Raw genomic sequence first — 56,599 nt, forward strand, 5'->3', positions numbered from 1 at the left:
CCTGGTGCTGCAGGGCGATCCGATGCACGCGCTCGGACGCCTGCCGCAGCAGACGGGCCAGCGTCACCGCCTGCGCCCCCCTCCCCGCCATCGGCACCAGCAGGCGGGCCTGTTCGTAGTCAAAATCCACCTGCCAGGGAATGATCCCCGGACCCCGGGCCGCCGCCCGGAACCGGGCCACTTCGTCTACCGGACCGCTTACCGTCAGCGTTGTCCGGATCCAGTCCGGGGTCGGTCTCAGCATGCGTTGACGCGTTGGCGTCCGGACTGAGGACTCTGGCGGGGACCCCGATTTTGTCCGCCGCGCCCGGTGAGCCGGACGGTCCAGGCGCCCCAGCGCCCGGTCCAGCACGAACCGGATCCCGGGCACCGAGAGCGGATCCCCGACGGTGCCATGGACGTCGATCCCCCGGAACGCCGCCCCCCAGCGCAGTTGCGCGGCATCGCGCCAGGCGGCCCAGGACCGCACCGGACAGACGGCCAGATCCCGGCGCCGTCGCAACCGGCGCAACTGGTGCCGCCCGGACCGGGGCCGTAGCAGGGCGACGGTCATGCCGTCCGTCGTGTCGGTGATATCTTCGATGGTCAGACGGGCCAGTGCCTCGGCACCGATGTCCAGCGCTGCCGCCAGCAGCAGCAAAGCCCGGTCGCGCAGGCCGGACAGGTCGGGCCCGCAGCGTCGCACGGCGGCCAGCAGGGAAGCCACATCGACCCCGGCCCCGGTCTGGCGCACCCGCGTAGCGGGCAGGGCAACATCAAGCCCCTCGCCATTGGCGGCACACCACGCTGTCAGCGCCGCGCGATCCACCACCAGGCTCTGCCGCGGCCGCCCGGCCTTGGCCCGGGCGTCCAGCCACGCTGCCACCGCGGCAGGGCCGACCGGAAAACAGAGGCCGACTGTCTGGGTCCCGACAAAGGCGCGCCACGACGCTGCGTAGGCCCGTGCCGTAGCAGGCGACAGGCCGGTCGGTGGCCGCGCCGCCTGCAGCAATCGGCCGGTCTCAGCCATTCTGATCGGATCCGCAGTTTTCCAGCCCGCACGCCCTGCGGGCCGATCCCGAATGGGCTTTCGAAGAGGGCAGCCTGCCCATCCTCAGCGGGCAACTGCGCCACCTGACTCTGACCATATTAAGGCGTTTGCACTTCATATAATACATCGTATCATGTTAATGGGTTTTGGAGAACGAAAAAGCGCCCGATTAATCCTGAAAGGCGCGGTTTCCCGGACTTTATGCTTCCTCCCTTCCCCGCCAGGCAAAATCCGACCAATCAAAACCCTACTTCCGATAAGTTATCTTGTCGGAAGTATGACAAATCTGGAAATTCCTGCTAATTTTATCGAAAGGCCCTTAATAAGGAGAATGTCAGGTTTTCCGCGATCCTCTCCGATTCAGGTTCCCCTTAATCAGGAGAAAAATGATCCTTATTAATGCGAAAAAGTACCCTTAATTCGGTTACGCATCATCAGTGCTTCCAGGCAGCAGCCTCCCCCAGCCCGCTATGCTTGGATGACGCCACTGCAAAAAACTCTCTGGACTGAAAACCTCGCGTTGCTTTCCTCTCCCCACGGGGCGCCGTCGACTTGTCCCGCCAAGCCCCCTGTCCATCCCGGACAGGGCTGAAGAAAACACTCATTCTGGTCCGTTATGGCGATCTCCTGACAGCTTTACTCCGTCAATGGTTGAGCGCAAAACAGCATATGCGATAATCTGACCTGCCCCTCGCCCGTCCCATAACCGAAAGAGAAACGTCAATGATCCGTTTGCGTCCGCTCGTCATTGCCGCATTGCCGTTCCTTATTTCCGGGCATGCGCGTGCCCGCATGGTCGACAGGCCAGTTTCGTAGACGTTCGAGGGCGCGCGTTATGACTGCGTCCTAATCTACGACGACACGACTGCCGCGCGGCGGTCGGGTCTCCTGATGGTGCCCGCATGGTTCATGCGTCAACGAGAGCGTGATCCGCAAGGCCGAGGACATCGCAGGGCAACGCTACGTGATCCTGCTGACGGATATGTATGCCGCCGCGATCCGCCCGAAAGACGCCGCTGGCGCACGCGATGCCATATCCCCCTTCTGCTCGCTGACCGTTCCATGATGCGCCGTCGCGTGGCCTTTGCCCTGGCACAGTTCAGGTCGTTTGTATCGCAGGCACCAATCGACACGACCCATCTTGCGCCATCGGTTATTGCTTCGGCGGCGCGGCCGTGCTGGATCTCGCGCGGTCCGGTCCGGAGATCGCAGCCGTGGTCGCGTTCCACGGCAATCTCTCGACGGATAATCCCGCCCTGGCACATGCGATCCGGGCACGGGTTCTTGCCATGAACGGGGCGGATGATACCTCGACCAGCTCCCAGTTTGACGGCTTCCTGACCGAAATGTACGGCAGCCCTGCCCCGTGGCAGTTTCTCGCCATCGGCCATGCTGTCCATTGCTTCACCGAAAAGGAGGCCGTGGCCTCATCCGGCCTATGCCGGTACGATGCGCAGGCAGATGCCTGGTCAATGCATATGGCTCGACAAAAGTTTCTCCTCGCATTGACGATCCGGGATGAATGTCCCGCTTCGGTCCAGATTGCGTGGAAGAGCGAACCAGATCCGCACCATTTATCTACTGTTGGGAATATCTCGCCTTCATCAGAAAACGGCGGATATGATGCCCGTCTTAGTGAACATTATGGAATGCTGCGGGCCACTCTGGGTTCATACGCAGCATAATCCGTCACGCCGAAGGATCGATAGATTAGACTTCTATCAATCATAAAAATGCGATAGAATGATTGATAGAGCCTTGGGATATCAATCATGCTTTGGAATTGGCAGCTTCCGGACTGGCCACATTTTCACTTCGAGAAAAGCTGTCTGCGAGACGCCGAAACGGAGTTCCTGAAAGGTTCAGGCGTGGTCGTCGGTGCGATGCAGCATCTGGACAAAGACGCCAATCAGCATCTTGTCGTTCAACTCATGTCGCAAGAAACGGTCGAGAGCTCCGCTATTGAAGGCGAGGAGCTTGATCGGGCCAGTGTGCAATCGTCGATTGCGCGACACCTTGGCTTCGCCACAGACAGGCGACGTTCTACGCCAACTGAGGCTGGGGCCGCTGAATTGATGGCGGACCTCTATCGGCATTATGCGGCCCCTTTGACTGACCAGAGTCTCTTTGAGTGGCATGCCATGCTCATGAACGGTCGGCGAGATCTGGATGTCATTGGCAGATATCGGACGCATGCCGAGGCAATGCAGATTATCTCCGGCCCCATCCATGCGCCGCACATCCACTTCGAAGCCCCGCCATCTCGAAGCGTCCCTTCGGAGATGGCGCAGTTTATCGGCTGGTTTAACAGGACCGCCCCAGGCGGGATCGACCCCTTGCCCGCGATTGAGCGGGCTGCGATTGCGCATCTGTGGTTTGAGACCATTCATCCCTTTGAAGATGGAAATGGTCGCATCGGACGGGCTATTGCTGAAAAAGCATTGGCGCAAACCCTCGCAGCCCCAACGCTGACGGCGTTGGCCGCGACCATCAATACATACAAGAAAGCGTATTATCTCGAACTGCATCGGGCCAGCAAGACGAACCAGATAGAGAACTGGATGGTCTGGTTCTCTCAGGTCGTGTTGGAGGCGCAATCCCGCACGCTTCGGAACATCCGGTTTCTTATTGAGAAAACGCGGTTTCTGGATCGCTTACGCGGAAAACTGAACATTCGTCAGGAGAAGGCCCTGCTTCGAATGCTGGCAGAAGGGCCTGATGGTTTTCAAGGTGGCCTGAGTGCCCAGAATTATCGGTCGATTACAGGGGCGACGTCTGCCACGGCGACGCGTGATCTGGTTGATCTGGTGGCGCTTGATGCTCTTATTCGGACAGGAGAAAACCGGTATGCCCGGTATTCTCTTCGTCTCTGACAAACATGTAGTTTACTGTTCAGCCACGAAAAAACCTTCAAGGTCGCTGCTTATGGACGCGGATAATCTGACAGAGCTCCCGACCGCGCTGGATAGCATTTTCTGCCACGATTAACTGGACGGTGCCAAATAGGTGGTTGGTAAAATAGGATTTCTGTTCCCATTCATGAGGCATTTCGACAAAAATCCCAAAATGCGCTTGTTCCAGAGCCTTTCCACCCTACCTGCCTGTCTGCCCCTCCCCTGCTGCCCGCGTAGCGGTCGGCTCTGTCCTGCCGAACCGATCGCCCAGCCTAGGCCGGGCCAGCGGAAAAGAGGCAGGGGCGACCCCGGTCACCTTTTCTGCACCCAGGGGTCTTCGGACCGGGAAAGCCGGTCATGCTGAGCGACATCCGCATCCTCGGCTCCAGCAGGCGCGCGCAGGCCGCGCTGCACGCCCGCGTTGACCATTTGACACGACAGCGTCTGGCCGAGACACAGGACCCGGCGCGCTGGCGCGAAATCCTCTCGACCGCGCGGTTCACCCCGCCCCTGCCCCTGCTTCTGGCGGGCATCGAATTGCCGGACGGTAGCTATTCCCCGGATATCCCCCTCGCCCAGGGCGTGCCATATGCGTCGGCTGCCCAGCAGATGGCTCAGGACCATGTTGGCAATGCCCCATCGGGGTTTGAACTGGCCGTCGGACTGGAAATTGATGACGGCACGCCCAGCTTCCTGGCCTGGTTCCGACCGCTCCAGTCCGTAGGGTCCTGTCCCGAGACGTCAGACGCAGCGCCTCCTGCACCCGTCGGCCAGCCGGCAGCTACCGTCGCGCAATGGTTTTCCGTCGTCTCGACGCAACCTGTACCCGAACATGATGGCCGCCTTGCCACCGCCCGTCAGGCGGCTGATGCCTATATGCACCGCAGCAAGGCCGGGAACACGCTACGCACCTATCGTGCCGCCGTGCGATCCTGGTGCCAGTGGGCTGCTGGCCATACCCTGCCCGCCCTGCCAGCCCGCGGCGAAGATGTCGCCGCCTATCTGGCCGACATGGCGCTGCAGGGGCGCAGGACCAGCACTATCGACCTGCACCGTGCAGCCCTGCGCTACCTGCACCACCTGGCGCAGATTGCCGTGCCAACCTCTCACCCGATGGTGACCGCAACCCTCGCCGGCATCCGTCGGGAAGCCAAGGAGGCCCTGCCCCGCCAGAAAACCGCGCTCACCTGGGACAGGCTGGTCCGGGTCGTCGATACCATCAGTCCACATGATCTGGTCGGCGCGCGGGACCGGGCCATTCTGCTCCTCGGTTTTGCCGGCGCGTTCCGACGCTCCGAGCTTGCCGCACTGAAAGTGGACGACATCACGATGGACGAGGATGGCATGCAGATCCGGCTGGGCCGGTCCAAGGGGGATCCCCAGCGCAAGGGCGCGCTGATCGGCATCCCGCGGGGCCTGACCCGGAACTGCCCGGTTCTGGCGTACGAAGTCTGGCTCCGGCAGGCCGGGATCGCGGAAGGTCCCGTCTTCCGCCGCATCTGGTCCGCACGGGGTCACAGGGCGGGAGTTACTCCCGTCGGGGTGCTGCCCAGGATCGGGCCGCACGCCCTGTCGGACCGGGCGGTCACGGACATCATCCGCAAACGATGCGGTGACATCCACCTTGAGGGGGACTTTGGCGGGCACAGCCTGCGCCGTGGCGCCATCACCACAGGGGCAAAAGACGGGTATGACCTTCTGGAACTGAAGCGCTTCTCGCGACATAAAAGTCTCCAGGTCGTCGAGACCTATATCGACGAGGCCAGCATCAAGGCCCGGCACCCGGGAAGGTCGAGATTCTGAGCCTGTCTTGACCCCTGCCTCCAGAGCGCTTCAACTCGCCTTCAACCGCAACACGTCAGGACGGACTAAAGCGAGGAAACAGAGTGATGGGTTCCAGAATTCTTGTTGTCGGCGCGGGCGCGGTGGGTGGGTATTTTGGCGCCCGCATGGCCAGCGCCGGGCATGACGTGACCTTTCTGGTGCGGGAAAGACGCCTGCAGCAGCTCCGTGCCGAGGACCTGTGCCTGATCAGTTCCATTGGCAACGTCACCATCACCCCCCGGATGGTGATGGCCGGTGAGATTGACGATCCCTACGACATCATCCTGCTCAGCGTAAAAGCCTATTCCCTGATGGCGGCAATGGACGATTTCGCGCCTGCGGCGGGACCGCAGACATGGATTGTCCCGCTGCTCAACGGCATGCAGCATCTTGATATTCTGGCAGAGCGCTTTGGACCTGCTGCGGTCATGGGGGGCACATGCTTTGTCGTCAGCAGGCTTGATGCGCAGGGGCACATTGTCCAGACGGGTTCCCTTCCCCGGCTTTCGGTGGGGGAGCGGGACGGTAGTGATACGCCAGCGGCGCGCAGTATTGCGGAAACCCTGTCGGGGTCCGGATTTGAAACGGTGTGTTCCGCCCACATCCGTAACCATCCGGCGAGAGACGCGGGCGTGATCAGGCAGCGACGTTATTCTCGCCTTGAGCAATGGGTTTCCAATGCCAGGGCAGGAGTTCATGGAGGCGTGGGTTGGGAGTGTCGTTGATGCGGGCGAGCACATCGGCGAGCCATGCCTGAGGATCGACCTCGTTCAGGCGGCAGGTGACGACGAGGGAATACATGGCGGCGGCTCTTTCACCGCCACGATCGGAGCCGGCGAACAGCCAGGCTTTTCTCCCCAGTGCGATACCCCGGATTGCGCGTTCCGCCGCGTTATTCGTCAGACAGATCCGACCGTCTTCCAGAAATACCGTGAATGTATCGCCCCGTCTGAGAATATAGTTCATTGCCTGGGCGATGGGGTTTTTGGACGACATGCGCCGGCAGGTATCGCGCATCCAGTCGAGCAACTCCTCGACCAGCGGGGCGATGCTCTCCTTGCGGATCTCCAGCCGATGTGCGGCGGAGCTGCCGTTGATCGCGCGTTCGGCGTCGAATATGGCGTCGATCCGGCGCACGGCCTCTATGGCGAGTGGCGCCTTGTCCTTTTCGGCAATCTTGAACAGTCCCCGGCGTCCATGCGCCCAGCAGCCGGCCGGAACAACAGGCGCGGGCTGGCGTCCCGGCTTTGCCAGGTGGGTGTATCCGCCATAGGCGTCTGATTGCAGGATTCCGGTCCAGCCGGTGAGATGGTCGGCCGGATGTTCACCTTTGCGGTCTCGGGAGTAGCGGAACCACACGGCTGGGGGCGCGAGGCCGCCAAATGGGGCATCGTCGCGCACGTAATTCCACAACCGTCCGGTCACGGTGCGCCCCCTGGCCAGCACGGGCACTGTGGTATCGTCCGCATGCAGACGCCGGGCTGCCAGCACATGTGCCCGGATCAGCGCGGTAAGGGGCGCCAGCGTCGCCGTGCAGGCCCCCACCCAGTCGGCCAGCGTCGAGGTATCGAGATCGATCCCCTCACGGGCAAATGCGGCGCTCTGCCGGTTCAGCGGCAGATGCTGCAGGAACTTGTCGCACAGGATGCCCGCAAGCAGCTTTGGCCCGGCCCGTCCGCGCGCGATCGGGTGGAAAGGTGCCGGGGGCTGGATGATGTTCTCGCAGTCGCGGCAGGTGAATTTCTCGCGTATCGTCTGAATCACCTTGAACTGGCGCGGGATCACCTCCAGCGTCTCGGTGACGCTCTCCCCCAGTTTGCTCAGGCGCTCGCCGCCACAGCACGGGCAATGTGTCGGCACGGGGATGACGACCCGTTCGCGCGGGAGATCGGCGCGCAACGGCTGGCGACCGTGATTGCGCCGGGGCGCTGTCGCCCGCACGGCAGGATCCGGAGCGTTTTCCGGCGCATCCTCGGCGTGCGCCGTCTCCAGATCTTCCAGTTCGAGTTCGAACTGGGCCAGCAGACGGCGCCCCCGCTCCGATGAGGCCCCGAAACGGTCCTGGCGCATCCGCGCAATGAGGTGCTTGAGATGGGCGATCTGCGCCTCGGCGCTGATCGCTCGGGTTTCAGCGGCAGTGGCCCGGGTTTCGGCAGAAGACGCCCGGAATTCGGCGACCTGAGCGCGCGCCTCGACCGCGGCAAGTGCCGCGCGCAGGGCCATCATCTCGTCCGTGTCTCCCGTCATGAAGACAGTTGACCACATGGGCGCTCAAAAGAGTACCAGTATATGCTGATCTGGCGCAGTTTTTATTATCCCGCCAGTTCGGGTCTCCAGGTTTTCTGCGGGTTTCTCCAGTCGATCCCTTCCAGCAGGCAACTTAATTGTGACGGGGAAAGATGGATCACCCCGTCCCTGGCCGAGGGCCAGAGGAAATGCCCACGCTCGATCCGCTTCGCATATAATGACAGGCCTACGCCATCGTGCCAGATCAGTTTCACCAGGTCGCCGCGCTTTCCCCTGAAGACATAAACGTCGCCGGCGAAAGGATCACGACCCAGCGTTTCCTGGACTTTCAGGGCCAGCCCGGGCATCCCGAGGCGCATATCGGTCACGCCGGCCGCCAGCCATATCCTCAGCGTGGAGGGAAGCGGAATCATGACCGCAGCGCGCCCACAATCTCACGCAGACGATCAGCGGACAGCCCCGTGTCGAATTCGAGCCGCACACCGTCCGGAAAGACCACGCTGACCGCTCGGCCAGGCGGCGTTCCCTGTTCGCTTCGACGCTCCAATGCCTGCGGCTGAGGTGCCGGAGCCACCATGACAGGCACGAACGATGTTCCGCCCTGCGCTTTGGCCCGGGCCTCTCGCCGCCACCGAAACACCAGGCTTGGATGAACACCATACTGTGCAGCCACCTCCCTTACGGGGCGCCGGCTCTCGTAGGACGCGATGACCACGCGCGCGCGAAATTCAGGGGCGTGCCAGCGGCGGCGATCTGAAACGATCTCGATCCGCGAGGCTTCCGCCAGCCTGTCTCGCTCTCCTGCCTCCATACCGCTCCCTTGGAGCCTCTCTGCGGTACTACCTGCGACACTCGCAGGTAGTACCGCGTCTCTATCTCTTGAATCGCTCATGATTCATAGCTGAACCAGAATAGAAATATTCAGCAAGGCGGCAGTCGCCGGGTGCTTACGAAACGCCGCCTGCTCTTCTGTCATGATCCCGGCTTCGACATAGTCATCGAGGGTGAACACGGCGACGGCGGGCTTGCGGATCGCGAAACTGGGCGCCGTCACCACAGGCGGGAGCAATCCCTCGAACCGTTCCCCGGTTGGCAGTTCCGCCGACACACGCGGGGCCGCGTCATGCACCTCCGCCCCGACATGATGCGCGACCAGACGCACGATGCGCTCCGCATCGGCGGGCGCGATCGTCTCGCCCGTGTCGGACAAGCCCTCTGACAGCCGGTCGATCCACAGCCGCCCGTCCGGGTTGAGCATCACCTCGACCACGGCAGGATCCGCCAGATGCGCCGCGATCGCCGACCCCATGGCGGTGCGCAGCATCGAAATGCCGCGCATCCGGGCGCCGCTCTCAATCGGTGTGACCGCCATGGAAATCCCCGTCCGTTCAGGTCATCCGGCCTCTCCGGACGACGACGGGGACAATTAGAGAGTGCTGTTTTCTCCCGTTTTCAACAGCATTTTCCTGCGATCGTACAGGATCGTAACGGATGCGGTTTTTACTTGCGGATCGCGGGATCAGGATTCCGATGTGGGAGGCACATCCTCCGGGATCTCATGCCGGAAAAATGGCCCCCGACTGAGTCGCCGCCCAAGGGCGGCCACGAATGCCTCATAGCGTTCCGCCCCCTGCGCCCGCGCAGCTGCGGCCGCAGGTTCAGGGAAGGGCGGGCTGACCGTCATCCAGTAGCGGATAAACAGAGCCAGCGTCTCAAGGCTGATCCCGAGATCGCGCTCCATGCGGGCGACCTGCCGGTCGAGGCGGTCCAGCCTGCGGCTCATCGCCGCTTCCCGCCGCTCATCGGCATCGGGAGAGAGAAAGGACGCGATGGCCGCTTCCGCCACCAGGGACAGGGACAGATCGCGCCGAGCGGCATGCGCGGTCAGGGCATCCAGCAGCTTCGGTTCCAGATAGACCGACAGCCGCGCCTTCTTCGGGGATGTTCTCATCACGCCCTCACAGCCCAAGGTCATTGCCACGGTCGAGGCCGACCTGCCGGGCGATCCGCGTCAGGTCGGCACGATCCCGTGCTTCCGGATCCGGTGGCAGTTCCTCGCCAAACAGATCGGGGGCGGTGCGCTTCCTGTGTTTGGCGGGATCCGCCGGATCATGCTCGCGCGACCATTTCCGTCCCGTGCCGAGGGATTCATCACTATCGGCGTCGTCGGGCTGGTCGGGCGCTGCTGACGGTGCCGTCTCCTCCGGTGACGGGGTGGCAGGAGATGGACGGTCACACCAGTCATCAGGCCGGACCGGCCGTGGCAGTTGCGCCGGATCAGGCGGCGGCAGGATACGCTCGACAAAACGGCGATCCCGGAAATACCGCGCCTTCCGTGCCCGGATCGGCGGACAGCCCGCCACCATGACCACCTCATCCCGTGCCGGGATCTGCATGACCTCGCCCACCGTCATCAGGGGCCGCGCGCTTTCCTGACGCGAAACCATGAGATGCCCCAGCCAGGGCGACAGCCGGTGCCCGGCATAGTTCTTCTGCGACCGGATCTCGGTGGCCACCCCCAGACCATCGGACACGCGCTTCGCGGTGCGTTCATCGTTCGTGGCGAAGGATACCCGGACATGGCAATTATCGAGAATGCTGTTGTTCTGGCCATAGGCCTTGTCGATCTGATTGAGGGACTGCGCGATCAGAAACGCCTTGATCCCGTAGCCCGCCATGAAGGCCAGCGCGCTCTCGAAGAAGTCCAGACGGCCGAGGGCGGGAAACTCGTCGAGCATCAGCAGTAGGCGACGACGCCCCTTCCGGCCGGACAGATCCTCCGTCAACCGCCGCCCGATCTGGTTGAGAAGCAGGCGGATCAGCGGCTTGGTGCGGCTGATATCCGAGGGTGGGATAACAAAATACAGCGAGACGGGCCGCCCTCCCTCCAACAGGTCGCCGATCCGCCATTCGCAGTGACTGGTCACGGTGGCCACCACCGGATCGCGATAGAGGCCGAGAAACGACATGGCGGTGGACAGCACGCCGGAGCGCTCGTTGTCCGACTTGTTCAGCAATTCCCGTGCGGCCGACGCCACGACGGGGTGAGGCCCTGCCTTCCCGAGATGCGGTGTCCGCATCATGGCGGACAGGGTCGCCTCGATCGACCGCTTCGGGTCGGAGAGGAATTTCGCCACCCCGGCGAGGGTCTTGTCGTCCTCGGCATAGAGCACATGCAGGATAGCTCCGACCAGCAGGGCATGGGAGGTTTTCTCCCAATGGTTGCGCCGTTCCAGCGAGCCTTCGGGATCGACCAGGATGTCGGCGATGTTCTGCACGTCACGAACTTCCGACGCCCCGCGCCGGACCTCCAGCAGTGGGTTATAGGCCGAGGACGCCGGATTGGTGGGGTCGAACAGCAGTACCCGCCCGAAGCGGTTACGGAAACCGGCTGTAATCTGCCAGTTCTCGCCCTTGATGTCATGAATAATAGCCGAACCTGGCCAGGTCAGGAGTGTGGGGATCACCATGCCTACACCCTTGCCGGTGCGGGTGGGCGCGAAAGTCAGGACGTGCTCGGGACCATCGTGTCGGAGATAGACCCGGCGGTATTTGCCCAGCACCACGCCGTCCTCGCCCAGCAGCCCGGCGGCACTGATTTCCGCGTCCTCAGCCCAGCGGGCAGAGCCATAGGTCGCGGCCCGCTTCGCCTCGCGGGCGCGATGGACGGACAGCGCCACAGCGGCCGCGAAGGCTAGCACACCGCCCGATCCCGCAATCCAGGCGCCGCGCGTGAACACCGCCGGGGCGTAGGCGTCGAACTCGTACCACCACCAGAAAAACAGCGGCGGGGCATAGACCGGCCAGCGATGCAGGATCGTGAACCACGGTCGTCCGAGTTCCGGCTGGAACGCCAGTTCCCAGGCCGTCCATTGTGTCGCCGTCCACCAGGACAGTACGATCATGGCCAGGACCACGAGCGCCTGTCCCCACTGGATACGTGTTCCCGGCTGGTCCATCGATCCCTCCCCTTGTCATGGGAGACAGCGAAGAACCGGGATTTTCCCGTGTGCAAGCATGATCCGGTACCCATCGTACCGGAGGGGGCAGGAGCGAAAAAATACTTGCGCGTTGCGGTCTACAGCCAAACCCGCCCATCATGCGCGGGATATCTCTCGGAAGGAATCGAGCCATGACTGGACCGCAGAACCCGCCTCGGTCTGACGACGCCGTTGATCAACTAGGCACGGAGGAACGGAGGAAGCTCGACCCTGTGATTGATGCACTGAACGCATTGCACTTGCAGCACGGCTTCCTGAGCGATGAATTCCCGACGCTTTGAGCCGGGCGATCTCCACTTGAATCGTGCATATGTCGGACATTTATGGTAGAAACGTCCGACATAAGGGAGACTCCGATGGCACATACGAGCCGACAGCAAGGTGCTACCAAATCCGGTGTGACTGCACCGGCCAGCATCGGTCCTGCTGCCCGCCCGGCGCGCCGGCGTGGGAAAACCAGCCAGCCGACCGTGGAAAGCGACATTATACGGGTGTTCAAAAGCAAGGCGTTCGCGAGCCTGATGGCGCGCGATCCGTCGGTTGCACGCGCGGTTGTCTTCCTGACGCACCAGGGTGTCGTCACCGGCGTCCGCTCGAAGAAGATTTCCACGCGTGTCGATCCCGGCGTGATGGATGCAGCCCGGAAGCGGTTCGGACTGACCAACGATGCCGACGTCATCAACGCCAGCCTGGCGATGGCGGCAGCGCCAGATCGGTTCAAGACATGGCTCATGGAGAGCCAGGACACGGTCACGGACGATTTTGAACTCGCGGTATAAGCATTCATCGTGAAGACGCCAGCAGGATCGCGCGGCAACGAAACCGCCGCCGACATTGCACGACAGCATGACCCCGACGCCTATGCACGGGCGATGGCACGCCGACCCGACACAGAGCTTCCGTTCGACATCACGGCCCAGCCGCCGGACCTGCCGGTCATGCTCGACACGAATTTCTATCTGCGACGCCTTCAGGGAAAGCTCGCGCCGGATCTGGCTGCCTTCGTGGCCAGCCGGAGGATTCTGCATAGCGGCGTCGCATGTAGCGAGCTTGCCATCAGCGCAGGCATCCTCGATCCGACTCATCCCGCCACGCCGCACAACCGCAAAGTCGTGCTGGATATGCTCGACACGATCGACCGAACGGATATCGTGGCCCCCAGCGCGGAAACCTGGGCCGAAGCGGGCATGATCGCCGGTATTCTGGCTCGGACGCAGCATCTCGCAAAGCCCAAGAGCACGCTGACGTCAGCGGAAGCGTGCTGCCAGGAGGGCCTGCGCCGGAAGCTGATTAATGACACACTGCTCTTCCTCAACGCCCGCGAGCAAAATGCCATCCTGGTGTCGATGAACCGTCGCGATATGGATCTCCTTCTCCGTTTCCGGCCGGACACCAGCGTTCTGCTATTCCGCTGATGGCGGCACTGGAACCAGAGCGAACAAAAATTGAAGTGAGAGCGGACATGATTTCACGTCACATTTCGATTTTCTTCTACGGCCTGTTCATGGATGCGGATGTTCTTCGAACGAAAGGCTTTGAACCCGCGAACCCTCGACCGGCTGAGGTCGCGGGAATGGCGCTTCGTATTGGAAAGCGCGCTACTCTTGTCCCTGACATATCTGGTTCAGTGCATGGAATCGTCATGGACCTGACTCACAACGATATCGACCGTCTTTACGCCGACGAAAGCGTCGCCTCATACCGGCCAGAAGCTGTCTTGGCCCGCCTCTCCGATAGCACAAGCATCGCAGCCCTTTGTTTCAATCTGCCGATACCTCCGGAAAGAGGCGTCACCAGCAATGAGTATCGCGAAAAACTCCGCGAAGTTGGCCGCAAAGTCGGCCTACCTGCCCACTATACCGACGGACTGTGAAACCTAATCGAGACATCCGAACGACAATGACGCTTCTCAGTCCAGCATCCAGGAAACGCCCATATCAGCATGAATCGCGGTGGTATCAAAAATCGGCAAGTCTATATCGTCCTGAGAGATAAGCATGGCGATCTCCGTGCATCCAAGAATGACACTATCGGCCCCTTCCGTCTGCATTCGGCGGACGGCATTTCTATAATGCTCTCGGCTTTCATCGCGTATGATACCCCGGCAAAGTTCTTCATAGATAATGCGATGAATGCCGATCCGCGCATCCCCATCGGGAATCCTGGCCGTGATCCCGAACAAATCGCGCAGGCGTTTCGTGTAGAATTCGCGCTCCATCGTGAAACGGGTCGCAAGAAGCACGGGGTGTTTGCAGCCGGCGCGTTGCAACGCTTCACCGGTTGCGTCCGCGATATGCAGTGCCGGGATCTCCGCCGCCTGTTCGATGGCCTCATGGAGACAATGCATGGTGTTGCTACAGATCAGCAATGCCTCAGCGCCTGACCGTTTCAAATGCTGACCGGCCCGGCTTAACTGCTCTGTGAGCGCCGACCAGTCATCTTCACGTTGACGTTCCGCGATCGGCGCGAAATCCGGAGACCAGAGCAGCGAGGGGGCCGAGTGCAGACCACCCTTTCGCGCCCGGACGCCCTCGTTCAGCAGCCGATAGTAGATCGCCGTGCTTTCCCAGCTCATTCCACCCAGAAGACCAAGAACGCGCATTTTCTTCTCCTTTTCCTGTCCGTGACCGTTACTATCGAAGCCAGGGGACGGGTCTTGAACAAAATGCACATGGTGAAAACGGTCAGAAGGCTTGAGACAGAAAACTGGGTGGTCGAGTTGTGGCCCAAGGCGGCCTACGATGTGCAGGCAACCTCTGATCGCGCTGTGATCGGCTTCGCCTTCGAGGCGCAGAGCGGCATGGATGCGATCGGAACCGGGAAGGCGCGCTCCTTCCTGCGACGCCCCAATACCTTGTCCTGGGTGCCAGGCAAATGTCCGGTGTTTTCCCGCTCGGACGAAGGCGGCGAATACCTCGTCCTGCGCGGTATGCCGTCCGTCATGATCGGACATCGGGAGGCCGGGGAGCGGCCTTTGAACGCCATTGTCGACCCGGACGCCGTGGCGGCCGCCTGTTCATTGCGGCGCAGGCTGCTCTCCGGGGAACGGGAGATCGCGTCGGAACCGGATATCCTCGCCGCCGTCCTCCTCCGTCATTTCACTTCCGGGAAGGCTGCTGCACCCTGGATCACGGCGGCTCGTTTGGCCGCGATCGACAGGTTGATCGACCGTCACATGGGCGAACGGTTGGCAATTGCCCGACTGGCAGCGGAGCTTGAATTGTCCGTTGGATTTCTGGTTCGGGCTTTCCGGCAAAGCCTCGGCGTAACGCCGCATCGCTATGTCATGGAACGACGCCTCGCCCAAGCTCGACGGCTACTTGACGCCGGGTGTCCTATTGCGGACACCGCCGCCGAATGTGGGTTCGCCGATCAGGCGCATCTGACGCGCCATTTGAAGCGCTCTACCGGGGTCACGCCAGCGTACTATGAGCGTATGGAGAAATGAGAGGACAAAATATCAAGCAGCTGCCGCCTTCCAGACTATTTCGACATAGTTGTTTTTGAAGCCGAGGGTCGCTCCTGGCAAACGCTCACGCTGGATCTTGCCGTATGGGGGCGATGCTAAGTCCTGTTCTGCTTGTTGGCGCGCTCCAGGAACTTTATAGCTTCGTCGAAAATTGGAAGGCCAACGGGAGACTGCTCGAATGACGCCTCCCGATCCGCCCTCACGCCACTCAGGACGTCCGTTATGAGGCCCGGCTGTGCTTCATCAAGCCTTTGCAGAATACAGAGCAAGACGTACGACACGGCTTGCAGCTTTATCTCGGTCTCACCAAGCTCTTTCGGCATGACGGTCTCCCAAACAATTAGAAGATAATGCGATTCGACGGCGTGGCAACTGAGAATAATATAGGCTTTCTCGACCAACCGACCAGGCTGCCCTCGCTGCGAAGAAGCCGCTCCTTTGCAACCCTGTCTAGGACCGTTTTGGAGTCAGCTTGAGACGTTTAAGTATCTCTTATGGGCGTGTAACTGTTGACCATCTGAGCCTGATTAAAGGGTAACTTATGTCGGCTTGATGCTCCAAAGCAGGAGGCCCGTAATCCCTGTCCTTCCTGGTCATAGACCCAGCCCCCGTTTGCGCGCGAATGACCAGTCAATCCCACCGTCCTCGCGCATGATGCCTGACACCTCCCGCCCGCGCTGCTTTTCCAGCGACGGCGACCATGGCACCAGTTCAAACCCCAGCCCGTCGTCGATCATCGCGAACCGCCCCGACGCCAGGTTGAAACGCTGGCGATAGGTGCCGGTGACGGGATCGCCCTCGCCGCTCCGCCGGAAGGGCATTCCTGACGTCCCGGCGAGGCTCCGGCCCAGCGTCTCCAACTCCCGCTGGCGCAGTGTGGCAATCAGGTTCCGGGCGTAGCGAATGTTTCCGCCGTCACGACTGGCCAAACCCTGCTCCACCAAATGGTCCGCCCGCTTCTCCATCGCCACTTTGACATCGGCACCGAACCCAGTGGAGGCCAGGACAAGAGGCTCCCGCGTGATGGCCTGCCGGTCGAGCCAGGTCACGCCCTCCGCCGTCACCTGCCGCTCCAGCGTGACGTCCGAGCGCACGGCCAGCGCGACACGGTCACGTCCCTGTTTGTCGGTGAAACGCCGCAGTTCCACGATGGAACCGACGGCCCCATCACCTGCGGCTTCGAGGTGCGGCAGGCGGACATGGTGCGTGCGTCCGTCAATCCCGTCGATCACCGCATAGGCCGTGCCGCGCAGTTCATCGTCGAGGCCGCGATCAACCAGCCGGCCGATAAGGGGATCGGTGGTGTCCTGTCCCGCCAGCACCCAGGAGGACGCGGCGCGGTCGATCTTCTGCTCCGCCAGCCCCCGGTGGATCCGTTTGATGATGTCGTTGCGCTCGCTGATCTCCCGCAGGGTTGCCTCCGCGCTCTCGTCCATCCGCCAGCGATCCGGCCCGACCTGGTGCGCCAGCCCCATCGTCTCCAGACGGCGCAGGCGCCCCAACTTCACGGTGGCGAAGGCGTCCGGCGTTTCGCCCGGCGCGCGTCCGAGATCGATGACACCATCCTCTCCGGCGTCCTTCTGAAGCTGACGGTCAAGCTGGGTCCAGCGGTCGGCATTCACCTGCCGCTCGACCGCATGGTGGATGTCGTGATCCGTGCGTGGCCCGAGTTCCAGCGTCACCAGATCCTGGGCACGAGCACGCATTCCCTCGCGGATGTAATCGCGCGCGATCACCAGGTCGGAACCGTCCTCCGCAACGCCTCGGACGATGACGTGCAAATGGGGATGCGCGGTGTTCCAGTGATCGACGGCGACCCAGTCGAGTTTCGTGCCGAGATCGGACTCCATCTGCCCCATCAGATCCCGCGCAAAGGCGCGCAGGTCCGACATCTCCGGCGCATCCTCTGGCGAGACGATGAAGCGGAAATGATGGCGGTCGCCATCGCAGCGTTCGGCGAAGTCCGAGGCGCGGATATCGTCGCTGTCCTTCCCGAACAGGCGCGCATCCTCCCCGTCCCGCGTCACGCCCTCCCGGCGGAGATAGCGAAGATGAGCCGCCAGTGGTGTGGCGCGCGGCGCATGTCGCACGACGCGGGCCTTGATCACGACGCCCCGCGAGCGGCTGGTCAGCAGGCGATTGGCCGCATGGGCGGCGGCCCGCCCCCGCCCGAAACTGGAGCGCCGTCCGGAACTGATTTTCCCCGCGCGGGAGACCCTGCCACCGGCCCTTTGCACGGACGCCAGCACCTGCGTCACGAAAGGCCGACCCTGCCGGGCGCGGGTAGAACGGATGCGCCCCGGCCGAACCCGGAATTCTTCATCTCCGTTCATGAAAAATGTCCTGCACCGCGCGAAAGATCGCGCCGGATCAAAGAGATGACACCTTGTCGCGAGGTGCGGGAAATCCACGCACCTCGCGACAAGACTTCAAAAACCCCGGAAAACAGCCACCCCAACCGAGCCGCGATGTGCGGCCTTTTATCCAGCCCTAACTTTTTCTGTCCTTTTCGGGGGTTTTCAGGATTCACATCCCCTGCTCCGACCCCTGTGTCGAACCCACTCCGGGCACGCTGCGGGCATGACCTGCGACGAGCGCAGACGGAGTAAAAATCGCCTGCCCGGATCGGCTTAAAAAAATGCCCTGAGAGGACGATGGAAACGCACTTTCGCTGCCGGAAATGAAGAGCGTGGCGGAGGTCCAGTCACGCGCGGGAGCGACGGAAAAATGCACGCCGAGCGCCGGGTCATCGATCAGCCGGGCGACAGACGCGACATAGGACATCGTCTCACCAGGCAATGGCCGGCCGGTCGCCAGATGGTCGTCATAACGACGGGGACCAGCGTTGTAGGCGGCAAGAAATCCCGCATCGCCGTAGCGGTCATGCAGCCATCGCAGATAGGCTGCTCCGGCCGCAATATTGTCGTGCGGATCGAAGGGATCAGCACCGAGATTGAGCGCGCGCCGGACATCCTTCCATGTGCCCGGCATGAGCTGCATCAGGCCCATCGCACCGGCGCCCGAAACCGCGTGGGGATCGCCAGCACTTTCGGCTTGCAGGACGGCCCGCACCCACGTCGCCGGAATCCCGTTTTGCCCCGCCGCCCGCCGCACCAGATCATCCCAACCCTGCGCCCGGACGGTGGTCGGCGAGAGCGGCAGCGCGAGCATGGCCAGCACGCCGGCGGACATGAAAAACCGGACACTCATTCCCGACCAACTGGACGTTTTGCAGGCCGGTTCCAGACCAGTTGCCACTCACGCCCGCCGCGCCCAGCCTGGAACAGCGTGGCGCGGATTGGCTGCATGAAACTGGGATCGTCGAGGAGCACGGAAACATACTCGCCGGCACGTTCCCCAGTGCGCGTCCATCCGGCACCGATCTCCAATGCTGAATCGCCATCACCAAGATGGATGCGGTAATCGGGGGCATGTTCCGCACCGTTATTTTCCGCTGGCGCGAAGGTCAGTTCGGCATCCAGCGACAGGGTGCGCACGCGCCCGGCGAAACCATCAGCGGTGCGGGTAAAAAATCCGATCTGGCTCATGGGAAAAATCCTTTCGTAAATGGTAAGGATGATGGAAAATCCGTGTGTCTTACGATCGTCATTCGATCGGCGGTTCGCTCTGTTTCATGGGCATCATGGGGGGCGCCAGAAGCGGTCGCTTCTGGATCAGAGCGCCGGGTTCCGGAAGGGGATCGAAATGCGGCGGAGGCAATTCGGCCTTGCCTGTGCGCACATGCACCGGCACTGCGCGACCGATCACTGTTTCCATCGGCAGGACACCGAAATACCGCCCATCCAGACTGGTCGGCACGGCGGCGTTCATGACGAACACCTGCCCCGCTCCGAGACGTTGGCATCCCTGCCAGACCGGCAGCTTGCGGCCACGATGATCGACGGGTTTTGCATCGCCGACCGGTTTCCCGTCGATGGTGACATACACGCCGTTACGGCAGACGTTCTGCCCCGCGAGTGCCGCCACCGGCTTGAGCAACGGTACGCCGAAAGGCAGGTAGCCGCGCGCCGCCAGCAGTGTCGCCTCGCGCTCCGGCAGGCGGATGGCGACAATATCGTCGACACGGACGGGTATCGTGGGCTGGATGCGATACAGGCCCACCGGAACGCTGGCCGTTTCATTCCAGACCCAGCGCGGTGTGGGATGAAACGCCAGCGAGGCACCCACGCCGAGCACGGCGAAATACGTGGTGAAGAACCAGGCGCGCCGGGTCATGACGCAGCCCTCCTGCGCAGCCACGCCTCGTGGCGCTCCCGCGTGTAGGGGCGAGGCTCCTGCGCTGCCGTGAGACGGTGATGCAGGTGCTGCCAGTGATCGGGACAGGCAGCGGTGGGATCGATCCCCAGCGCCTCCACGCCGTCAATCGCCTCCAGCACCCGACGCACTTTTGGCCAGCCGCTCTGGCGCAGCAGGCTCTCGCCGCCGGGCCGCACGAAGGGCACGGTCTGGCAGGCTTCGCCCGCCCTGACGGCGCGCACGATGTCGATGCAGGACACGACGGTCCCGAAATCGTTCGCGGCCCACCGGATGAAGGCGAACACGCTGTCCGGCGTGAAGCTCATCAGCCTGCGCCGACGGTCGAGAATGCGATCCTCTATGGGATGACCGAACCGGACCCAGTGCTCGATGCGCTTCTCGATCCAGGTCAGTTCGACCGTGGTGAGCACATCGCCCCGTGGTCGGAAAGAACAGTCGGTCATGGGACACCGACCATGCGATCCGCGACCGCTTCCCGAGCCTCTTTTTCCCGCCTCACCGGGGCTGTCGGGAAGGTGTCCGAAGGGCCGGAATCCCCATCTATATAAGTTATTATATAAGTTATATAAGTTACGGGGACGATTTCACATTTAAGAACAATGGGTTGCGGCGTTTTTCGCCAACGGTCCGACGATGAATCCGCCAACGGTCCCACGATATGATGCGCCGTTGGTCCGACGACAGAATTCACATCGTTATCCACAGATCCTGTGGATTGACTCGTTGGAGCGGCGCATAAAACTCCCAGTTTTCCGCCAGAAATGACACGAAACGTGTAACCTGGAACCGTATGACGGATGGCGATGGCACGGATTTTCGCGGCGAAGTCACGACGCCGGGTCAGGCTACCCGAGCGCGCATGCAGGTCCGCCAGATCGAAGCGCCAGCCATCCTTCTGCCGCCCGGCATGGCGTCGGGCCAGGCGGTAAAGCCACCGCTCCAGACCGCCGCCAAGGCGGAAATAAGCGGGATCGACGCTCAGGACGCGGGACCGGTCACAGGCTCCCTCCATCAGCCAGTCCGCCAGCGTCAGGGCCACGCCCTCCTCACGGGTGATGCGGAGGCCGCTGATCCAGGTAAACGACTTCTCCCGCCAGTCCGCGCCATGGCGGATGCTGGTAGCGACGGTCGTGGCCGCCAGACGCCCAAGCGCGCCGTGCAGGCGCCGATACTCGTTCGCCCCCGTCGCCCAACCCAGATCCTGGAACAGACGCCAGGGCGTGAAGCGCACATGGCGCGATACCCACAGGTCGTGGTTCAGGGCATCGACGATCTGTCCGGTCAGCCAAAGCAGCACGTCCGCATCCCAGATCGTGGCCATGCCCGATCCGTCCGGTGCCGATACCGTCACACTGGCATGCCGCGCCTCGTAATCGACGGGGATGACACGCGGCGTTTTCCCCAACGGGAAGAACGGGCGTCCCATCAGATCGCGGACGTCGCGAGGCCGTGCCGCCCCCGTGACCACGAAGCGCCGGTCGGGCTGGCGCCAGCTATCGGCGGCCGGCATCATCGCCCGGCACCCCGCTGCTGGGCTTTGCGAGCCCTGGCCTGCAAGCGGATGATATAGGCGCGGGGATCGGACGGCATAGGGATGCCACCACCGTCCCCGGTCGAAAGCCGGACGTTCAGGTCGGCCCAGGCGCAGAGGTCTTCGACGGCATAGACGATCCGGCCGCCGAGTTGGCGGTAGAGGGGACCGGTGCCGCAACTCCGGTGTTTTTCGAGGGTGCGTATGGACAGGCCAACGAAATTGGCCGCGTCCGGGGTGCGCAGATAGCGCGGTGGCAATGTCGGCTGGACACGCATGAGATGTTCCTCCCGTTGGATCGGGCCGCGTGCGGAATGTCGCGGCTCATGGGAGGACGCTGCCGGAGAATGGGCTGTGGGGAGGGATGACAAAGTTCAGGCCGCCAGACTGTCACCCCCCTGCTTCAGCCCCTCACATGAGGAGTTTCACGTCAATGGCCACTTTCACTGCGAGATCATTTTTTCTTCTCCGTGTTTTGGATCCATGGTCTGAGCCTGTTTAACGACTACCGGCGCGATGCCGCACCTGTAGAACCTCACATCCGGTCGCCGCTCGCGCGCGGCAGCACCACTATCCCGCATTCGGGGCAAAGGCTCAGGAGAACGGGACCATTCTGAAAGGTCGGCATTGCAAGCCATGGGGCCGATCGGTCCGTTCACCTGGATCCACAGGACTGATCAGGTCCTGGGGATGGGGTTTATGTCTGTGGTGTTTCCATCAGCGGGACGCCGGATGCGCGCCATCGATAACGACACCACTCGTGACATATTTCCAGAGCGCAACAAGAAGCTTGCGGGCCAGGGCAACGATCGCCGTTTTGCGGCTCCGGTTACTTCTTGCGCCCACGTGTTCATGGAACCACTGCGCCAGCGCGGTGTCAGGCTGGTAGCGGAGCCACAGCCAGGCAAGCTGGATCATGGCCGTGCGCAGGCGCGGATTACCGGATTTCGAGACGCCTTGTTCACGGTCGATCGATCCGCTTTTCCACGGCGAAGGCGCCAGACCGGCATAAGCCGCGACCTGCCGCCTGTTGTCGAAATGCCGGAACAGTCCTTCCTGCGTCAGAACGGTGGCAAACTCGGCGCCAATCCCTCTGAGACCCTGCAACAGGACAACTGGCGAACATTGATTGTTGTCATTCACTTTTGCCAATTCGTCCCGTTCGCTCTCAACCATTTTAATCTGTTCCATGAGAAGTTCGATGCGGTCCAGTTCTCGTCCGATCTGCGCCTTGAGATGCTTCGGCAAGGGATGACCATCGCCCGTTCGCAACTCGTCGAGACAGGCACGCCGATCCCGTCGCAGCGGCCGGTAACCTCGAATGCCCTGGCTCAGCAGCAGGCCCTGGACGCGGTTGATATGCCGCGTGCGCTCGCCCACCAGAACCTTACGCTCCCGACTGAGACGTCGGCGGTCTTCCTCTTCCCGTGATGGAGGGCGGACCATTGAGCAGACCCGTGCCTCTCCGCGTTTGAACGCCAGCAGCGTACGGACCAGCATCTCCCCGTCGATACGATCCGTCTTTGCACGCCGGTGCTTGCGGGGAACTGCGATCGACGCCGCATCGACGACATGGCTCTCGATCCAGTCCTCCTGCTTCAAGGCTCTATCGATCCAGAATCCATCCAATCCGGCTTCCTGAATCACCACAAGCGGAAAAAGTCTTCCTTCCCGAGCGCGGGCCTTGTCACGAAGACTAGTGAAACAGCCGAACAGGCCCGCAATATCGCCACCTTGAACCGAGTGGCGCGACATCTTCTCGCTTCCGGGTGAGAGCGATGTGACCAGCCAACTCGATTTTCCAAGTTCCAGTGAAACGAAGATCGCGCCAAGATCAACGCGGATAGCGACCGGGGTCGTGGGATGATCAGATGCCTCGAGCATGGTTCTGCCCTCCAGAGAGTTTCAGCAAGCACACTCTGACACGGCGCGGCTCGCTATCCACTCCTCATGGAATCTGAAGGAGGGCAATGTGGCCGCCATTCAGATAGAACCCGGCTCCATCGAGATCGCGGTAGAAAGCACGGTGCCACGAACTGGCGCGCCATTCATTGCGGGACAGGTGCAGGATGCGCTCGCCGTAGATGCCCGCCGCGATCCGGCGTGTCGCCAGTCCCATGCGCCGACCTTCGGCGATGCAAAGCATGCGGATCTGGCGGAGTCTCTGCTGGGGGCTCAGGCGCAAGACGGATGAAATTGGGCCAGGTAATTGACCGGCAAGTAGACGGCCGAAGCGCGCGACGCAGGCCAGACGGGCCGCGAGGTGTCCATCATCGATGACGAACCAGGTTCCTGGCGCATCAGGCTGCCGATCGACGACAATGACGATACGCAGCGGACCAGAATCGCCGTCCAGCACGAGGTGGATGCCATCGGGACCGTCATGTCGTGCCCGTGCGTATGGCGCGAGACGAGACAGGATGTCACCCTCATCACCACGCACGGCGACCTCCGGCGCGATGTCCGGATCCCAGAAAGCGGGGGCAAGCCAGGCGGGGAGATCAGGATCGACTGGGAAAACGCAACCCCCAGCGACGGGCAAAAGCGCGCCATGCCTCGGCATCCGCCTTGCCCGTCGTCATGATTGCTGCATGGTCGTCTCTGTAAGCGGGGTTGCGCCGCAGCCATTCCTGGGCGAGACCAGCAGGGTCGAGCCCGGCGAAGGCGCGACGAAGGGGTGCGGCATCCCACGGCCGGATTGTCGGCACGTCCCCCTCCCCCGATATATCATGGATTCGACCCAGTATCCGGTGCGAACCCGAAACGGGTAGTCCCGAAGACTCAGAGAGGTGATCCCGAAAATTTCCGAACTGATCGGAATTATTTGGAGGGAGATTGAGGATTTAGGCCGCGCGTGCGGGAAAGATCGGTTTTTCCGGCATTACGTGATGCGTGCGGGACATCACTACGGTGGGAGAGAAACCGTCCGTGTATTATAATACGTAGCGCGATAATACACAAATCGTTCCTATCCTGCGGATGGACATCCGAGGACTTTTCGGCGCGAACGTGAGGCGCCTGCGACGCGCCGCCGGTCTCAGCCAGGAGGCCCTGGCGGAACGGATGGGCGTGGACCGCGCCTATATCAGCTGGATCGAGACAGGACGCCAGAACGCAACGCTGCTCTCGCTGTGGCATGCGTCGCAGGCGCTGGGCGTGCGGCCGGCCGCGCTACTGGACGAAAGCCATTTCCCGACGGACGATCAGAAATAGGCTTCCTCACCCTACCGTATCCGCCCTCAATGGGGCGGTGGCGGCCTGTGTGATTCGATACGGGTCTGTTGTGCAAGCGCCTCTTTCAGTTCTCGCTCGATCTGCCGGCACTCGCGACGGCTGAGATGAAAGCTGCTCAGTTCGGCGCGCAGCATCTGGATATGGTCGTGTAGCGTGGTCATCGTCCTGCTCCTTTCGTTTCTCGAAGACAGGACGGACGGCTCATGCCGGGGCGGACTGGGTCAGGGATCGCCGCAGGCGACCGGCTTGCCGGCGCGTGGGGGAGCCGATTTTGTCTGGCGTGCCCGAAGGGTGCGTCGGGCAAAATTGGGGGCACCGCGCGTCCTTGACGCGGTTTGCCCTCGCGCATGGTACAATGGGAAGGCTGAGGGAAAGCCTCTTGTTCTTCCTGCGTCTCACGTCGGGCGACCAGCACGATCGCCCGCGCCCTGGAAGAACCCGCCAGAAAACCCGGAAGGCCCCGCCCGGAGAGACCGGGCGGGGTTGGTCGTGGGAGGTTCAGTCCCCGTTCCGGCTGCGGGGCCGGGTCCAGATAAGGGAGTAGCCCTCGCCTTCCTCGTCGGTGAACAGGTTGGCGAAGATCGGGGCGGCGAAGGAAGGATCATCCAGCTTCAGGCTCAGATAGGTGCGCCCTTCGCTGGAGCGGCGGGTCCAGGCCGCACCGAGTTCAATCCTGCCCAGATAGACGCGGTAGTTGGGGGCGTTGTCGTTAGGACGGTTGGTTTCCGCCACCAGCCGGACGTTGCGGGCCTGCAGGGCCAGGGTGACGATTTCGCCTTCGAAGCCTTCGCCCACTTTCTTGAAGGAACCGATGTTAGCCATTGTCGTATCTCCATGCTGTTATCGGGCCGCGACCACCGTGGCCTCGATGGCGATCGACCAGCCGGAGGCGAGCGGCAGAGCACCCCGCAGGGGCCGCAGCGCAGCGGAGGACGGCAGGGCCGGAACTTTCTTGGCTCGCGAGGAATGACGGCGCAGCCGTCAGGGGAAGAAAGTTTTGGAACGCCGTTGCGGCCAGCCGATCGAGGCGTAGCCGGTCTTCGGCTAGATCAGCCATCCAACAGAGGCCATGGTGTGCGGACCCGCAGCCTCAAGGAGATACGATGCCAGCATGACCGGTCCACAAAGGTGGGGCCATGCTGTCTGGAGCGAAATTGTCTCTGCCCGTTAAAGGGCTCTGCAAAAGCTGGTGGTCGTTTCCACAGCCAATCCGGCATTATGCCCATCATCCGCGCCTGTTTATGGGCACGTCCGCGCCGCGTCGCATGGCCCTGCCCCCAGCACAGCGCGCTCCATCGAGGCAGTCTGGACGATCCCTCTTTCGCCACTGCTGTCCTGACCATGTCACCGATGACAAAAGCAGGGCCTTTCCCCCATGGACCATGCCTGCAACAGGAATGGGAACAGCCCCTGATCCATCCCGTCGGTCTTTCCGGGCGGACCCTTCCGGGCGCAGGTAGACATGCTTCGGTCAGGTAGGCCCGCTGGAAACAGGGAGCCCAACGTTATGCTGGAGTTCGCATCCATGAACAGACCGGATACTGGCGCTCACGCGCCAGCCTCCTTGTGGAACCTCCAGACCGGGATGCACATCTGCTTCGCCTTGTCGGCCAGATTGTCCTGAATGCCAGATCCGGGGAACACCATGACACCGATGGGCAGGACCTTCAGCAGGGCGTCGTTGCGCCGGAACGGCGCCGCTTTGCCATGTCGGTTCCAGTCCGGCTTGAAGGCGATCTGGGCGACCTGCCGATGATCGGCCCAGCGGGAGGCGATGAATTCCGCCCCCTTGGGTGAGCCACCATGCAGCAGCACCATGTCGGGATGCTTCTCCCGCACCTTGTCCAGACGCGTCCAGATCAGATGGTGGTCCTCGTAATCAGGGCCGCCCGTGACCGCGATCTTGGGGCCGGCCGGCACCAGCAGTTCCGTTTCAGCTTTCCTGCGGGCGTTGAGAAAATCGCGGCTGTCGATCATGGACGCCGTCATGGTGCTGCGGCTGACCAGCGAGCCGGAGCGTGGCCGCCAGAGCGAGAGGGTCAGGCGTTCGAACTGGTCGCAGGCGAGATCGCGGAAGATCTCGTAAGCGTTGCGTCGCTCCAGCAAAGTCAGCCCCTCGGCAATGAGGCGCTCCAGTTCCACCGAGCGGATTTCGCTGCCATCCTGTTCCTGCTGGCTGCGTTTCTGCGCCGCCTCGTTGCGATCAAGATCACGCTCCACCTGCCCGACCATGCGGTGGAAGACATTGACCGTGGACCAGAGCAGCGGTTCGAGATCAGGTTCCAGCCGCGTGTCGGTCAGCGTGGCGGACAGGGCATCGAAGACATCCGCGACAGTTCCCTCGATCTGGCTGGCGTCAGGCAGCGGCCTTGGGTCCGGCTCATCCTCGAATGGACGGTGGCCGTAAAGCTGGAGTTCCGCCAGCACATCGGCGGTGGAAGATGTGGCGTGGGCGGGTTCGAAATCGTCCTGTGTGCGGGTCATGGGTCTGTCCTCCGGTTCTGGCCGCGCCCCTCGCGGCCTTTACGGGGGCGGATAGCGGCAGACGAAGGCCGGGCCGGAACCGCGCATCGCGCGGCCGGAACGCAGTGAAGGATGGCAGGGAGACGGCTATTTTGCTTCGCGATGCAAAGCGCGGCACGCGCGGCGGAAAATAGCCGTCTCCGCCATTGAAGGCCCGGTCTGGCTGACGCCCGCTCCCCTTCCTGAAAGGCCGCGGGCGCGCCCCATCCGGAAAGCAGGACAGCCCCCACACCACGCCGGAAAGAAGATGACCCTCACACCCTCTTCCCGGCCCGCCTCAGTGCGTGACCGGATGCAGGAACCGCGCCACGTCCTGAGGGGCAAGCTGGGGATGCAGGATCGCCCGCATCGCCCCACGCCCGAGGTAGCGGAGATCATCATTGAAATCCGCCAGACGCGGTGACAGCACAAGGCACTCGATCCCGGCTTCCTGCGTCCGGGCCTGCAGGGTCGTCACCGCATGGTCCCCGGCCGGGTCGTCATCGCGCAGCACGTAGAGGCGGCGCAGCATGGACGGAAACGCCATGGCGGCGAGATGCGCCGAGGACATGCAGGCGGCCAGTGGCAGAGCGGGCATGATCTCATGGAGCGACAGCGCCGTCTCGATCCCCTCGCCTGCCGCCAGAACGTCGGACATCGCGCCAAAGCGCACGGCGTGGCCGAGCAGGTCGCCCATGGCCCGACGGGGCATGGCGACGGGGGCCTTGCCCTTTCCGTCCCGCGCCAGCCAGGTGCGATGGACGCCTGTAACGCGGCTATCAAGGTTGGTGACGGCGGCAATCAGCGCGGGCCAGGTCTCGGTCGAACTGTCGGCATCGGCCCGGTAGTAGCAATCCGGGTGAAAACGCAGGGATGAAAGGTCTGACAGGCGTGTCAGGTCACGATGCCGCAGCCAGGTTTCCGCCAGAGTGCCGGCGATCGGGCGGGACATGGACCAGAGCCGACGTGCGGCGTCTGCGGTGCCAGATGCCTGCCCGGAAGTATCCTGGCTGAACGCATGGGAACGGCCGCGATCAGATTCCATGAGGAGTGGATAGCGAGCCGCGCCGTGTCAGAGTGTGCTTGCTGAAACTCTCTGGAGGGCAGAACCATGCTCGAGGCATCTGATCATCCCACGACCCCGGTCGCTATCCGCGTTGATCTTGGCGCGATCTTCGTTTCACTGGAACTTGGAAAATCGAGTTGGCTGGTCACATCGCTCTCACCCGGAAGCGAGAAGATGTCGCGCCACTCGGTTCAAGGTGGCGATATTGCGGGCCTGTTCGGCTGTTTCACTAGTCTTCGTGACAAGGCCCGCGCTCGGGAAGGAAGACTTTTTCCGCTTGTGGTGATTCAGGAAGCCGGATTGGATGGATTCTGGATCGATAGAGCCTTGAAGCAGGAGGACTGGATCGAGAGCCATGTCGTCGATGCGGCGTCGATCGCAGTTCCCCGCAAGCACCGGCGTGCAAAGACGGATCGTATCGACGGGGAGATGCTGGTCCGTACGCTGCTGGCGTTCAAACGCGGAGAGGCACGGGTCTGCTCAATGGTCCGCCCTCCATCACGGGAAGAGGAAGACCGCCGACGTCTCAGTCGGGAGCGTAAGGTTCTGGTGGGCGAGCGCACGCGGCATATCAACCGCGTCCAGGGCCTGCTGCTGAGCCAGGGCATTCGAGGTTACCGGCCGCTGCGACGGGATCGGCGTGCCTGTCTCGACGAGTTGCGAACGGGCGATGGTCATCCCTTGCCGAAGCATCTCAAGGCGCAGATCGGACGAGAACTGGACCGCATCGAACTTCTCATGGAACAGATTAAAATGGTTGAGAGCGAACGGGACGAATTGGCAAAAGTGAATGACAACAATCAATGTTCGCCAGTTGTCCTGTTGCAGGGTCTCAGAGGGATTGGCGCCGAGTTTGCCACCGTTCTGACGCAGGAAGGACTGTTCCGGCATTTCGACAACAGGCGGCAGGTCGCGGCTTATGCCGGTCTGGCGCCTTCGCCGTGGAAAAGCGGATCGATCGACCGTGAACAAGGCGTCTCGAAATCCGGTAATCCGCGCCTGCGCACGGCCATGATCCAGCTTGCCTGGCTGTGGCTCCGCTACCAGCCTGACACCGCGCTGGCGCAGTGGTTCCATGAACACGTGGGCGCAAGAAGTAACCGGAGCCGCAAAACGGCGATCGTTGCCCTGGCCCGCAAGCTTCTTGTTGCGCTCTGGAAATATGTCACGAGTGGTGTCGTTATCGATGGCGCGCATCCGGCGTCCCGCTGATGGAAACACCACAGACATAAACCCCATCCCCAGGACCTGATCAGTCCTGTGGATCCAGGTGAACGGACCGATCGGCCCCATGGCTTGCAATGCCGACCTTTCAGAATGGTCCCGTTCTCCTGAGCCTTTGCCCCGAATGCGGGATAGTGGTGCTGCCGCGCGCGAGCGGCGACCGGATGTGAGGTTCTACAGGTGCGGCATCGCGCCGGTAGTCGTTAAACAGGCTCAGACCATGGATCCAAAACACGGAGAAGAAAAAATGATCTCGCAGTGAAAGTGGCCATTGACGTGAAACTCCTCATGTGAGGGGCCGATCGTGGCTCGGACTGCGGCAGACAGAGAAAGCGCCGGGCCTCGTCGGCGACATCACGAAAATCCAGCAGCCCGAGGCTTTCACGGATGATGTCGAGCAGATCGCCATGCTGCCCCGTCGCGCCATCCGTCCATTTGCCCGCGCGGCCACGTCCGTCCGGTCCACCATGCAGGCGGACATAAAGAGACCGCCCAGGGGTATTGTGGACGTCGCCGACCAGCCAGTAATTGCCATGCCGTCGCCCGGCTGAGAGGTAATGGCGACAGACCGCCTCGGCATCTTCTGCCAGCCTGCGGGCCAGATCGCCAGCATCCCATGAATGCGCATTGGTCATCTCCCCCTCCCTGCAGGCTTGATGCCGCCATGATTCCACCGTAACGGCAGAGGCAACGGGCACAGGCCCGAATGCAAAAGGATAGTCCCATGAAGATTGCCGATCTGGTCGATCATATCGCCACCACCACCGACACGAGCAAGACCGATACCCGCAAGGTGCTGGACGCCCTGGTCGAAGCGATGACCACTGCCGCCAGGGCCGGTGATGAAATCACCCTGCCGAACTTCGGCAAGTTCAAGGTGAAAGAGGTCGCCGCCCGCGAAGGCCGCAACCCGGCCACGGGTGCGACCATCCAGATCGCAGCCTCGCGCAAGCTGGCCTTCACGCCTGCCAAGGCGCTCAAGGACAGCCTGAACGACTGACCTGCCGACAGGCAAAAGGCGGCGGACCCTGTCCGCCGCCCCTTCCCCATCATGCCGGTTTCTGATGACGGGCGCGTTCATCCGACCTTCTCCATCAGCCTGCGTGCCCTGCCCTCCAGATCCAGCCGTGTGTCCTGGTTGGTCTTTGTCCGCGCCAGCGCCGTGATCCCCTGCACGAAGTCGAACACGCTCTCGGGCTTGCGGCCTTCCTCGTTCAAAACCGTTTCGATGATCTTCGTGGTTTCCGGTTTGGAGAACCCACGCCGACGCAGGAAACTTTCCCGATCATCATCGGTTCTGGCAACCAGCGCCTTGCGCGAGGCCTGAATGCCGGAGACGAACGAGGCCGGACTGGCCGTGGCGAAATTCCGCAGGGCTGGTGTCGCCTGATGCACGAAACGGGATGCTGCGAACTTGCTATGCCGGATCGTGATCTGTTCGAAATTTTCCACGCCCCAGAGCATCCTATTTTGACACACTCCGCGCAGATAGAATGACGCTATGCCGAGGCTCTTGCTGCCGACTTCCGAGTTCCAGGCGTAGAAGCCCCGAAAATAGAGATCGGGGTCGCCGTTGGGAAGGCGTCCCGCCTCGATCGGATGCGTGTCGTCGACCAGAAACAGGAAGACATCGCGATCCGATGCGTAGAGCGTGGTAGTTTCCTTGGTGATGTCGACATAGGGATTATGGGTCATGGAGGCCCAGTCGATCACGCCCGGCACCTTCCAGTTGGTATCGCCAGTGCCGTCGCCGGCGATCTTGCGCACCGCGCCGACCAGTTCATGGTCCCAGATGCGGCCGTAATCGGGGCCGGTCACGGCGCGCAGTTCCACCCGACCGTCTTCGGTCTCCAGAGTTTTCACCAGTTCGACGCGGTGCGACAGCAGCCCGTGCTGCAGGTTGATCGCCGCCAGTGGGGCCGGGAGATTGCGCAGGTATGACGATGGCGCGCCGACCAGGCTGCACATCTGGCCAAAGGACCAGTGGGTGGGTGCGATCGGGTCATTCTGTCCTGGCACGGTCAGGGTCAGGCGCTCGGCATTGTCGCGGGACGCCTCGACGCGAATGGCGCGGCTCTCCACGGTGCGGGCCGTGGCCCGATCCGCACGCGCCAAGGTCGCGGCGTGCAGATCGGACAGCGACAGGTAGCGCTCGTCATCGGGGCGCGAGAACCATTCGGACGAGACGCGGGCGCTGCGTTCGCCGCGGGAGGGATCAATCCGGAAGCCGCCGGAAGCTGCACCGCGGGACGCAGGGGGCAGGATGGTGGTTGTGGTCATGGAAAACTCTCCTCTGATGCCGGTTATTCGGCACCAGAGGCGAAGCCGCCCTCTCCCTCTTTCCGGGGCGCCGGACATGAAAAAAGCGGCTTCCGGGCACCGGAAGCCGCTGTCTCAAAGTTCCAGACCTCATAAAGGCTACTCGGCGGCGATAGCCTCCATACCCTCGTCCACCGTTGCCGTTTCAACCGGCACCTGCTCTGCACCTCCTGCCGTGCGCAACGCCTCGGGCAGCCAGCCCGAACCATCGAGCAGCCGCTCGGCCTCGCGGGCCATGTCGGGCTTCTTCAGGTGGGCAAGGCGGTCAGCCGCCTCGTCACCGCGTGCTTCGCGCACGGCCTGCAGGATGCGCGCCTTGGTCACCCGGCCGAAATAGTTCTCGACGGTCGGCTGCCAGCCTGCCTCGACCAGATCGAGGCTGAGGGCCGATGCCAGTCGATCGGCCCTCTTGAGGCGCTCGGTGACGCTGCGCTGGGACACCGCGCCATAGGCGGGCATGCGCTCGTAAAGCGCATTGATTCCGAAGGACAGGCAGTGGGCCAGCAACGCCATGCGGCTGGGATCATCCAGCCCGTCAATCCATCGCCACAGCGCATCCTCGTCCTCGGGCAGATCGTGCTTCCAGCCCTCGTTGCGCTGGCGCAGCGCATGAGCCGGCAGGCTACCCGGCATGTCGGGCGAATGGACGGGCAGGGAGATTTCGCGGACATAGGCTTCCAAGCAATCCGCACCCGGTATCTGCCAATAAACATCGCGCACCAAGGTGTGCAGCAGTTCCGTCAGGGCGATGTGCGGGTTGCTGGCAAACGCGTCCCGCAGGGCCAGCGTGCGCCAGGCCGTCAGTTCGGTGAGAAGCCGGTCGGGAAGCGGTCTGATCCCGTCTTCTTCCTCGGGTTCGACGTCTGGAGCAATGCTATCGCCCTCCTGATAACCATGGCCTGTGCTATCATGGTGCTGCCCATCATATGCGGGGCGATCGTATTCATCGGCGCTGCCCGCATCATCGGTCTCTTCCGGCTCAGTCGGCATGTCCTCGGGTAGGACGAAGCCCCGCTCCACCTGCAGCGTGCCATCGCTGGCAAGGCTGACGAAGGCCCCCGCCCGCGCCATGTCAGCGGGATCGAATGCGAGGGGACGGGCTTCCAGGGCAAGAATGGCCTGTTCGATCTCGCCCAGCTGTGCATCCACCTCATCAGGGTATTCATCGGCCTGGGCGTATTCAGCCTCGATGGCTTCCTGCTCGGCACGCAGGGCTTCAAGACGGGCTGTCTCTTCATCGGTCAGGGGCACTTCCGTGCCATCGATCTCGACGAACTGCCGTGTGTGGCCCCATGGGAATGACAGGGCGGTTTCGACCCACTTCCAACCCTCGGCGCAGACCTGTTCAGCCCCCTCCTGCAACTTTTCCATGACCAGCCGGTCCAGAATGGCCGGATCCTGCAGCCAGCCGCCGTCATCGGCTTCGAACAGGTCGCGCATGATAGGACCACCGGCCGCGAGATAGGTGTCCAGCCCGACGAAGCGCACGCGACGATCCGAGGCCCGCACGGTCTTTTCCGTCAGCATGCGGCGGATGACATAGGGTTCACGGTTATGGCTCTGGGCCACGATGTCCCAGACCTGTTCCTGACGGGCATGATCATCACTGATGGAAAAGGCCATCAACTGTTCCAGCTTCATGCCGTCCTGCTCGTAGATCTCAAGCAGTTTGTCGGACACCGTCATCAGCCGCAGGCGCTGTTTGACCACGGCCGGTGCGACAAAGAACGCTGCAGCGATTTCCTCCTCGGACATGCCCTTCTCCAGCATGTCACGAAAGGCGCGAAACTGGTCCAGCGGATGCAGGGCCACGCGCTGCACGTTCTCAGCCAGGGAATCATCCTCGGCGAGAATGGTCGAGCCGGCCTCGCGCACGACACAGGGCACCGGGGCCGTCTTCGCCAGTTTCTTCTGCTTCACCAGCAGTTCGAGAGCGCGGAACCGGCGGCCCCCGGCCGGCACTTCGTATGACCCGGTTTCTGCCCCTTCGCCGTCAAGAACGGGCCGCACGTTCAGGCTCTGCAGCAGCCCGCGGCGCTCGATATCGCGGGCCAGTTCCTCGATCGACAGGCCGGATTTCACACGCCGCACGTTGGACTGGGACAGCACCAGCCGGTTGAACGGGATGTCGCGAGAGGAACTCAACGTAATTTTGGGTACAGCGGTCGCCATGACGAAAAACTCCATGACGGGCGGACAGGAGACTCCCTCCCACCCTCTCAACCCGTCACGAAATCCGCGCAGCCCTCTGACTCTGAAGGCCCCAGACCCACCCAATCCGCAGCATTTTCCCGGCAGGAAACGACGGCAATGGGGGGAAGCAGAATGTGTGGTTTGAGCTATAAACAAGAAATAGTTGACGTTCCTTACTTCGGTACACTCGGGACGGTTTTTGACCGGTTTACAGCCCTGTTGTTGATCTGGATGCTTCATTTCCCCCCAACGTGGAGAAACGGCTTTTGACCCGCGAGTATATTGCTGTCTGCACGATTGGATACTTGTAATGAAAGACATATTCCGGCAGGAAATCAGAGGCCGTGGCATGAAGCGTACATAACGAAGTTTGTTCATCCTGACGAAACTTCATCAAAATTCAGCCATAGCCATTCCGGTGAATATTTATCACTGCAATGATGAGTATGACACAATAGGCACCTTGCTCCCCCGACTGCTAAGGTTTGCTACCAACCAATCATACCCCCTTGTTCCGTCTCAGGCAGGCCGACCTGGCACGAGCTCATGCACTACAGGGGCACCAGAGGGGCGGCCCCATGTCTCAGTCACTATCCCAGCGCCTGAAAACCCTATCTTGCATCAGCCTCGGCCTCCTGATCCTCGCGATCGGCATCTTCATGGCGTTGGGGGGCGTCTACCTGATTAGCCTGGGCGGCTCATGGTACTTTGCTCTCGCGGGTCTGGGTCTCATTGGCTCAGGCGTATCGATTGCCCGGAAACATCCGGCCGGAGCGGCCCTCTATCTGGCTATTCTCGGGGCGACCGTCGTCTGGTCCGTGTGGGATGCGGGATTGAACTTTTGGCCGCTGTTCTCGCGGCTGTTCGCACCCGCGGTTCTCGCCGTACCGGTCCTCCTTACCTGTCCGGCCATCAAGATCGGGACAGGCCAGATCTCAAAAAGGGCGGCATATGGGAGTGCTGCTTTCATTCTGCTTGCTCTCGGGATGACCGGCTATGAGGCTTTTCAGCCCCGCCCGCTAGTTGTTGCGGAAAATCTCCCGCATCCCAGGCCCGGCATTCCCGTGGGGGCAGACGCTCAGGCTGACTGGTCTCAATGGGGCCGTACACCTTCCGGAACACGTTTCGCGCCGCTGGAGCAGATCACCCCCCGGAATGTTGCGCACCTGCGGGTGGCGTGGACATACCGAACCGGTGAAATACCCACTGGCCCGGAAGGTTTTGTCGTCACGCCGCTCGCTGTGAACGGGATGCTATACGGATGTACCCAGTCGAACGTCATCTTCGCGCTTGATCCGGACACAGGCCAGGAGCGGTGGCGCTTTGATCCACACGCTCACGGCAACCTGCGCCCGCGCTGCCGAGGGGTCGGATATCACGATGCATTCCTGAACGATCGTAGCGCGCTGCCCGCTCTGCCGGGCTCGCCTGCGACTCTCTGCACGCGACGGATCATCTCGACCACGGTCGATGACCGCATGATCGCGGTGGATGCGAATTCGGGTCAGCCCTGCACCGATTTCGGCGATCATGGCGTCGTCAGCCTGCGTACCGGTATGGGGCCAATCAAACCCGGCTTCTATTTTCCGACTGCCGCTCCGACCATCGTGCATGACCTGGTGATCGTAGGCGGACTGGTCTGGGACAATGCCGAAGTCGGAGAGCCTTCCGGGGTTGTCCGTGCCTTCAACGTGCAGACCGGAGCCCTCGTCTGGGCCTGGGATCTCGGAGATCCGGCCTATTCTGGCCTGCCCCCACAGGGACAAACTTACACGCGCGGGACACCCAACGTCTGGTCGACGCCAGCCTATGATGAGGCTCTGGGTCTCGTGTATCTGCCCACCGGGAACGCGACTCCTGACTTCTGGGGCGCGCATCGGAGTGCCGCTGACGAACGGTATTCGTCCTCCATCGTAGCCCTCGATATTGCGACCGGCCAGGAGCGGTGGCGCTTCCAGACGGTTCATCACGACCTGTGGGACTACGACGTTCCCTCGCAGCCAGCCCTGTATAATGTCCCCGATGGGCGAGGCGGCACCATTCCCGCACTCATCCAGACCACCAAGCGTGGGCAGATCTTCATGCTTGACCGGCGTACCGGCAAGCCTGTGGCTGACGTTCAGGAGCGTTCAGTGCCGCACGACACGATGGCTGATGACCATGCCGCGCCGACGCAGCCCTACTCGGTGGGAATGCCGGCGATCGGCACCCGGCCGCTGGACGAACATCGCATGTGGGGGATAACGCCGCTCGATCAGATGATGTGCCGCATCAACTTCCGCAGAGCGCATTACGAAGGTGATTTCACACCACCCGGAGACCGGACAGCCATTCATTTCCCTGGCTGGTTCGGGGGCATGAACTGGGGATCTGTCTCAATCGCGGAAAATCTGGGGTACCTGATCGTCAATGACATCCGCATGGGTGTTACCACACGCCTGATTCCCCGTGCCCTTTATGATGCCGCCCATCATGGCCCGGACGCCGAAGGAACGGGAGCCGCCCAGGCCGGCACACCGTGGGGTGTCGTGCAGGGGGCTTTCGTCTCGCCGCTGGGTATTCCGTGTCAGGCGCCGCCCTATGGCACACTGACCGCTATCGACCTCGCAACGCGGAAGATCGCCTGGCAAATTCCGATGGGCACGGTTCAGGATCTCGGTCCCTTTGATCTGCCGACCCATCTGCCAATCCCGATCGGCATGCCGACACGGGGCGGTCCGGTCACGACCGGGAGCGGTCTCATCTTCATGGCGGGAACGCAGGATTTCTACCTGCGCGCCATGGACGTGCGGACAGGCCGGGAACTTTGGAAGGGCCGTCTGCCGGTCGGGGCGGAGACCACGCCGATGACCTATGTCTCGGCGCATAGCGGACGCCAGTTCGTGGTCATTGCCGCCGGCGGTACCGAGGCCAGCAGGAAAATGGGCGATTACGTCGTGGCCTTCGCCCTTCCCGATAACGGCAGATAGCCTGATGGCCATCTGCCTCCTGATTTCGACCGTCTCGCCTCGCTGCGGGGGACGAAGAGACATCGACAGGAAAAGGAGTGTGGTATGTGGAACAGGGCCGACCTTGAGATCATCGATCAGGAAGATGGCATTCGGATCGCACCATTCAGGGAAGATGGCAGAACACCGGGAACCCCGACCTATATCTGGGCGGTGCGTGTGGGCGATGCACTTTATGTGCGTCCTTATAGCGGGGCGCGTTCCAGTTGGTACCGGGCTGCCATAAAGCAGGGAGCCGGGGAAATTGTTCTGAATGGCCGGGTCTTCGGGGTCAGATTCGAAGCGGCCGACCCTGCTGTCCTTGATGCCGTGGATGCGGCCTATCGTGCAAAATACCACGCCAGCCAGTATCTTCCTCCCATGATTGCTGGTGGCCCAAGGAATGCGACGGTCAAAGTCCTGCCACGCACGGAATGATCCAGGCTATCCAAAGAAGCAGAGGATATTCACCTGCGCATTCTCTGATGACTACCCCGGTGGAGACAGGCACAGAACAGGCTGCCGGTCGCCGCCAGCCCAATTACCCATCCCATGGGCCATGGTGTTCCGTCGGCACATGCGCTGACCAGAGCCGCAGCCAGCATGCCGCAGCCATATTGCAGCGCGCCGACAAGGCCCGCGACTGTCCCGGCGGATCGCGAAAAGTCTTCCATCGCAAGGGTGATGGAATTGGCAAAGATAAATCCGCTGGATGACACGAAGAAAAATACCGGAACAAACACTCCCCATATCCCCCACCAGCCCGTCCAGGCATCGAAAGCCAGAAGGCCGCCGGAGAATGCGGCGAGGCAGGAGCCACAGCGCAGCATCTGCCGGGCACCATATCGTGTCACCAGGCGCCCATTGAGCAGGTTGGCGCACATCATGCCGACGATTCCCGCTCCGAACAGGAATCCGTAAAATTGCGGCCCGACATGATAGTACGAAATATAGACAAACGGACTGCCCGCTACATATGCAAAGCTGCCGCCATAGATCAGCGCGCCGGCTCCGGCTGTCCCCATAAGGCGCCGATCGAGAAGCAACGCGCCATACCCGGAAAGGACCCGCAGGAAAGAGCCTCGAACCCGCCGCCCGGACGGCAGGGTTTCGGGCAGTGTCCAAACGGCAAGCAGAGCCGCAAGGCCGATGACGACGAGCGTCCAGAAGATCCCGCGCCAGTCGGCGAGGCGCAGAATCTGGCCGCCCACCAGCGGCCCGGTTAGGGGCGCTACCGCCATCACGGTCATGAGGGTCGACATCATGCGTGCAGCCCGATCACCGTGGTAGAGGTCCCGGACCATGGCACGCGAGAGCACGACGCTCGCGCAGGCGCCTGCCGCCTGGACGATCCGGCAGCCGAGCATGACACCAATGCTTTCCGCGAGCGCACAACCTGCCGAGCCGAGGATAAAAAGGGTCAGTCCCACGCTGATCGGAAGACGGCGACCGAGCCTGTCGCTGATCGGCCCCCACGCAAGCTGCCCCAGACTGAACCCGACCAGATAGCCGGACACGGTCAGTTCCACCATGCCGCTGGTTGTGCCCAGGGACGTTCTGATGTCCGGCATGGCGGGCAGGTAGAGATCGGTCGAGATCGACGCGAACCCCATCAGAAGACCCAGAATGGCCAGAACATGTCCGGGCTGCCGGACAGCACTGCCCGGGTCCATACCGGTCATGCCCTGATTGCGGTTATCAACGTGTCTGTCCCAATCAGTGAGCCGTAAAGCCCCCGTCGACGGGCAATGCCACGCCCAGGACAAAGCTCGCACCGGGACTGCACAGCCACAGCACGGCGGATGCGATCTCGTCGGAACGACCCAGACGCCCGATGGGCTGTTCCTTTAGGATTTCCTTGATGGCATCGGCCTGCTCGACCAGCATGTCAGACACCATCGGCGTGTCGATCGTTCCAGGACAGATCGCATTGATCCGCACGCCACGCGGCGCGTATTCCATCGCCGCACTCTTGGTCAGCCCGATCACCCCGTGCTTGGACGCATGATACGCAGCACGGCAGGGCAGACCGACAAGACCGCCAAGCGAGGAACAGTTGACGATCGCGCCGCTCCCCTGCTGACGCATCTGAGCCAGTTCATGCTTCATGCAGGCCCAGACACCGCGCAGATTGACCGCGTTGACCAGATCGAAACTCGCCGCCGGCTCATCGGCTGCATCACAGGGAGGCACCTGAATACCGGCATTGTTGAACGCCATGTCGAGACGGCCGAACGCGGCAACGGTCTGCGCGACCATGGAGGCCACCTGATCTTCATCGGCGACGTCGCAGATGATCCCCAGCGCTTTGTGGCCTGCGGCGATCAGGTCATCTGCGGCGCGCTTCACGCCGTCTGCATTGACGTCGGCGAGCACGACGGCGGCGCCGGACTGCGCAAAAGCCTGGGCGGTCGCCAGTCCCATACCGGATGCGGCACCGGTAACGAGGGCAACCCGGCCCTTGAAATCATAGAAAGGATTCATCGTGTTTTCATCCGTTCAGGGGCGGCCTTCTTCTGGCCAACAGGAACCACCTGAAACAACAGGCGGATTTGGCTGCTGCTCTATCCTAAACTAATGATTGCCCGTTTGGTGTTGAGCATCCCCCAGTGCGGCGATGAGTATATTTCATTTAAAAGCCGAGCGGACGCATCTCGCGAATCAGATCGATCAGGAGTTTCAGTCCCGATGGGACCTGCTGGCGGCTGGAATAGTAGACATGATATCCCGGCCCGGTGGTTGACCAGTCCTCCAGAACGATCCTGGCCGCCCCCTCGGAGACAAGCTGTGCCTGAACCGGTTCCGCCGCAAAAAACAGTCCCGCTCCGTTTCGTGCCAGAGACAGGCCGGTCTGACTTTCATCAATCGTGACCGTCCCGGGGACATGCACCGCGAATTCCTTGCCGTCACGCTGGAATTCCCACTGATAGATGCTTTCATCGCCCAGTCTTATGCGCAGGCAGCGATGATCCTTCAGGTCATATGGTGTTTCTGGTGTTCCGAAACGTTCCAGATAGGCCGGGGCTCCCGTGACAACCCAGCGGATATCCGCCGACAGACGCTGGACAATCATGTCCTGCGGGACGGTCCCGCCATATCGGATACCGGCATCGTAACCGTCCCTGACGACGTCAACCATCCGGTTGCTCGACGTGATCTCCACGTCCACATCCGGGTACCGGTCCATGAAAACAGGCAGGACCGGGCCGAGCAGCAGGGGCGCCGCATCGGCGACGACATTGAGGCGAATACGTCCGATCGGGCTGTCACGAAACCGGTTCAGTTCTTCGACGGCCTGCCCGATGGCTGCGAACGGCGCCGTGATGGAATTGCAGAGTTCTTCACCCGCCGCCGTCAGGGTGACGCTGCGGTTGGTTCGATGAACGAGACGGATACCCAGTCGGGTTTCAAGTCCCTTCAGAGCATGGCTGAGGGCCGAAGCGCTGATTCCCAGTTCCAGCCCGGCCTTGCGGAAGTTCCGATGCCGGGCAATGGCAAGAAAATAGGTGAAATCGGCAAGATCCGAACGGCCGAACTGCATGATATGCATGAATGTTCCTCGTAACTTACGATCGACTCAGAATGTCTCCCCGCCATCAGAATCAAACCAGATGAAGTGAATCCCGTGCCGATCGCCTGACATCATAGCAACACATGCTCTTGCATGACGCGAATAATTCATTGCAACGATGACTTTCATTCATCAATAGCCCTTGGTTCCGAGGTCAAATAGAACAATTTTCCGCGGAAAACAGCCGGATTTCTGGTTTCGGCAATGTTGTTCCCGACATTGCAAAAGCATCTGCGCAGCGGGACCCGCCTCTCGCGTTCGGTTGCGACCTGTGCCTCTGAAGCGCATGGTGATCTGGCAGGAGAGAGGCTGACCTGATCGTTGTCCGCCGTCGCTGGTTCGATCTTCAGGGCATTCCATTGCGTCTACGTTGCCATCGGTTATCGGGTGCGCTTCGCGGAGCGGGCTGAATCGGCGCCTCTCGATACAGGCGGGATACATGCTCTGCAAAACGACGAAGGAGAGCAATTGATGGCAGACGAACCTACGGCCGCGCGCCAGTCATTCGGGGACATCGCTCCCGAGCTTGCAGAGATCTCTGACAAGGTCCTGTTCGGGCAGGTCTGGGCCGGAGCGGGTCTGTCGTCCCGCGACCGCAGCCTTGTCACGATCACCAGCCTGATCTCCCTCTATCGGGAAAACGAACTGCCTTTCCATATGAAGAAGGCGCTGGAGAACGGGCTGACGAAGGACGAGATCATCGCGGTGATCACGCAGCTCGCCTTCTATTCCGGCTGGCCGACCGCCATGACCGCGCTCAGCATCGCCCGCCAGGTGTTCGCTGACGCCGATGCGGCTCAACAATCCGATCGCTAAAAGACACAGAGAGATTCCCTATGGACTATCGCTATCTCGGACAAAGTGCCCTGAAGGTCTCCCCGCTCTGCCTCGGCGCCATGATGTTTGGTGGTGAGACGGACGAGCAGACAGCACAGCGTATCATTGATCGTGCCTGTGAACAGGGGGTCAATTTCGTCGATACCGCTGACGTGTATCATGGCGGCAAATCGGAAGTTGCTGTTGGCAAGGCCGTTGCCGCCCATCGTGACGACTGGGTGATTGCCACCAAATTCGGATATGGCGGCCCCAGATCCGGCCCCAACCAGCAGGGCCAGTCCCGCAAGTGGATCATGCAGACCGTCGAGGGCAGCCTGAAGCGCCTGAACACCGACTACGTCGACATTCTCTATTTCCACCGCGCCCTGGTCGATGCCCCCCTTGAAGAAGGTCTCCGCGCCATAAGCGACCTCATCCGCCAGGGGAAGGTGCGCTATTATGGACTGTCCAATTTCCGGGGATGGCGGATCGCAGAGATCGTTCGCCTCGCGGACGCGCTCGGCATGGAACGCCCTGTCGTCAGCCAGCCGCTCTACAACATCGTGGATCGTACCTGTGAAGTCGAACAGCTTCCGGCCGCAGCGGCTTATGGGCTGGGGGTTGTGCCCTACAGCCCGCTGGCACGCGGCGTTCTGACGGGCAAATACGCTCCCGGTTCCTCTCCGGCAGCGGATACGCGCGCCGGTCGGGGCGACATGCGGATCATGCAGACGGAATGGCGTCCGGAATCACTGGAGGTCGCCCAGAAGATCGCGTCCCATGCCAAAGACCGAGGGACGACACCCATCGCCTTCGCGTTGGCGTGGGTACTGAAAAACAGGCTGGTCAGCGCCCTGATCGCAGGCCCGCGTACGGAAGCGCACTGGGAGAGCTACTGTGCGGCGCTCGATGTCACCCTGACACCCGAAGACGAGGCCTTTATCGACAGCCTGGTCAGGCCCGGCCATGCGTCCACCCCCGGTTATACGGACCCCGGCTATCCGGTCGAAGGCCGCAAGACGGCCTGAAAGAAGGATGCAGACAATGAAGACACATGGTTTTTTTGCCGAGAGTGCCGAAGCTCCCCTGAAGCCGTTCTCCTTTGATCGCCGCGATGTTCGCAGCAACGATGTCGCCATTGAAATCCTGTATTGTGGCGTCTGCCATAGCGATCTGCATCAGGCCCGCAATGACTGGGGCAACACACTCTACCCCTCCGTGCCGGGACACGAGATCGTTGGCCGCGTCACGGATGTCGGCAGTGACGTGACCCGTTTCAGGGTCGGCGACAAGGTGGCTGTCGGATGCATGGTGGACAGTTGCAGCCACTGCGACCAGTGCCGTCAGGGTGACGAGCAATATTGCCGGGAAGGCGCGACGTGGACCTATAACGGGGTTGACCGGGTCACGAAGGAGGTGACGTTCGGGGGCTACTCCCGGCATATCGTCGTCCGTGACGATTTCGTTCTCTTCGTTCCCGAAACTCTCGATCTTTCGCGGGTTGCTCCCATCCTGTGCGCGGGCATTACGACCTATTCGCCACTGCGCTTCCGCAATGTAGGACCTGGTTCGCGGGTTGGGGTCGCCGGTCTGGGCGGACTGGGCCATATGGCAGTCAAGCTGGCTGCGGGGCTGGGGGCGGATGTTACGGTCATAAGCCGTTCAAAATCGAAAGAGGATTCCGCCCTTGCTCTGGGTGCGGACAGGTTCCTCGTCTCGACCGACGAGCAGGCCATGAAAGAGGCTGCGGGCAGTTTCGACCTCATCATCGACACCATCCCGGTGCAGCATGATGTCTCCGAGTTTTTTCCCCTTGTCGATATTGATGGGGCAATCGTCATGGTCGGTCAGCTCGGTGCGACACCCGCATTCAATACAAGTCCGCTCCTGATCGGCCGCCGCCAGCTTGCCGGGTCCATCATTGGTGGCATCGCCCAGACCCAGGAACTTCTGGATTTCTGTGGTCGGAAAAACATTCTCGCCGACTGCGAGATGATCAGGATGGACGAAATCAACGAGGCTTTCGTCCGGCTCGAAAAAGGTGACGTCCATTACCGGTTCGTTATCGACATGGCCTCGTTCCCGGAAACGGTCTGAGGGTCTGGATGGGGAATCCGCCCCATCTCTTTTTATTGCACTCTTGTTTTTATGATTTTCCGGTCGTGAGGTATCTGCAGTGAAAACAGGCTGGATAGCGGGACTGTTCCTGTTGATCGTACCGCGTGCCGCTATGGCACAGCCAACCGATCAGCACAGCCAGGACCCGCTGCACACGCTGACTCCGGAACTTGCGCGCTATACTGACCATGTCCTTACCGGGGACATCTGGAAGCGGCCAGATCTCTCCCCCCGTGATCGTAGTCTGGTGACGATCGCCATCCTGATTGCCAGCGGCAACGGGCAGCAGCTTGAACGGGAAGTGCAACGGGGACTGGATAACGGCCTTCACCCGACCGACCTGACCGCTACTGTCACGCACCTGGCCTTCTATTGCGGATGGCCGAATGCACTGTCGGCCCTGGATGTCGTGCAGCATGTGTTTGCCGAACGTCATATCCATGTCGAGATCCCAAGCTCAGGGAACAAGCCGTTACTGCCGGTACCCGCCTCTGACGGGGCAAGGGAAAAACTGGTCAATGACCATGTCGGGCCGACAGATCCCAAGCTTGCAACCCTGACGAATGAAGTTCTGTTCGGCGACCTGTGGCGTCACCCGGATCTGGCCCCCCGTGACCGGAGTCTGATTACCATCGCGGCCTTGGCTGCGGACGGGGATGACGATCAGCTTGGGTTTCATATCCAGCGTGGGATCGAAAACGGTCTGACCCGCGCCCAGATTGCCGAGACGCTGACCCAGCTTGCCTTCTATCGGGGCTGGCCCAAAGCACTGGCTGCCGTGACGGCTACCCAGAAAGCGCTTGCAGCGCCGTCCCCCGATACGCAGACAGACGCACCACCAATCCGGGTCTACCGGCTCGCATCTAAGGCGACACTGGCCCCTGCGGTCAATTTTACAGGACACGCGGCGCTCAACACACCATTCCAGGGCACGGGAGGCGCCAGTCTTCTCGGTGCCACGGTGAGCTTCCAGCCCGGCACGCGCACAAGGTGGCATACACACCCCCATGGCCAGATGCTGGTTGTCATGTCCGGTCATGGGTGGGTCCAGGCTGAAGGCGGACCGGTGTACGACATGCTGCCCGGGGACGTCGTCGTCATCGCCCCCAATGTCAGGCACTGGCATGGAGCGACGAATACAAGCGCCATGTCGCATGTCGCCATTGCGGCCAACGACGAAAAAGGACAGTCGGTATATTGGCTCGAATACGTGACAGATACCCAATACCATGGTCCTCAAAGGCAGTAAGGCTCTCATCAGTTTCAGGACCATTATAATTCGGGATGTCCGTTTTTCGCGCCATTATTTTCCTGATTTGTTATAAGCAGACTTCTGCTGGTTGATCCTGAAGAAGCTTCATTACATAGATTTTTACGTCTTCCGGCCACAGCGCGAGAATTGTCCCCAGCTTTTCGAAATCGCGTGCAAAAAGTGCACGTGAAGCCTCTTCAAATTGCGGGTAATCGCCCGCCAGCGCAGACATGAAACGATAGGTACGCTCATGGGCAAGACGTATGACTGTCTCGTCACCATCTTCCTGGCGTGCCTTGTCAATCAGCCGACGCAGTGTCTGAGACGCCCCTCCCTGCTGCTGGGCCAGCCAGTCCCAATGTCGGGGCAGAAGTGTGATCTCGCGCGCAATCACTCCCATTTTCGGACGTCCTGGCCGCTTTTCAGGGGGTGTATCTGACATTTTTCCATAGCTGGAAAGGCGAGATACCAGTTCGGTTGTTGTGCCATGCAACTCGACATCAATGACACTGCCTGTTGCATCCTCAAAAATCAGGACAGGGTTCTGGGCGGCGTTCACGACCGGATTGAGGGCGAGCGCTACATCCACCAAGGTACCAGCAGCAACCTGCTTGGACCCTACGAACGCGGTGCAGCGTGCTGCCAGTTTTTCGTTGTTCATATTTTTCATAGTTATACCCGGGTATAACAAGTTAAATAACGAGTCAATATGCCCGGATAAATCGCAAGGAGCGAAGGATGGTCATCGCTGAAAGGTGACGGTGATATCTTGTTCGAAAACCTTATAAATCCGAATGGGCATTGGAATGCCACCAACTGGCGGGCCCACCATGCTGGATTAGCCTACAGTTGCATTTTATGATGAGTTCTGACTCCTTGGATCACCATGATTCAGGATTTCATGAATGGCGGGGCGCGAATTGAAGAGACGCTGGAACTGTGGACACGTGGCCTGCTGAACCGCAAGAGTTAAGCGCAATCCAACGTGTTCGCGGCGCTCAGCTAGCGCGAGCGGGCGCGGATTGCTCGTTCAGCATCATGCCGTAATGAACATTGACGGCAGCGATGCGCCATCCGTCGACTGTGCGGCGATAGCTGATGTCCTCGCTCATGAACACCTCGTTAGGCGGACCGCCATTGCGCCGGCTGGCAATCCAGAACAACCAGTTGCCCGTCGCCGCATCGCCATCCACTTCCAGGATCGGGTTGGTATAGCTGTGCATGGAGAAATCCGTGTGTTCGGTCTTCTCCTGCAGCGACGTCATGATGTTCTCCAATCCCACGACCGTCAGCTTCATCGCCAGACTTTCCCAGCGCGCATCCTCCGTAAAAATCGACGACATGGCATCGACATGCACCGATTTGCCATTCCAGCCCTTGTTGATATGGAATGCATAGCGCGCAGTCAGGGTGCGGATCTCTTCCAGATCCTCGAGGCGACGGATGCGTTCTTCCAGTGCCGGCATGATCGTTCCCCCTATAATGCCGCCGATACACTCTCGAACGCCATCCGCAGTACGGTCGCAGGATCCTGCGGCAAATCGGCGAAGCGCACGGCGATCACCCCGTCCGGACGGACCAGCATCGCCCCGCTTCGTCCCAGCCCCAATGCGCTTCGCAACGTATCCACGTCTTCAGGAATGAAATCCACACCTGCCAGCAGACGCGCAACGCCCTCAGGCACTGGCCATGCCGCATCCATCGTCAAAACCGTCCAGCCCGTGCCCAGCAGGTCGAGCGTCGAGACACGCCTCTTCTCGCGCATCACCCACAGATGCGGCAGGCGGGTACCCGGCTGTCCGGCCCATTGATCGGGACGCAGAGCGGCGGGCAACGCGTCGGTCGTTCCGATCACCGCGGAGGAACGATAGAGCGCTCCGAACTCCATGGCGTCGTCATCGATCATGGGCTCGTCGACGGCATGTCCCGCCGCATCGCGCCGATAATCGGGACGGACAAAGATCTGCTGGTGACGACACCAGGCCACAGGACGTCGCTCGGCATCATACGTGTCCAGCAAAGCGGTATCGGCATGACCTGCCAGCACGGCGGCCAGCTTCCATGCCAGATTATGGGCATCCGCGATGCCGGTATTGGCGCCATAGCCGCCACGCGTCGGCGGCAGGGCATGGGCGGAATCCCCGGCCAGAAATACCCGTCCCGACGCAAAACTGTCCGCAACCAGCGCTCCCAGTTCCCAGACGCCTGTCGTGATGATCTCGATCGGCAGATCATCGCGACCGATCGCCTTGCGGATCGCGGCTTGTAATGCTTCCTCGTCCCGCTCGATTTGATCCTTGAACATCAAGACCCAGCGCCCGTCCTGATAGGTCGTCAGAAACGCTTTCAGATCCGGCTGATCGATCTCGAACTGCGTGACGCCCCGCGCCAGATACTCCTCCAGCGGCGCGCGAAACAGCACACTGCGCACGGTGCGGATCGGACCCCGTCCGCTGCGGGACATACCAAGGGCCTCGCGAACTGCGCTCTTCGCACCGTCCGCCGCGATCATATACGACGCACGGATCACAGACACCGCCGAACCGTCACGCGGACGGACGGTCGCACTTACCCCTGTTGCGTCCTGCGTAAAGTCGATCAGTTCGACAGAGGTGCGAATATCCGCGCCGAGTTCGACTGCTCGGGCACGCAGGATCGGTTCAAGCCGGTCCTGTGCGATGGCCGCCCCACGACAGGGCGAATAGACCGCTTCATTATCCTTCGCACCGTCCGACCACGATGACTGCTCGAACCATTCCTCCGCCAGGCTTGCCACCCGAGCCCGGATCAGCCGGAAATCCGCAGGTGCCTCGGGCACCCTGTCGCCGATCCCGACTGCGCGAAACAGTTCCATCGTGCGCGGCGTATAGCCGATCGCACGCGGGTGGGGCGACGAACCCGCATGTTTCTCTACCACGATCACTGGCACGTTCTGCCAGGCCAGGAACATCGCCGCCGACAGCCCCACCAGACTGCCGCCAACCACCAGAACCGGGTTGGGCGACGTGGCGGCAGCTATCCGTTGGAACAGCCGCGCTTCATATGTCGGGATAGCCGCAGACGGATCACGCGTTTCCAACAGGGCACGCACCAGTTCGTCAGCATCGCGCACAGTCATGTCATGGCTATCGATGCTCGGATGCGCTGCGGTACCGATCAAGACAAGACCAGGCACTGTCGTCCACGAGGTCGCGGATGGGGCTGCGATCAACGGTCGCACAACCGAGTCCGGGCCGTCGGCTCCAACCACGACACCCGCCACTATCGCCGTGCCATCGGACAAGGCAAGGCGATGACAGCCGCGATCGTCCGTGGATGTCAGCCCGGTGACGCTCCGGTTCCACTGGATTGCCTCGTCGGGAAACATGCTGCCTTCACCCTTTTCGGGACGCTTCCCGCTTTCGATTACCAGAACGTCCAGCCCGGCCGTCAGCATGGCCGTTGCGAAATGCCGGCCGGCTACGCCCGCCCCGATCACCACAAGGCGGTGAAATTCGTCCGATGCGGCGGAAATTTGCGCCATGATGTGCCCTTATGTCTTATTATACACCGTATAAGTGCGTGCGGTGTATTGCGCGTCAAGGGGGTTCATCTCAAAATATCGCTCATGTCTCGACATGTTCCTTTTCCCCCTCCTTCCGTCTGGGACCGCCCGGAACCCATCGCTCGCGCGGCGCCGGCGCCGATTTCAAGAGAGGCGATCGTCCGCGCGGCCATATCCCTTGCCGACCGGGACGGCCTGGAAGGCGTCTCACTGCGCAAGGTGGCTGCCATGCTCAAAACGGGCGCGATGCGGCTTTATGGCTATGCGGGAACCAAGGACGAATTGCTGGAATTGATGGTTGATGCGGTCTACGCTGAAATGGTCGACAAACCCTTTGCGGGCGGCTGGCGACCGGCACTGGATGGCATGGCGCGGCGGCTCCGCGCCGCCGCGTGTGCTCACCCCTGGCTGGTCGATCTGCTGGGCGGGCGGCCCAATCACGGCCCGCATGTCATGAGCCAGCTGGAGTACGTGCTCTCAGCGCTCGGGGATTTTCCAATCGAGAGTGCAATGCAGGCATTGCGCACGGTGACCGCTTATACGATCGGTGCGCTCCGGGTTGAAATGGCAGAACGACGCGCCGAGGCGCGGACCGGTTTGGACAAGGCGGCGTGGCAGTTCGCCAATGCCAGAAGCGTCGAAAACCTGCTTTCCAGCGGACGTTTTCCAGCCCTTGTCACTTTGGTGCGCGACGCGCCTATCATGTCGGCGGAGGAAGTGTTCGACACCGGACTGAGGCAGGTCCTTGATGGCATTGCCCTACATCTGCCCCACAGCGACGAGTAAGGGACATTCGCGAATATGGTCGACGGTCGTGCCTTCCTCGATCGTGTCGCACCCATACGGTTCTAGATAGGTCGTGCCATGGGTAAGACCGATGTGGTGCAACGTGTCGAAGATCGAACTGTGTCGATGGCCATCTGGAGGAACCGCAGGAGCAGCCGTTTGCCGATACGGAGTTGGGCTCATGCTTCGTCCACGTACATATCGCACGCGATCGCGCGCACAATGACCATTCACATCGTCGCCGAAAATACCACCCATTCTCCGTCCCGGTCGGGTCCAAGGAACAACAGCATTATACATATTATGGCAAGATCTCTAGGGCCTGTTAGACCTTGAATGACGGGACGGATTGCATAGGTGTTTGTGATGAGCATGATGCATTCTGTCTTTCCTGATACCGCATGATCCGTCTGGGAGCCTTTGATCGAGGAAGTCCGTCCGAGGGGCAAGACCCGCCGAAGAACCTTCGACGAACGATATCCGCGATTTTCTGGCGCCATCAGGATGGCGCGAAATGGCGCGCCCTGCCATCTGCAGTTTGGCCCCTGGTGGATTGCCGCACAGCTGTTCATTCGCTGGTCGACGTTCGGTGTATGGCAGCGCCTCTTTGAAAAGGTCACAGACAGGGATCAGGCTCTCGGTATGGCCTTTCTCGATGGCACGACGATCCGTGCCCATCACAAGGCGGCCGGGGCAGCTAAAAAAGGGGCACAGAGAAGGCCGAAAGGATCGCGAAACTCCTGGCCGCTCACGTGGAGGATTTGGCACCAAGGTCTGCGTAGCCGCGGACGGCCATGGCAGGGCATTGTCCTTCACGCTTTCGCCCGGACAGGCGCACGAATTACCGTGTGCCTACGCCCTGCTTGATGATCTGCCATACCCACCGATCTATGTCGTCTGCGATCGTGGTTACGCCTCACATAAGTTCCGTGAGTATCTTTGGAGCCGGGATCTTGCCCTGTCATCCCACCAAGGGAGAATGATCCAGAAGTCGCCTGTCCAAAATGGGCTTACAGACACCGACATCTGGTCGAAAACCCGTGGGCAAGGCTCAAGGAATGGCGGGCCGTTGCCACACGCTATGAAAAGACGGCTGCGTCCTTCCTCTCCGTCACTCTCCTCGCTGCTACAACAGACTACGTCAAGGCCTAACAGGCCCTAGCCTAATAAGGCCAACGTTCAATATAGGAGCGAACAACAAATATCTATTGTCTGCTTTGCAGCATAGTGCCCTGCTGACCGGATGGCTGAGATGAAGGCGAAAGCCGCCGTGGCTCCCGATAAATGATTTGTCCGAGGTCAGAAAATCCATTGGCCATATGCGAGATCGACGGCGATTCACATCGTAAGCCGGTCCTCCCTTCATATACTCGTTTGTCCTTCTCCCAGCCGCTCACGTCCGACTTTACACGCAAAAACAGTCTGGATCGTTTCCAGAGCCAGTCGCAACGTAGGATCTGAGGGATGACTGGCACGATGAACGATCGAAAGTGTCTGCCGATCACCCCGCACGTTCAGGGGCAAGAAAACCAGACTTCCATCAGCTAACTCGGGTGCGACATCCGCATAGTTCATGAAGGCGACATACGGCGCGCGTTTTGCCAGGCTTTTCATGAGATGGACGGAGTCCGTCTCAATAGCCGCCGCCAAGTCGGTGGTGGGCGGAACCAGAAAGCTGGCAACCTGCCGTAACGTCATGGAACGTTCGGCGAGCACCATCGGGAAGGCTAGGCAGTCTTCCGGTAACACCGATGCCTGACGTGTCAGGGAGTGATTGGGGGCGACAACCGCCCCAAGGTGATAGTCGAATTCCGCGCTCCGGCGCAATTGAGGATGATCGGGCAGATTATAGCCGATGCCGATATCTGCCTCGCCGGACGCCACCATGCGGATGATGATTTCTCCATCCCCGGTGCGATGGATCAGCCGGACCAGCGGATACTGCGCACGAAATGTCACAAGGGCATCGGCCAGGAGGCCCGATACAAAACCGGTCATGGTCACCAGTGTCACTTCGCCCCGCGTCATGTCACGAAGGGAGGCGATACTGCCCTGAAGCGCGTCGAATCCGCGCAAGGTCTCCCTGACGTGGGCAATGACCAGGTTGCCCAGCGGTGTCGGTTTCAGCCCACGAGGCATCCGTTCGAATAACGGGCCGCCAAACTCTTGCTCCAGCGCAAGAATGTGCCGGTTGATCGCGGGGGCCGCGACGTTCAACCGGATTGCTGCCTGTCGGATGGAGCCGACGCGGGCGACCGTGTCCAGATAGGTCAGGAGACGATTGTGCAGCATGGTTCAACCTCGTGATAACACCGACCGTAACCGTATCGGCAACGGACGTATAAAAAAACAGTGCTATTATGGCAACGCTCTAGCGTCTACTTTTCCAACATCATTTCCTCCGGCGGCACTACGCATACTGCCGCTGCCAGAGAATATGTTATGTTGACGGAAGTATTTTCTAATGTACGCGCGTATCGTCCCGATAATACCGATAATCATAATGGTGTTTATAATTGCGCCAGACGCCAATGCCAGTCTGACGGCCGACCTGAAATCAGGAATACTGCCAAACATCGCAACAGATACGGGAAATGCGCTGATCAATTCCGGAATTTATCCCAAAGCCTTCTTTGACGACACCCTCTACGGCAATGCCGCAGGCGGTGTAAGACGGGAAGCCATCGTTTTTCATGAAGCCTATTTCGGTGCGGATCTGGATATGAACCGGATTGCGGGCCTGTCCGGCACGATCGTCCGTTTCGCGGTGGACTCCCGCTTTGGCGGCAATCCACAGGGTGTCAACGACATGGCCGGCTCTGGCGTGTCCTACTTCCATGGCAGCGGTCCGAATAACCAGACACGCCTGACGCAGTTGGAAATCGAAGAGCATCTGGCCGATGACCGGCTTCGCGTGAGCGTAGGCAGAATGCAGCTCTCGTCCTTTTTCGCGACGTCCCGCTATTACTGCCTGTTTCAACTCGGCATGTGCGCGAACCTCAATCCCATGACATGGTCGAGCAATTCCGACGCGCCCTTCTGGCCCGTATCCGTATGGGCTGGTGAGATGACGGTCATTCCACGTCGTAACACCTATCTGCGTTTCGGAGGGGAAGAGTCGAATTCCACACAGTACTATAATGGTGGCTTCCCATGGGGGGACGGCTGGTCGCTCCATGGCGCAAGCGGTGCGCATGTCATGATCGAGGCCGGATATGAAACGGCGGACAGCAGCCGCCTACCGGGACGCTACGATGTGGGGGCATATGAGGATACCAGCCCGGTCGGCAATTTCCGCTACGACGCCAATGGCGGGAGGATCGCCTTCACCCATGATGCCGGCCGCATGCAATCGGGTCAGAACGGCATCTATGCCCAGTTTGAACAGACCGTATGGCATCCGCGTAGAGGGCAGCAGCTTCTGACCTTGTTGGGTGGTCTGGTGTTCGATACATCCGGCCATTCGCTTCAGAAAAACTACTTCCTGCTGGGCTTTATATGGGAGGGCCTGTTTCCCGGTCACAGGCATGATTTTCTGGCGTTCAAAGCGACAGAGCATCATCTCAACAGGAACGCTACAGATTATCTGGATGATGAGATCATGGCTTCGGGCCGCTCCGGCCGTATGTCCACCCATGAGCAGACGCTTGAAGCGGATTACAGCATCCGCCTCGTCGCTGGGGTGCGGCTTACGCCTTTTGCCGCTTTCATTTTTCATCCAGACCAGCAGGTCTACACTATCACGCAGCCCAATCCGAAAATCACGCACAGCTTTTCCGGCGGTCTGCAACTTTCTTTTTCACTGGGAGAGGCTGCTGGCCTGACGCCCTTTGGCCTGTCGCGTCCATACTGATCTCAAAGGCACAATAGAATGGCATCCTATCTGACATGGCATGACCTATGCGGCTATATGGGGTCCGCAACCGTCGTCCTGTTATACTTCCTGAACATGCGGGGCCTGGTTGATCCTCGGAAACTGTTCTATCCGGCGACGAACCTGGCAGGATGTTTCCTGATCATGATTTCGTTGTCGTATGACTTCAATCCAGCCTCTTTCCTGATCGAAATTTTCTGGTCGCTCGTTAGTATCTACGGAATGATCGGTGCATTCGCATATCGGAAAACCTGAATGGATAGATCGGTCAGGGGGCGGATGATACGCTACAGTGCGGCGTGTCCCGCTTGGTCATTCTGGTAAAAATACGAACACCGACCGTCTCCTTTCGGGAATCTGATACCCGGTATCTTACGTCTATGTCGAAGGCGGAAGCCGACATGGAAACACTCTCGTCACCCCATCATGCGGTGCTGTCCACCAGCCATTCCCTGAGCTTCGACCACCGCCGTCTCCCACCCTGGTTGCGCACCGCGATGGCCAGCGCCTTCTTCTGCCCCACGAGCACGACGAGCTTCCGTCCCCGTGTGACGCCGGTATAGAGCAGGTTCCGCGCGAGCATGGCGTAATGCTGCGTCACCAGCGGGATCACCACCGCCGGGTATTCCGAGCCCTGGCTCTTGTGAATGGTCGTCGCGTAGGCCAGCACCAGTTCGTCCAGCTCGCCGAAGCCATACACGACCTCCCGTCCATCGAATGAGACCGTCAGTTCGCCTTCTTCCACATCGATCCTGTCGATAACGCCAAGATCCCCGTTGAAAACGTCCCGGTCATAATCGTTGGCGATCTGCATCACCTTGTCGCCCGGCCCGTAGGTCCAGCCGAACCGCTCGACCTTCACCTCGCCCGGCGGGTTCAGCGCCTGCTGCAATTCTATATTCAGCGACCGCGTCCCAAGCCCGCCCCGGTTCATCGGACACAGCACCTGCACGTCGCGGACCGGGTCCAGTCCGAACCGCGCCGGGATGCGGTCCTTCACAACCGCCAGCAACTTGCGCAGCCCGACCTCGGGTTCGGCCGCTTCGACGAAATAGAAATCCGATCCCTCTTCCGCGCTCAGTTCGGGCATCCTGCCCTCATTGATCCGGTGCGCATTGGTGATGATCCGGCTCTGCGCCGCCTGGCGGAACACCTCCGTCAACCGCACCACCGGCACGGCGTTGGAGCCGATGATATCGGCCAGCACCTGTCCCGGTCCGACGGATGGCAACTGGTCCACGTCCCCCACGATCAGCAAGGCCGCGCTGTCGGGCAAGGCGCGCAGCAGAGATCGCATCAGCAGCACGTCCACCATGCTGGCCTCGTCCACGACCAGGAGATCGCAGGTCAGCGGGTTGGTATCGTCCCGCTTGAAGCTGCCAGTCGCCGGATCCGTCTCCAGCAGGCGGTGGATGGTCTTCCCCTCCAGTCCCGTGCTTTCCGACAGACGCTTCGCTGCACGTCCGGTCGGGGCGCAGAGCTGCACGTCGGTGCCCTTGGCCGCCACGATTTTCAGGATGGCGTTGACCAGCGTGGTCTTGCCGACGCCGGGACCACCCGTGATCACCAGCACCTTGCTGCGCAGGGCAAGGCGCACCGCCTCCTGCTGGCTGGGCGCGAGCGCAAGCCCGGTCTTCGTTTCCACCCAGGTCATGGCCTTTTCAGCGTCGATCTCTGGCCAGGGCGGACGACCGAAGGCGCAGGCGCGCAATCGCTCGGCGATGCTCTGCTCCGCGCGATAGAGACCCGCCAGGAAGATGCAGCCCGTCTCGCCCTCGCTGTCGGCAATAACGTCTCCCGCTTCCAGTTCCAGCGCGAGAGCCGTCTCGATCAGAGGGACGGCGACCTCCAGCAGTTCGGCGGTGCTGGTCAGCAGTTCCCCGATCGGCAGACCACAATGCCCTTCGTCCATGGCCTCACCAAGCGCGTAGGAGATTCCGGCCCGCACCCGGATCATGGCGTCAGGCGCGATCCCCATCTTTCGGGCGATCTGGTCGGCGGTCTTGAAGCCGATGCCCCGAATGTCCTTCGCGAGCCGGTACGGGTTCTCACTGATCAGTTGGACCGCGTCCTGCCCGTAGGTCTTGAAGATACGCACCGCCCGCGAGGTGCCGACGCCGTTGCTGTGCAGGAACAGCATGATCTCGCGGATCACCTTCTGGTCCGCCCAGCCGTCGACAATCCGCTCGGCCCGCTTGGGGCCGATGCCCGTCACCTCCCGCAGACGTCTAGGTTCCTGCTCGATCAGGTCGAACACCGCCTCGCCGAACGCTTTCACCAGCTTTTTCGCGTAGACCGGGCCGATGCCTCGGATCATGCCGGAGCCCAGGTAGCGTTCGATGCCCTCGACCGTGGTCGGCGGGCTGGCCTTGAGAAACTCGGCCTTGAACTGCAGCCCATGGGTATGATCGTTGAACCAGCGCCCCGACATCTGCACGAACTCGCCCGCCGAGATCATGGCGGCGTGGCCGACGACGGTGACCAGGTCGCGCTGCCCCCGCACTTTCACGCGCAGGACGCAGAAACCGTTCTCGGCGTTGTGGAACGTCACCCGCTCCACAAGCCCGGCCAGCGCCTCCGTGGGCGAAGAGTCAGAAGCGCGTCCGTTCATCCGGCCAGCCGGAAGAACGGCATTCCCACATCATTCATGATCCGCCCTCCCCTCTCGTGCTGCCGTCATACGCCAGTATTTGTACGACGCGCCTCTATCCGGGACTACCCATAACTACGATTTCGTACGCTTGAGCACGCACAGACACGACTTTCCATATTGCGTATTTCCGTTGAAATAACAGTCATCTGTCCGGATCGTGTGTCTGTTTTTCTTGCCTTGCTGTCGGAAGAGAGCAACGATGACAGACAGACCCAGCCAGTCCATTGCCCCGGCGTATCGGCCGCCCGAGCCCGAGTTGCGGCTCGTCCTGCGACCCAACGCGCCCGACCCGCGCCTGGTGGCGCTTGTCCGCCTCATGGCGCGCCGTGCGGCACGGGACTGGTTCCGGTCGCAGCAACAGGAGCAGCGCCGCCGCTCCAGACCGTAAGGGATGATCCACCATGAAGGTCGCGCTCTACGCCCGCTATTCCTCCGACAACCAGCGCGACGCCTCGATCGCCGACCAGCTTCGGGTCTGCCGTACCCAGGCGGAGAAACAAGGCTGGACCATCGTCGAGGAATATACCGACCACGCCATCTCGGGTGCCTCCCTGATGCGGCCCGGCATCCAGGCGCTGATCGCGGACGCACAGCGCGGACGGTTCCAAATCGTTCTGGCCGAGGCGATGGATCGCCTCTCCCGTGACCAGGAAGATATCGCCGGCGTCTTCAAGCGCATGAACTACGCCGGCGTGCGGATCGTCACCCTTTCCGAGGGCGAAGTCTCCCACCTTCATGTCGGCCTCAAGGGCACGATGAACGCCCTGTTTCTGAAAGACCTGGCTGAGAAGACGCATCGCGGCCTGCGAGGCCGGGTCGAACAGGGCAAGTCCGGCGGCGGCAATGCCTACGGCTATGATGTCGTGCGCAGGCTCGACGCCAATGGCGAGCCCATTCGGGGCGACCGCACCATCAATCCAGCGGAAGCCGAGGTCGTCCGTCGTATCTTTCGCGACTTCGCAGCCGGGCTGGGACCGCGCGCCATCGCCTTCCGTCTCAACGACGAAAGCATCTCCGCACCGGGCAGCGGCGCCTGGGGCTTCTCGACCATCACTGGCAACCGGCTACGCGGCACCGGTATCCTCAACAATGAGATGTACGTTGGCAGACTGGTCTGGAACCGGCAGCGTTTCATCAAGGATCCCGACACCGGCAAGCGGCAGGCCCGCCCCAATCCGGAATCCGA

At 61.4% G+C, this 56,599-nt stretch carries 52 protein-coding genes and 5 pseudogenes (2 of these 57 cut by a window edge); 23 read left to right on the plus strand and 34 right to left on the minus strand.

Annotated elements, in window-relative coordinates:
* Positions 1-1,009 carry the 5' portion of a transposase gene (locus tag LDL32_RS08970; protein WP_233066084.1) on the minus strand. The gene continues 329 nt to the left of window position 1, outside the view, so the window shows 1,009 of its 1,338 coding nt (coding positions 1-1,009); the start codon lies at positions 1,007-1,009; its stop codon lies off the left edge, out of view.
* A 946-nt stretch (positions 1,010-1,955) separates the two neighbouring features.
* Between LDL32_RS08970 and LDL32_RS08975 the strand changes: the two genes are divergently transcribed.
* The 5 genes and pseudogenes from LDL32_RS08975 to LDL32_RS08995 form a co-directional block, all read left to right on the plus strand.
* Positions 1,956-2,096, plus strand: a complete 141-nt coding sequence (locus tag LDL32_RS08975; RefSeq protein WP_199858430.1) for a hypothetical protein — start codon at positions 1,956-1,958, stop codon at positions 2,094-2,096.
* A gap of 109 nt (positions 2,097-2,205) precedes the next feature.
* Positions 2,206-2,715, plus strand: a complete 510-nt coding sequence (locus LDL32_RS08980; RefSeq protein WP_233066086.1) for a dienelactone hydrolase family protein — start codon at positions 2,206-2,208, stop codon at positions 2,713-2,715.
* A gap of 87 nt (positions 2,716-2,802) precedes the next feature.
* Positions 2,803-3,903 carry a Fic family protein gene (locus tag LDL32_RS08985; RefSeq protein WP_233066088.1) on the plus strand — a complete coding sequence of 367 codons (1,101 nt, stop codon included), beginning with the start codon at positions 2,803-2,805 and terminating at the stop codon, positions 3,901-3,903.
* A gap of 378 nt (positions 3,904-4,281) precedes the next feature.
* Complete coding sequence (locus LDL32_RS08990) at positions 4,282-5,727, plus strand: tyrosine-type recombinase/integrase (protein ID WP_233066090.1); 1,446 nt, start codon at positions 4,282-4,284, stop codon at positions 5,725-5,727.
* Positions 5,728-5,813: 86 nt separating this feature from the next.
* Positions 5,814-6,353, plus strand: a pseudogene (locus LDL32_RS08995) (2-dehydropantoate 2-reductase N-terminal domain-containing protein); the annotation flags it as partial.
* A 31-nt stretch (positions 6,354-6,384) separates the two neighbouring features.
* On the opposite strand, the gene tnpC reads toward LDL32_RS08995, so the two are convergent.
* The 6 genes and pseudogenes from tnpC to LDL32_RS09025 all read right to left on the minus strand — a co-directional run bounded on the left by tnpC (position 6,385) and on the right by LDL32_RS09025 (position 11,954).
* The gene (tnpC, locus tag LDL32_RS09000; RefSeq protein WP_110548445.1) at positions 6,385-7,995 is read right to left on the minus strand and encodes an IS66 family transposase; all 1,611 of its coding nucleotides are present in this window, start codon (positions 7,993-7,995) and stop codon (positions 6,385-6,387) included.
* Between the two features lie 65 nt (positions 7,996-8,060).
* Complete coding sequence (gene tnpB, locus LDL32_RS09005) at positions 8,061-8,408, minus strand: IS66 family insertion sequence element accessory protein TnpB (protein WP_039734451.1); 348 nt, start codon at positions 8,406-8,408, stop codon at positions 8,061-8,063.
* Complete coding sequence (tnpA, locus tag LDL32_RS09010) at positions 8,405-8,806, minus strand: IS66-like element accessory protein TnpA (RefSeq protein ID WP_039732708.1); 402 nt, start codon at positions 8,804-8,806, stop codon at positions 8,405-8,407. Before tnpA ends, tnpB begins: the two co-directional genes overlap by 4 nt.
* A gap of 99 nt (positions 8,807-8,905) precedes the next feature.
* Positions 8,906-9,367 (minus strand): annotated as a pseudogene (locus LDL32_RS09015) (P-type conjugative transfer ATPase TrbB); the annotation flags it as partial.
* A 147-nt stretch (positions 9,368-9,514) separates the two neighbouring features.
* Positions 9,515-9,946 carry a CopG family transcriptional regulator gene (locus LDL32_RS09020; protein WP_233066094.1) on the minus strand — a complete coding sequence of 144 codons (432 nt, stop codon included), beginning with the start codon at positions 9,944-9,946 and terminating at the stop codon, positions 9,515-9,517.
* Positions 9,947-9,953: 7 nt separating this feature from the next.
* On the minus strand, positions 9,954-11,954 hold the full coding sequence (locus LDL32_RS09025) for a conjugal transfer protein TraG (protein ID WP_233066096.1): 2,001 nt from the start codon (positions 11,952-11,954) through the stop codon (positions 9,954-9,956).
* 398 nt (positions 11,955-12,352) lie between these two features.
* Here LDL32_RS09025 and LDL32_RS09030 point away from each other — a divergent pair, with 398 nt between their 5' ends.
* From LDL32_RS09030 to LDL32_RS09040, 3 genes are read left to right on the plus strand one after another with little or no spacing between them, the layout of a single operon-like run.
* Positions 12,353-12,775: a hypothetical protein gene (locus tag LDL32_RS09030; RefSeq protein ID WP_012553469.1), complete on the plus strand. Its 423-nt coding sequence runs from the start codon at positions 12,353-12,355 to the stop codon at positions 12,773-12,775.
* A gap of 9 nt (positions 12,776-12,784) precedes the next feature.
* Positions 12,785-13,411 carry a hypothetical protein gene (locus LDL32_RS09035; RefSeq protein WP_233066098.1) on the plus strand — a complete coding sequence of 209 codons (627 nt, stop codon included), beginning with the start codon at positions 12,785-12,787 and terminating at the stop codon, positions 13,409-13,411.
* On the plus strand, positions 13,411-13,869 hold the full coding sequence (locus tag LDL32_RS09040) for a gamma-glutamylcyclotransferase family protein (protein ID WP_233066100.1): 459 nt from the start codon (positions 13,411-13,413) through the stop codon (positions 13,867-13,869). The genes LDL32_RS09035 and LDL32_RS09040 overlap by 1 nt, the downstream gene beginning before the upstream one ends.
* Positions 13,870-13,905: 36 nt before the next feature.
* Here the strand turns inward: LDL32_RS09040 and LDL32_RS09045 are convergent, their stop codons facing one another.
* On the minus strand, positions 13,906-14,598 hold the full coding sequence (locus tag LDL32_RS09045) for an aspartate/glutamate racemase family protein (RefSeq protein ID WP_233066102.1): 693 nt from the start codon (positions 14,596-14,598) through the stop codon (positions 13,906-13,908).
* Between the two features lie 63 nt (positions 14,599-14,661).
* Between LDL32_RS09045 and LDL32_RS09050 the strand changes: the two genes are divergently transcribed.
* Complete coding sequence (locus LDL32_RS09050; RefSeq protein ID WP_233068794.1) at positions 14,662-15,444, plus strand: helix-turn-helix domain-containing protein; 783 nt, start codon at positions 14,662-14,664, stop codon at positions 15,442-15,444.
* 116 nt (positions 15,445-15,560) lie between these two features.
* Here LDL32_RS09050 and LDL32_RS09055 read toward each other — a convergent pair whose 3' ends face one another.
* The 11 genes from LDL32_RS09055 to LDL32_RS09105 form a co-directional block, all read right to left on the minus strand.
* On the minus strand, positions 15,561-15,866 hold the full coding sequence (locus tag LDL32_RS09055; RefSeq protein WP_233066104.1) for a hypothetical protein: 306 nt from the start codon (positions 15,864-15,866) through the stop codon (positions 15,561-15,563).
* A gap of 192 nt (positions 15,867-16,058) precedes the next feature.
* On the minus strand, positions 16,059-17,798 hold the full coding sequence (locus LDL32_RS09060) for a VirD2 family relaxase/mobilization nuclease (RefSeq protein WP_233066106.1): 1,740 nt from the start codon (positions 17,796-17,798) through the stop codon (positions 16,059-16,061).
* A gap of 193 nt (positions 17,799-17,991) precedes the next feature.
* The gene (locus LDL32_RS09065) at positions 17,992-18,675 is read right to left on the minus strand and encodes a lytic transglycosylase domain-containing protein (protein WP_370636759.1); all 684 of its coding nucleotides are present in this window, start codon (positions 18,673-18,675) and stop codon (positions 17,992-17,994) included.
* Positions 18,672-19,013, minus strand: coding sequence for a DUF736 domain-containing protein (locus LDL32_RS09070; RefSeq protein ID WP_233066110.1), 342 nt, complete (start codon positions 19,011-19,013; stop codon positions 18,672-18,674). Before LDL32_RS09070 ends, LDL32_RS09065 begins: the two co-directional genes overlap by 4 nt.
* Before the next feature lie 58 nt (positions 19,014-19,071).
* Positions 19,072-19,701 (minus strand): S26 family signal peptidase, encoded by a 630-nt coding sequence (locus LDL32_RS09075; RefSeq protein ID WP_233066112.1) that lies wholly within the window; start codon positions 19,699-19,701, stop codon positions 19,072-19,074.
* Entirely contained in the window at positions 19,698-20,186 is a 489-nt protein-coding gene (locus tag LDL32_RS09080) for a DUF2840 domain-containing protein (protein WP_233066114.1), read from the minus strand. Before LDL32_RS09080 ends, LDL32_RS09075 begins: the two co-directional genes overlap by 4 nt.
* Entirely contained in the window at positions 20,183-21,256 is a 1,074-nt protein-coding gene (locus tag LDL32_RS09085) for a replication initiator protein A (protein WP_233066116.1), read from the minus strand. Before LDL32_RS09085 ends, LDL32_RS09080 begins: the two co-directional genes overlap by 4 nt.
* Entirely contained in the window at positions 21,253-21,552 is a 300-nt protein-coding gene (locus LDL32_RS09090; RefSeq protein WP_233066118.1) for an AlpA family transcriptional regulator, read from the minus strand. The genes LDL32_RS09085 and LDL32_RS09090 overlap by 4 nt, the downstream gene beginning before the upstream one ends.
* Positions 21,553-21,991: 439 nt before the next feature.
* Positions 21,992-23,158 carry an IS110 family transposase gene (locus tag LDL32_RS09095; protein WP_051672012.1) on the minus strand — a complete coding sequence of 389 codons (1,167 nt, stop codon included), beginning with the start codon at positions 23,156-23,158 and terminating at the stop codon, positions 21,992-21,994.
* Positions 23,159-23,222: 64 nt separating this feature from the next.
* Positions 23,223-23,717, minus strand: coding sequence for a DNA -binding domain-containing protein (locus LDL32_RS09100; protein ID WP_233066120.1), 495 nt, complete (start codon positions 23,715-23,717; stop codon positions 23,223-23,225).
* 58 nt (positions 23,718-23,775) lie between these two features.
* A complete protein-coding gene (locus tag LDL32_RS09105; protein WP_233066122.1) occupies positions 23,776-23,982 on the minus strand; it encodes a transcriptional regulator domain-containing protein in 207 nt (68 codons plus the stop codon).
* 271 nt (positions 23,983-24,253) lie between these two features.
* Here LDL32_RS09105 and LDL32_RS09110 point away from each other — a divergent pair, with 271 nt between their 5' ends.
* Complete coding sequence (locus LDL32_RS09110; protein ID WP_045543497.1) at positions 24,254-24,487, plus strand: helix-turn-helix domain-containing protein; 234 nt, start codon at positions 24,254-24,256, stop codon at positions 24,485-24,487.
* 26 nt (positions 24,488-24,513) lie between these two features.
* Here LDL32_RS09110 and LDL32_RS09115 read toward each other — a convergent pair whose 3' ends face one another.
* From LDL32_RS09115 to LDL32_RS09130, 4 genes and pseudogenes are all read right to left on the minus strand, one after another.
* Positions 24,514-24,669, minus strand: a complete 156-nt coding sequence (locus LDL32_RS09115) for a hypothetical protein (protein WP_233066124.1) — start codon at positions 24,667-24,669, stop codon at positions 24,514-24,516.
* A gap of 337 nt (positions 24,670-25,006) precedes the next feature.
* Positions 25,007-25,330, minus strand: a complete 324-nt coding sequence (locus LDL32_RS09120; RefSeq protein ID WP_233066126.1) for a DUF736 domain-containing protein — start codon at positions 25,328-25,330, stop codon at positions 25,007-25,009.
* Between the two features lie 726 nt (positions 25,331-26,056).
* Entirely contained in the window at positions 26,057-26,992 is a 936-nt protein-coding gene (locus LDL32_RS09125) for a DUF2493 domain-containing protein (protein ID WP_233066128.1), read from the minus strand.
* Positions 26,993-27,308: 316 nt separating this feature from the next.
* Positions 27,309-28,046 (minus strand): annotated as a pseudogene (locus tag LDL32_RS09130) (toprim domain-containing protein); the annotation flags it as partial.
* Between the two features lie 75 nt (positions 28,047-28,121).
* On the opposite strand from LDL32_RS09130, the gene LDL32_RS09135 reads away from it, so the two are divergent.
* On the plus strand, positions 28,122-29,288 hold the full coding sequence (locus LDL32_RS09135; RefSeq protein WP_051672012.1) for an IS110 family transposase: 1,167 nt from the start codon (positions 28,122-28,124) through the stop codon (positions 29,286-29,288).
* Positions 29,289-29,593: 305 nt separating this feature from the next.
* Here the strand turns inward: LDL32_RS09135 and LDL32_RS09140 are convergent.
* Positions 29,594-29,935, minus strand: a pseudogene (locus LDL32_RS09140) (DNA primase); the annotation flags it as partial.
* Positions 29,936-30,024: 89 nt separating this feature from the next.
* Between LDL32_RS09140 and LDL32_RS09145 the strand changes: the two are divergent.
* Positions 30,025-30,300, plus strand: a complete 276-nt coding sequence (locus LDL32_RS09145; protein WP_233066129.1) for an HU family DNA-binding protein — start codon at positions 30,025-30,027, stop codon at positions 30,298-30,300.
* A 77-nt stretch (positions 30,301-30,377) separates the two neighbouring features.
* On the opposite strand, the gene LDL32_RS09150 is transcribed toward LDL32_RS09145, so the two are convergent.
* Positions 30,378-31,580, minus strand: a complete 1,203-nt coding sequence (locus LDL32_RS09150) for a DUF932 domain-containing protein (RefSeq protein WP_233066131.1) — start codon at positions 31,578-31,580, stop codon at positions 30,378-30,380.
* A 138-nt stretch (positions 31,581-31,718) separates the two neighbouring features.
* On the minus strand, positions 31,719-33,791 hold the full coding sequence (locus LDL32_RS09155; RefSeq protein WP_233066133.1) for a ParB/RepB/Spo0J family partition protein: 2,073 nt from the start codon (positions 33,789-33,791) through the stop codon (positions 31,719-31,721).
* A 599-nt stretch (positions 33,792-34,390) separates the two neighbouring features.
* Here LDL32_RS09155 and LDL32_RS09160 point away from each other — a divergent pair.
* Positions 34,391-36,781: a membrane-bound PQQ-dependent dehydrogenase, glucose/quinate/shikimate family gene (locus tag LDL32_RS09160; protein WP_233066135.1), complete on the plus strand. Its 2,391-nt coding sequence runs from the start codon at positions 34,391-34,393 to the stop codon at positions 36,779-36,781.
* A gap of 84 nt (positions 36,782-36,865) precedes the next feature.
* The gene (locus tag LDL32_RS09165; RefSeq protein ID WP_233066137.1) at positions 36,866-37,237 is read left to right on the plus strand and encodes a DUF2255 family protein; all 372 of its coding nucleotides are present in this window, start codon (positions 36,866-36,868) and stop codon (positions 37,235-37,237) included.
* Positions 37,238-37,266: 29 nt separating this feature from the next.
* Here the strand turns inward: LDL32_RS09165 and LDL32_RS09170 are convergent, their stop codons facing one another.
* The 3 genes from LDL32_RS09170 to LDL32_RS09180 form a co-directional block, all read right to left on the minus strand.
* Entirely contained in the window at positions 37,267-38,481 is a 1,215-nt protein-coding gene (locus tag LDL32_RS09170; protein ID WP_233066139.1) for a multidrug effflux MFS transporter, read from the minus strand.
* Positions 38,482-38,515: 34 nt separating this feature from the next.
* A complete protein-coding gene (locus LDL32_RS09175; protein ID WP_217420331.1) occupies positions 38,516-39,283 on the minus strand; it encodes an SDR family NAD(P)-dependent oxidoreductase in 768 nt (255 codons plus the stop codon).
* A 148-nt stretch (positions 39,284-39,431) separates the two neighbouring features.
* Complete coding sequence (locus LDL32_RS09180; RefSeq protein ID WP_233066141.1) at positions 39,432-40,349, minus strand: LysR family transcriptional regulator; 918 nt, start codon at positions 40,347-40,349, stop codon at positions 39,432-39,434.
* A gap of 492 nt (positions 40,350-40,841) precedes the next feature.
* Here LDL32_RS09180 and LDL32_RS09185 point away from each other — a divergent pair, with 492 nt between their 5' ends.
* The 4 genes from LDL32_RS09185 to LDL32_RS09200 all read left to right on the plus strand — a co-directional run bounded on the left by LDL32_RS09185 (position 40,842) and on the right by LDL32_RS09200 (position 44,553).
* Entirely contained in the window at positions 40,842-41,186 is a 345-nt protein-coding gene (locus LDL32_RS09185) for a carboxymuconolactone decarboxylase family protein (protein ID WP_233066143.1), read from the plus strand.
* A gap of 20 nt (positions 41,187-41,206) precedes the next feature.
* The gene (locus LDL32_RS09190; protein ID WP_233066145.1) at positions 41,207-42,214 is read left to right on the plus strand and encodes an aldo/keto reductase; all 1,008 of its coding nucleotides are present in this window, start codon (positions 41,207-41,209) and stop codon (positions 42,212-42,214) included.
* A 16-nt stretch (positions 42,215-42,230) separates the two neighbouring features.
* Positions 42,231-43,283 carry an NAD(P)-dependent alcohol dehydrogenase gene (locus LDL32_RS09195; RefSeq protein WP_233066147.1) on the plus strand — a complete coding sequence of 351 codons (1,053 nt, stop codon included), beginning with the start codon at positions 42,231-42,233 and terminating at the stop codon, positions 43,281-43,283.
* 79 nt (positions 43,284-43,362) lie between these two features.
* Entirely contained in the window at positions 43,363-44,553 is a 1,191-nt protein-coding gene (locus tag LDL32_RS09200) for a carboxymuconolactone decarboxylase family protein (RefSeq protein ID WP_233066150.1), read from the plus strand.
* Between the two features lie 70 nt (positions 44,554-44,623).
* Here LDL32_RS09200 and LDL32_RS09205 read toward each other — a convergent pair whose 3' ends face one another.
* From LDL32_RS09205 to LDL32_RS09215, 3 genes are all read right to left on the minus strand, one after another.
* Positions 44,624-45,226, minus strand: coding sequence for a DUF2239 family protein (locus tag LDL32_RS09205; RefSeq protein WP_233066152.1), 603 nt, complete (start codon positions 45,224-45,226; stop codon positions 44,624-44,626).
* A 328-nt stretch (positions 45,227-45,554) separates the two neighbouring features.
* On the minus strand, positions 45,555-46,022 hold the full coding sequence (locus LDL32_RS09210; protein ID WP_233066154.1) for a nuclear transport factor 2 family protein: 468 nt from the start codon (positions 46,020-46,022) through the stop codon (positions 45,555-45,557).
* An 11-nt stretch (positions 46,023-46,033) separates the two neighbouring features.
* A complete protein-coding gene (locus tag LDL32_RS09215; RefSeq protein WP_233066157.1) occupies positions 46,034-48,079 on the minus strand; it encodes an FAD-dependent monooxygenase in 2,046 nt (681 codons plus the stop codon).
* A gap of 48 nt (positions 48,080-48,127) precedes the next feature.
* Between LDL32_RS09215 and LDL32_RS09220 the strand changes: the two genes are divergently transcribed.
* Together LDL32_RS09220 and LDL32_RS09225 are read left to right on the plus strand one after the other, a co-directional pair.
* Positions 48,128-48,886: a TetR/AcrR family transcriptional regulator gene (locus LDL32_RS09220; RefSeq protein ID WP_233066159.1), complete on the plus strand. Its 759-nt coding sequence runs from the start codon at positions 48,128-48,130 to the stop codon at positions 48,884-48,886.
* Positions 48,887-49,306: 420 nt separating this feature from the next.
* Positions 49,307-50,038 (plus strand): annotated as a pseudogene (locus LDL32_RS09225) (IS5 family transposase).
* Between the two features lie 210 nt (positions 50,039-50,248).
* Here LDL32_RS09225 and LDL32_RS09230 read toward each other — a convergent pair.
* Complete coding sequence (locus LDL32_RS09230) at positions 50,249-51,178, minus strand: LysR family transcriptional regulator (protein ID WP_233066161.1); 930 nt, start codon at positions 51,176-51,178, stop codon at positions 50,249-50,251.
* 172 nt (positions 51,179-51,350) lie between these two features.
* Here LDL32_RS09230 and LDL32_RS09235 point away from each other — a divergent pair, with 172 nt between their 5' ends.
* The gene (locus LDL32_RS09235; RefSeq protein WP_233066163.1) at positions 51,351-52,739 is read left to right on the plus strand and encodes a carbohydrate porin; all 1,389 of its coding nucleotides are present in this window, start codon (positions 51,351-51,353) and stop codon (positions 52,737-52,739) included.
* Between the two features lie 445 nt (positions 52,740-53,184).
* Here LDL32_RS09235 and LDL32_RS09240 read toward each other — a convergent pair whose 3' ends face one another.
* Positions 53,185-55,371, minus strand: coding sequence for an ATP-dependent RecD-like DNA helicase (locus tag LDL32_RS09240; RefSeq protein WP_233066165.1), 2,187 nt, complete (start codon positions 55,369-55,371; stop codon positions 53,185-53,187).
* A 241-nt stretch (positions 55,372-55,612) separates the two neighbouring features.
* Here LDL32_RS09240 and LDL32_RS09245 point away from each other — a divergent pair, with 241 nt between their 5' ends.
* Both LDL32_RS09245 and LDL32_RS09250 read left to right on the plus strand, forming a co-directional pair.
* Positions 55,613-55,801, plus strand: coding sequence for a hypothetical protein (locus tag LDL32_RS09245; RefSeq protein WP_233066167.1), 189 nt, complete (start codon positions 55,613-55,615; stop codon positions 55,799-55,801).
* 13 nt (positions 55,802-55,814) lie between these two features.
* On the plus strand, positions 55,815-56,599 hold the beginning of the coding sequence (locus LDL32_RS09250) for a recombinase family protein (protein WP_233068795.1). Its footprint extends 898 nt past the window's final position; only the first 785 of its 1,683 coding nucleotides appear in the window; its start codon is at positions 55,815-55,817; the stop codon falls past the right edge of the window.

This window comes from Komagataeibacter sp. FNDCF1 (assembly GCF_021295335.1).
GTDB lineage: Bacteria > Pseudomonadota > Alphaproteobacteria > Acetobacterales > Acetobacteraceae > Komagataeibacter.

Bases quoted from the DNA above. Each gene is read 5' to 3' on its own strand.
- LDL32_RS09120 (WP_233066126.1), bottom strand. From the start codon at position 25,330: ATGGCTAACATCGGTTCCTTCAAGAAAGTGGGCGAAGGCTTCGAAGGC.
- LDL32_RS09155 (WP_233066133.1), bottom strand. From the start codon at position 33,791: ATGGCGACCGCTGTACCCAAAATTACGTTGAGTTCCTCTCGCGACATC.
- LDL32_RS09025 (WP_233066096.1), bottom strand. From the start codon at position 11,954: ATGGACCAGCCGGGAACACGTATCCAGTGGGGACAGGCGCTCGTGGTC.
- LDL32_RS09085 (WP_233066116.1), bottom strand. From the start codon at position 21,256: ATGATGCCGGCCGCCGATAGCTGGCGCCAGCCCGACCGGCGCTTCGTG.
- tnpB (WP_039734451.1), bottom strand. From the start codon at position 8,408: ATGATTCCGCTTCCCTCCACGCTGAGGATATGGCTGGCGGCCGGCGTG.
- LDL32_RS09135 (WP_051672012.1), top strand. From the start codon at position 28,122: ATGCTCGAGGCATCTGATCATCCCACGACCCCGGTCGCTATCCGCGTT.
- LDL32_RS09125 (WP_233066128.1), bottom strand. From the start codon at position 26,992: ATGACCCGCACACAGGACGATTTCGAACCCGCCCACGCCACATCTTCC.
- LDL32_RS09230 (WP_233066161.1), bottom strand. From the start codon at position 51,178: ATGCTGCACAATCGTCTCCTGACCTATCTGGACACGGTCGCCCGCGTC.
- LDL32_RS09215 (WP_233066157.1), bottom strand. From the start codon at position 48,079: ATGGCGCAAATTTCCGCCGCATCGGACGAATTTCACCGCCTTGTGGTG.
- LDL32_RS09165 (WP_233066137.1), top strand. From the start codon at position 36,866: ATGTGGAACAGGGCCGACCTTGAGATCATCGATCAGGAAGATGGCATT.
- LDL32_RS09040 (WP_233066100.1), top strand. From the start codon at position 13,411: ATGGCGGCACTGGAACCAGAGCGAACAAAAATTGAAGTGAGAGCGGAC.
- LDL32_RS09020 (WP_233066094.1), bottom strand. From the start codon at position 9,946: ATGAGAACATCCCCGAAGAAGGCGCGGCTGTCGGTCTATCTGGAACCG.
- LDL32_RS09065 (WP_370636759.1), bottom strand. From the start codon at position 18,675: ATGAGTGTCCGGTTTTTCATGTCCGCCGGCGTGCTGGCCATGCTCGCG.
- LDL32_RS09170 (WP_233066139.1), bottom strand. From the start codon at position 38,481: ATGACCGGTATGGACCCGGGCAGTGCTGTCCGGCAGCCCGGACATGTT.
- LDL32_RS09070 (WP_233066110.1), bottom strand. From the start codon at position 19,013: ATGAGCCAGATCGGATTTTTTACCCGCACCGCTGATGGTTTCGCCGGG.
- LDL32_RS09045 (WP_233066102.1), bottom strand. From the start codon at position 14,598: ATGCGCGTTCTTGGTCTTCTGGGTGGAATGAGCTGGGAAAGCACGGCG.
- LDL32_RS09115 (WP_233066124.1), bottom strand. From the start codon at position 24,669: ATGACCACGCTACACGACCATATCCAGATGCTGCGCGCCGAACTGAGC.
- LDL32_RS09195 (WP_233066147.1), top strand. From the start codon at position 42,231: ATGAAGACACATGGTTTTTTTGCCGAGAGTGCCGAAGCTCCCCTGAAG.
- LDL32_RS09180 (WP_233066141.1), bottom strand. From the start codon at position 40,349: ATGCATATCATGCAGTTCGGCCGTTCGGATCTTGCCGATTTCACCTAT.
- LDL32_RS09090 (WP_233066118.1), bottom strand. From the start codon at position 21,552: ATGCGTGTCCAGCCGACATTGCCACCGCGCTATCTGCGCACCCCGGAC.
- LDL32_RS09075 (WP_233066112.1), bottom strand. From the start codon at position 19,701: ATGACCCGGCGCGCCTGGTTCTTCACCACGTATTTCGCCGTGCTCGGC.
- LDL32_RS09240 (WP_233066165.1), bottom strand. From the start codon at position 55,371: ATGAACGGACGCGCTTCTGACTCTTCGCCCACGGAGGCGCTGGCCGGG.
- LDL32_RS09185 (WP_233066143.1), top strand. From the start codon at position 40,842: ATGGCAGACGAACCTACGGCCGCGCGCCAGTCATTCGGGGACATCGCT.
- LDL32_RS09235 (WP_233066163.1), top strand. From the start codon at position 51,351: ATGTACGCGCGTATCGTCCCGATAATACCGATAATCATAATGGTGTTT.
- LDL32_RS09175 (WP_217420331.1), bottom strand. From the start codon at position 39,283: ATGAATCCTTTCTATGATTTCAAGGGCCGGGTTGCCCTCGTTACCGGT.
- LDL32_RS09210 (WP_233066154.1), bottom strand. From the start codon at position 46,022: ATGCCGGCACTGGAAGAACGCATCCGTCGCCTCGAGGATCTGGAAGAG.
- LDL32_RS09150 (WP_233066131.1), bottom strand. From the start codon at position 31,580: ATGACCACAACCACCATCCTGCCCCCTGCGTCCCGCGGTGCAGCTTCC.
- LDL32_RS09060 (WP_233066106.1), bottom strand. From the start codon at position 17,798: ATGAACGGAGATGAAGAATTCCGGGTTCGGCCGGGGCGCATCCGTTCT.
- LDL32_RS09110 (WP_045543497.1), top strand. From the start codon at position 24,254: ATGGACATCCGAGGACTTTTCGGCGCGAACGTGAGGCGCCTGCGACGC.
- tnpC (WP_110548445.1), bottom strand. From the start codon at position 7,995: ATGACGGGAGACACGGACGAGATGATGGCCCTGCGCGCGGCACTTGCC.
- tnpA (WP_039732708.1), bottom strand. From the start codon at position 8,806: ATGGAGGCAGGAGAGCGAGACAGGCTGGCGGAAGCCTCGCGGATCGAG.
- LDL32_RS09190 (WP_233066145.1), top strand. From the start codon at position 41,207: ATGGACTATCGCTATCTCGGACAAAGTGCCCTGAAGGTCTCCCCGCTC.
- LDL32_RS09160 (WP_233066135.1), top strand. From the start codon at position 34,391: ATGTCTCAGTCACTATCCCAGCGCCTGAAAACCCTATCTTGCATCAGC.
- LDL32_RS08985 (WP_233066088.1), top strand. From the start codon at position 2,803: ATGCTTTGGAATTGGCAGCTTCCGGACTGGCCACATTTTCACTTCGAG.
- LDL32_RS09050 (WP_233068794.1), top strand. From the start codon at position 14,662: ATGCACATGGTGAAAACGGTCAGAAGGCTTGAGACAGAAAACTGGGTG.
- LDL32_RS09030 (WP_012553469.1), top strand. From the start codon at position 12,353: ATGGCACATACGAGCCGACAGCAAGGTGCTACCAAATCCGGTGTGACT.
- LDL32_RS09095 (WP_051672012.1), bottom strand. From the start codon at position 23,158: ATGCTCGAGGCATCTGATCATCCCACGACCCCGGTCGCTATCCGCGTT.
- LDL32_RS09205 (WP_233066152.1), bottom strand. From the start codon at position 45,226: ATGAAAAATATGAACAACGAAAAACTGGCAGCACGCTGCACCGCGTTC.
- LDL32_RS09245 (WP_233066167.1), top strand. From the start codon at position 55,613: ATGACAGACAGACCCAGCCAGTCCATTGCCCCGGCGTATCGGCCGCCC.
- LDL32_RS09145 (WP_233066129.1), top strand. From the start codon at position 30,025: ATGAAGATTGCCGATCTGGTCGATCATATCGCCACCACCACCGACACG.
- LDL32_RS08990 (WP_233066090.1), top strand. From the start codon at position 4,282: ATGCTGAGCGACATCCGCATCCTCGGCTCCAGCAGGCGCGCGCAGGCC.
- LDL32_RS09080 (WP_233066114.1), bottom strand. From the start codon at position 20,186: ATGACCGACTGTTCTTTCCGACCACGGGGCGATGTGCTCACCACGGTC.